Origin of the sequence: Streptomyces sp. NBC_01224 (genome assembly GCF_036002945.1) — a bacterium.
GTDB lineage: Bacteria > Actinomycetota > Actinomycetes > Streptomycetales > Streptomycetaceae > Streptomyces.
The window spans coordinates 3,220,990-3,277,919 of the sequence record NZ_CP108529.1 but is presented as its reverse complement, the minus strand read 5'-3'; the positions used below and the strand labels follow the sequence as shown (position 1 = coordinate 3,277,919).

Annotated in this window: 53 protein-coding genes and 1 pseudogene (1 of these 54 running past the window's edge); 34 read left to right on the top strand and 20 right to left on the bottom strand. The window is 69.3% G+C overall.

Going from position 1 to position 56,930, the window contains the following annotated elements:
- Together OG609_RS14070 and OG609_RS14065 are read left to right on the top strand one after the other, a co-directional pair.
- Nucleotides 1-268 carry the 3' end of an ABC transporter ATP-binding protein gene (locus OG609_RS14070; RefSeq protein WP_327273119.1) on the top strand. The gene continues 791 nt to the left of window position 1, outside the view, so only the last 268 of its 1,059 coding nucleotides appear in the window; its start codon lies off the left edge, out of view; it ends in the stop codon at nt 266-268.
- Nucleotides 261-1,412 (top strand): ABC transporter ATP-binding protein, encoded by a 1,152-nt coding sequence (locus OG609_RS14065; RefSeq protein ID WP_327273118.1) that lies wholly within the window; start codon nt 261-263, stop codon nt 1,410-1,412. The genes OG609_RS14070 and OG609_RS14065 overlap by 8 nt, the downstream gene beginning before the upstream one ends.
- Before the next feature lie 320 nt (nt 1,413-1,732).
- Here the strand turns inward: OG609_RS14065 and OG609_RS14060 are convergent, their stop codons facing one another.
- From OG609_RS14060 to OG609_RS14040, 5 genes are all read right to left on the bottom strand, one after another.
- Entirely contained in the window at nt 1,733-2,818 is a 1,086-nt protein-coding gene (locus tag OG609_RS14060) for an ABC transporter ATP-binding protein (protein ID WP_327273117.1), read from the bottom strand.
- A 26-nt stretch (nt 2,819-2,844) separates the two neighbouring features.
- Nucleotides 2,845-3,810: an ABC transporter ATP-binding protein gene (locus OG609_RS14055; RefSeq protein ID WP_327278043.1), complete on the bottom strand. Its 966-nt coding sequence runs from the start codon at nt 3,808-3,810 to the stop codon at nt 2,845-2,847.
- A gap of 71 nt (nt 3,811-3,881) precedes the next feature.
- Nucleotides 3,882-4,862, bottom strand: coding sequence for an ABC transporter permease (locus tag OG609_RS14050; protein ID WP_327273116.1), 981 nt, complete (start codon nt 4,860-4,862; stop codon nt 3,882-3,884).
- Between the two features lie 92 nt (nt 4,863-4,954).
- Entirely contained in the window at nt 4,955-6,742 is a 1,788-nt protein-coding gene (locus OG609_RS14045) for an ABC transporter substrate-binding protein (RefSeq protein WP_327273115.1), read from the bottom strand.
- Nucleotides 6,743-6,817: 75 nt separating this feature from the next.
- A complete protein-coding gene (locus OG609_RS14040; RefSeq protein WP_327273114.1) occupies nt 6,818-7,846 on the bottom strand; it encodes an ABC transporter permease in 1,029 nt (342 codons plus the stop codon).
- Nucleotides 7,847-8,628: 782 nt separating this feature from the next.
- On the opposite strand from OG609_RS14040, the gene OG609_RS14035 reads away from it, so the two are divergent.
- From OG609_RS14035 to OG609_RS14010, 6 genes are all read left to right on the top strand, one after another.
- On the top strand, nt 8,629-10,260 hold the full coding sequence (locus tag OG609_RS14035; protein WP_327273113.1) for a peptide ABC transporter substrate-binding protein: 1,632 nt from the start codon (nt 8,629-8,631) through the stop codon (nt 10,258-10,260).
- 117 nt (nt 10,261-10,377) lie between these two features.
- Nucleotides 10,378-11,301, top strand: a complete 924-nt coding sequence (locus OG609_RS14030; RefSeq protein ID WP_327273112.1) for an ABC transporter permease — start codon at nt 10,378-10,380, stop codon at nt 11,299-11,301.
- On the top strand, nt 11,294-12,268 hold the full coding sequence (locus tag OG609_RS14025; RefSeq protein ID WP_327273111.1) for an ABC transporter permease: 975 nt from the start codon (nt 11,294-11,296) through the stop codon (nt 12,266-12,268). The genes OG609_RS14030 and OG609_RS14025 overlap by 8 nt, the downstream gene beginning before the upstream one ends.
- Before the next feature lie 13 nt (nt 12,269-12,281).
- Entirely contained in the window at nt 12,282-13,259 is a 978-nt protein-coding gene (locus OG609_RS14020; protein ID WP_327273110.1) for an ABC transporter ATP-binding protein, read from the top strand.
- Nucleotides 13,249-14,451, top strand: coding sequence for an ABC transporter ATP-binding protein (locus OG609_RS14015; protein ID WP_327273109.1), 1,203 nt, complete (start codon nt 13,249-13,251; stop codon nt 14,449-14,451). The genes OG609_RS14020 and OG609_RS14015 overlap by 11 nt, the downstream gene beginning before the upstream one ends.
- Before the next feature lie 196 nt (nt 14,452-14,647).
- A complete protein-coding gene (locus OG609_RS14010) occupies nt 14,648-15,649 on the top strand; it encodes a hypothetical protein (protein WP_327273108.1) in 1,002 nt (333 codons plus the stop codon).
- Between the two features lie 41 nt (nt 15,650-15,690).
- On the opposite strand, the gene OG609_RS14005 is transcribed toward OG609_RS14010, so the two are convergent.
- Nucleotides 15,691-17,823 (bottom strand): S9 family peptidase, encoded by a 2,133-nt coding sequence (locus OG609_RS14005; RefSeq protein ID WP_327273107.1) that lies wholly within the window; start codon nt 17,821-17,823, stop codon nt 15,691-15,693.
- A gap of 166 nt (nt 17,824-17,989) precedes the next feature.
- On the opposite strand from OG609_RS14005, the gene OG609_RS14000 reads away from it, so the two are divergent.
- The 10 genes and pseudogenes from OG609_RS14000 to OG609_RS13955 all read left to right on the top strand — a co-directional run.
- The gene (locus tag OG609_RS14000; protein ID WP_093896879.1) at nt 17,990-18,184 is read left to right on the top strand and encodes a hypothetical protein; all 195 of its coding nucleotides are present in this window, start codon (nt 17,990-17,992) and stop codon (nt 18,182-18,184) included.
- 72 nt (nt 18,185-18,256) lie between these two features.
- Nucleotides 18,257-19,156, top strand: coding sequence for an N-acetyl-1-D-myo-inositol-2-amino-2-deoxy-alpha-D-glucopyranoside deacetylase (mshB, locus tag OG609_RS13995; protein WP_327273106.1), 900 nt, complete (start codon nt 18,257-18,259; stop codon nt 19,154-19,156).
- Nucleotides 19,153-19,596, top strand: coding sequence for a DUF6113 family protein (locus tag OG609_RS13990; RefSeq protein WP_327273105.1), 444 nt, complete (start codon nt 19,153-19,155; stop codon nt 19,594-19,596). Before mshB ends, OG609_RS13990 begins: the two co-directional genes overlap by 4 nt.
- A 175-nt stretch (nt 19,597-19,771) precedes the next feature.
- Nucleotides 19,772-21,859 (top strand): hypothetical protein, encoded by a 2,088-nt coding sequence (locus OG609_RS13985; RefSeq protein WP_442817964.1) that lies wholly within the window; start codon nt 19,772-19,774, stop codon nt 21,857-21,859.
- A gap of 218 nt (nt 21,860-22,077) precedes the next feature.
- The gene (locus tag OG609_RS13980) at nt 22,078-23,013 is read left to right on the top strand and encodes an ABC transporter ATP-binding protein (protein ID WP_327273103.1); all 936 of its coding nucleotides are present in this window, start codon (nt 22,078-22,080) and stop codon (nt 23,011-23,013) included.
- On the top strand, nt 23,010-23,750 hold the full coding sequence (locus tag OG609_RS13975) for an ABC transporter permease (protein ID WP_327273102.1): 741 nt from the start codon (nt 23,010-23,012) through the stop codon (nt 23,748-23,750). The genes OG609_RS13980 and OG609_RS13975 overlap by 4 nt, the downstream gene beginning before the upstream one ends.
- Complete coding sequence (locus OG609_RS13970) at nt 23,747-24,925, top strand: sensor histidine kinase (RefSeq protein WP_327273101.1); 1,179 nt, start codon at nt 23,747-23,749, stop codon at nt 24,923-24,925. Before OG609_RS13975 ends, OG609_RS13970 begins: the two co-directional genes overlap by 4 nt.
- Complete coding sequence (locus tag OG609_RS13965; protein ID WP_327273100.1) at nt 24,922-25,533, top strand: response regulator transcription factor; 612 nt, start codon at nt 24,922-24,924, stop codon at nt 25,531-25,533. The genes OG609_RS13970 and OG609_RS13965 overlap by 4 nt, the downstream gene beginning before the upstream one ends.
- Before the next feature lie 547 nt (nt 25,534-26,080).
- Complete coding sequence (locus tag OG609_RS13960) at nt 26,081-26,524, top strand: hypothetical protein (protein WP_327273099.1); 444 nt, start codon at nt 26,081-26,083, stop codon at nt 26,522-26,524.
- 96 nt (nt 26,525-26,620) lie between these two features.
- Nucleotides 26,621-26,734, top strand: a pseudogene (locus tag OG609_RS13955) (LuxR C-terminal-related transcriptional regulator); the annotation flags it as partial.
- Between the two features lie 497 nt (nt 26,735-27,231).
- Here the strand turns inward: OG609_RS13955 and OG609_RS13950 are convergent.
- Together OG609_RS13950 and OG609_RS13945 are read right to left on the bottom strand one after the other, a co-directional pair.
- The gene (locus OG609_RS13950) at nt 27,232-27,954 is read right to left on the bottom strand and encodes a class F sortase (RefSeq protein WP_327273098.1); all 723 of its coding nucleotides are present in this window, start codon (nt 27,952-27,954) and stop codon (nt 27,232-27,234) included.
- A gap of 150 nt (nt 27,955-28,104) precedes the next feature.
- Nucleotides 28,105-29,127 carry a hypothetical protein gene (locus tag OG609_RS13945; protein WP_327273097.1) on the bottom strand — a complete coding sequence of 341 codons (1,023 nt, stop codon included), beginning with the start codon at nt 29,125-29,127 and terminating at the stop codon, nt 28,105-28,107.
- A 664-nt stretch (nt 29,128-29,791) separates the two neighbouring features.
- Between OG609_RS13945 and OG609_RS13940 the strand changes: the two genes are divergently transcribed.
- The 3 genes from OG609_RS13940 (at nt 29,792) to OG609_RS13930 (ending at nt 33,772) form a co-directional block, all read left to right on the top strand.
- Nucleotides 29,792-31,807 (top strand): translation factor GTPase family protein, encoded by a 2,016-nt coding sequence (locus OG609_RS13940; RefSeq protein ID WP_327273096.1) that lies wholly within the window; start codon nt 29,792-29,794, stop codon nt 31,805-31,807.
- A gap of 416 nt (nt 31,808-32,223) precedes the next feature.
- Nucleotides 32,224-33,342, top strand: a complete 1,119-nt coding sequence (locus OG609_RS13935; RefSeq protein ID WP_327273095.1) for an ice-binding family protein — start codon at nt 32,224-32,226, stop codon at nt 33,340-33,342.
- A gap of 208 nt (nt 33,343-33,550) precedes the next feature.
- Nucleotides 33,551-33,772 carry a hypothetical protein gene (locus OG609_RS13930; RefSeq protein WP_327273094.1) on the top strand — a complete coding sequence of 74 codons (222 nt, stop codon included), beginning with the start codon at nt 33,551-33,553 and terminating at the stop codon, nt 33,770-33,772.
- Nucleotides 33,773-33,870: 98 nt separating this feature from the next.
- On the opposite strand, the gene OG609_RS13925 is transcribed toward OG609_RS13930, so the two are convergent.
- On the bottom strand, nt 33,871-34,728 hold the full coding sequence (locus OG609_RS13925; RefSeq protein ID WP_327273093.1) for a transglutaminase-like domain-containing protein: 858 nt from the start codon (nt 34,726-34,728) through the stop codon (nt 33,871-33,873).
- A gap of 18 nt (nt 34,729-34,746) precedes the next feature.
- Complete coding sequence (locus tag OG609_RS13920; RefSeq protein WP_327273092.1) at nt 34,747-35,748, bottom strand: GNAT family N-acetyltransferase; 1,002 nt, start codon at nt 35,746-35,748, stop codon at nt 34,747-34,749.
- A 117-nt stretch (nt 35,749-35,865) separates the two neighbouring features.
- Here OG609_RS13920 and fdxA point away from each other — a divergent pair, with 117 nt between their 5' ends.
- Nucleotides 35,866-36,186 (top strand): ferredoxin, encoded by a 321-nt coding sequence (gene fdxA / locus OG609_RS13915; protein WP_018956287.1) that lies wholly within the window; start codon nt 35,866-35,868, stop codon nt 36,184-36,186.
- A gap of 122 nt (nt 36,187-36,308) precedes the next feature.
- Entirely contained in the window at nt 36,309-37,406 is a 1,098-nt protein-coding gene (gene dapC, locus OG609_RS13910; RefSeq protein ID WP_327273091.1) for a succinyldiaminopimelate transaminase, read from the top strand.
- A 75-nt stretch (nt 37,407-37,481) separates the two neighbouring features.
- On the opposite strand, the gene OG609_RS13905 is transcribed toward dapC, so the two are convergent.
- The gene (locus OG609_RS13905) at nt 37,482-37,895 is read right to left on the bottom strand and encodes an ATP-binding protein (RefSeq protein ID WP_327273090.1); all 414 of its coding nucleotides are present in this window, start codon (nt 37,893-37,895) and stop codon (nt 37,482-37,484) included.
- 287 nt (nt 37,896-38,182) lie between these two features.
- The gene (locus tag OG609_RS13900) at nt 38,183-39,130 is read right to left on the bottom strand and encodes a hypothetical protein (protein ID WP_327278042.1); all 948 of its coding nucleotides are present in this window, start codon (nt 39,128-39,130) and stop codon (nt 38,183-38,185) included.
- A 61-nt stretch (nt 39,131-39,191) separates the two neighbouring features.
- Here OG609_RS13900 and dapE point away from each other — a divergent pair, with 61 nt between their 5' ends.
- Nucleotides 39,192-40,271 carry a succinyl-diaminopimelate desuccinylase gene (gene dapE / locus OG609_RS13895; protein WP_327273089.1) on the top strand — a complete coding sequence of 360 codons (1,080 nt, stop codon included), beginning with the start codon at nt 39,192-39,194 and terminating at the stop codon, nt 40,269-40,271.
- Between the two features lie 87 nt (nt 40,272-40,358).
- Nucleotides 40,359-41,108, top strand: coding sequence for a TIGR00730 family Rossman fold protein (locus OG609_RS13890; RefSeq protein ID WP_114246479.1), 750 nt, complete (start codon nt 40,359-40,361; stop codon nt 41,106-41,108).
- A gap of 357 nt (nt 41,109-41,465) precedes the next feature.
- Here OG609_RS13890 and folP read toward each other — a convergent pair whose 3' ends face one another.
- Nucleotides 41,466-42,338 (bottom strand): dihydropteroate synthase, encoded by an 873-nt coding sequence (gene folP, locus OG609_RS13885; protein WP_327273088.1) that lies wholly within the window; start codon nt 42,336-42,338, stop codon nt 41,466-41,468.
- Nucleotides 42,339-42,448: 110 nt separating this feature from the next.
- Here folP and OG609_RS13880 point away from each other — a divergent pair, with 110 nt between their 5' ends.
- Together OG609_RS13880 and OG609_RS13875 are read left to right on the top strand one after the other, a co-directional pair.
- Entirely contained in the window at nt 42,449-42,910 is a 462-nt protein-coding gene (locus OG609_RS13880; RefSeq protein WP_327273087.1) for a hypothetical protein, read from the top strand.
- The gene (locus tag OG609_RS13875; protein WP_327273086.1) at nt 42,907-43,494 is read left to right on the top strand and encodes a DNA-3-methyladenine glycosylase I; all 588 of its coding nucleotides are present in this window, start codon (nt 42,907-42,909) and stop codon (nt 43,492-43,494) included. Before OG609_RS13880 ends, OG609_RS13875 begins: the two co-directional genes overlap by 4 nt.
- Nucleotides 43,495-43,508: 14 nt before the next feature.
- On the opposite strand, the gene OG609_RS13870 is transcribed toward OG609_RS13875, so the two are convergent.
- Entirely contained in the window at nt 43,509-44,321 is an 813-nt protein-coding gene (locus OG609_RS13870; RefSeq protein WP_327273085.1) for an enoyl-CoA hydratase/isomerase family protein, read from the bottom strand.
- A gap of 313 nt (nt 44,322-44,634) precedes the next feature.
- Here OG609_RS13870 and OG609_RS13865 point away from each other — a divergent pair, with 313 nt between their 5' ends.
- Nucleotides 44,635-44,802 carry a DUF3117 domain-containing protein gene (locus OG609_RS13865; RefSeq protein ID WP_003966491.1) on the top strand — a complete coding sequence of 56 codons (168 nt, stop codon included), beginning with the start codon at nt 44,635-44,637 and terminating at the stop codon, nt 44,800-44,802.
- A gap of 159 nt (nt 44,803-44,961) precedes the next feature.
- On the opposite strand, the gene OG609_RS13860 is transcribed toward OG609_RS13865, so the two are convergent.
- Nucleotides 44,962-45,627, bottom strand: coding sequence for an O-methyltransferase (locus OG609_RS13860; RefSeq protein ID WP_327273084.1), 666 nt, complete (start codon nt 45,625-45,627; stop codon nt 44,962-44,964).
- Nucleotides 45,628-45,808: 181 nt separating this feature from the next.
- Between OG609_RS13860 and sigE the strand changes: the two genes are divergently transcribed.
- The 5 genes from sigE (at nt 45,809) to OG609_RS13835 (ending at nt 50,712) form a co-directional block, all read left to right on the top strand.
- Nucleotides 45,809-46,564 (top strand): RNA polymerase sigma factor SigE, encoded by a 756-nt coding sequence (gene sigE, locus OG609_RS13855; RefSeq protein WP_327273083.1) that lies wholly within the window; start codon nt 45,809-45,811, stop codon nt 46,562-46,564.
- Nucleotides 46,561-47,571, top strand: coding sequence for a zf-HC2 domain-containing protein (locus tag OG609_RS13850; RefSeq protein ID WP_327273082.1), 1,011 nt, complete (start codon nt 46,561-46,563; stop codon nt 47,569-47,571). Before sigE ends, OG609_RS13850 begins: the two co-directional genes overlap by 4 nt.
- 122 nt (nt 47,572-47,693) lie before the next feature.
- Nucleotides 47,694-49,349 carry a S1C family serine protease gene (locus OG609_RS13845; RefSeq protein ID WP_327273081.1) on the top strand — a complete coding sequence of 552 codons (1,656 nt, stop codon included), beginning with the start codon at nt 47,694-47,696 and terminating at the stop codon, nt 49,347-49,349.
- 99 nt (nt 49,350-49,448) lie between these two features.
- Nucleotides 49,449-49,934: a sec-independent translocase gene (locus OG609_RS13840; RefSeq protein ID WP_327273080.1), complete on the top strand. Its 486-nt coding sequence runs from the start codon at nt 49,449-49,451 to the stop codon at nt 49,932-49,934.
- Between the two features lie 118 nt (nt 49,935-50,052).
- Nucleotides 50,053-50,712, top strand: coding sequence for a hypothetical protein (locus OG609_RS13835; RefSeq protein ID WP_327273079.1), 660 nt, complete (start codon nt 50,053-50,055; stop codon nt 50,710-50,712).
- A 123-nt stretch (nt 50,713-50,835) separates the two neighbouring features.
- On the opposite strand, the gene OG609_RS13830 is transcribed toward OG609_RS13835, so the two are convergent.
- The 3 genes from OG609_RS13830 to OG609_RS13820 are packed head-to-tail and all read right to left on the bottom strand — an operon-like array spanning nt 50,836 to nt 53,835.
- Entirely contained in the window at nt 50,836-51,969 is a 1,134-nt protein-coding gene (locus tag OG609_RS13830; protein WP_327273078.1) for an Mrp/NBP35 family ATP-binding protein, read from the bottom strand.
- Nucleotides 51,970-52,013: 44 nt separating this feature from the next.
- On the bottom strand, nt 52,014-52,571 hold the full coding sequence (locus tag OG609_RS13825; RefSeq protein ID WP_327273077.1) for a DUF1003 domain-containing protein: 558 nt from the start codon (nt 52,569-52,571) through the stop codon (nt 52,014-52,016).
- Nucleotides 52,561-53,835, bottom strand: coding sequence for a magnesium transporter MgtE N-terminal domain-containing protein (locus OG609_RS13820; protein ID WP_327273076.1), 1,275 nt, complete (start codon nt 53,833-53,835; stop codon nt 52,561-52,563). Before OG609_RS13820 ends, OG609_RS13825 begins: the two co-directional genes overlap by 11 nt.
- A gap of 203 nt (nt 53,836-54,038) precedes the next feature.
- Between OG609_RS13820 and OG609_RS13815 the strand changes: the two genes are divergently transcribed.
- Nucleotides 54,039-54,806, top strand: coding sequence for a hypothetical protein (locus OG609_RS13815; RefSeq protein ID WP_327273075.1), 768 nt, complete (start codon nt 54,039-54,041; stop codon nt 54,804-54,806).
- A gap of 96 nt (nt 54,807-54,902) precedes the next feature.
- On the opposite strand, the gene OG609_RS13810 is transcribed toward OG609_RS13815, so the two are convergent.
- Together OG609_RS13810 and OG609_RS13805 are read right to left on the bottom strand one after the other, a co-directional pair.
- Nucleotides 54,903-55,424, bottom strand: a complete 522-nt coding sequence (locus OG609_RS13810; RefSeq protein ID WP_327273074.1) for a hypothetical protein — start codon at nt 55,422-55,424, stop codon at nt 54,903-54,905.
- Between the two features lie 12 nt (nt 55,425-55,436).
- Nucleotides 55,437-56,552, bottom strand: coding sequence for a magnesium and cobalt transport protein CorA (locus OG609_RS13805; protein WP_327273073.1), 1,116 nt, complete (start codon nt 56,550-56,552; stop codon nt 55,437-55,439).
- Nucleotides 56,553-56,930 lie beyond the last annotated feature (378 nt).

Sequence of the window (56,930 nt, the reverse complement as noted above, 5' to 3'; positions counted from 1 at the left end):
GCGGCCCGCGCACCCGTACACCCGCGGTCTGCTCGACTCGATCCCCCGGCTCGACCAGAAGGGCCAGGAGCTCTACGCGATCAAGGGCCTGCCGCCCAACCTGCTCAAGATTCCGTCCGGCTGCGCCTTCAACCCGAGGTGCCCCAAGGCGGACGACATCTGCCGCACGGAGATCCCGGCTCTGGTGCCGGTCTCCGAGCAGGACGGCAGCGAGCTGCCCGGCCGCGGCAGCGCCTGCCACTTCTGGAAGGAGACGATCCATGGCTGAGCTCGACAAGACGGACGGATCGTTGGACAGCACCCCGAACGTCACCGAGGTCGTGACCGTCGACGCCGCCGACGAGACGGCGGCGGTCGCGGCGATCGAGGCCCCGGCGGAACGCGGTGAGCCGATCCTCCAGGTGCGCAATCTGGTCAAGCACTTCCCGCTGAGCCAGGGCATCCTCTTCAAGCGCCAGGTCGGCGCCGTCAAGGCCGTGGACGGGGTCTCCTTCGACCTCTACCAGGGCGAGACGCTCGGCATCGTCGGCGAGTCGGGCTGTGGCAAGTCCACGGTCGCGCGGCTGCTGATGACGCTGGAGACGGCCACGTCCGGCGAGGTCTTCTACAAGGGCCAGGACATCACCCGGCTGTCGGGGCGCGCGCTGAAGGCGGTCCGCCGCAACATCCAGATGGTGTTCCAGGACCCGTACACCTCGCTGAACCCGCGTATGACGGTCGGCGACATCATCGGCGAGCCCTTCGACATCCACCCGGAGGTGGCGCCGAAGGGTGACCGGCGCCGCAAGGTCCAGGAGCTGCTGGACGTCGTCGGTCTCAACCCGGAGTACATCAACCGCTATCCGCACCAGTTCTCCGGCGGCCAGCGCCAGCGCATCGGCATCGCCCGCGGCCTCGCGCTCAACCCGGAGATCATCATCTGCGACGAGCCGGTCTCCGCGCTCGACGTGTCGGTGCAGGCGCAGGTCATCAACCTGATGGAGAAGCTCCAGGACGAGTTCAACCTCTCCTATCTCTTCATCGCGCACGACCTGTCCATCGTCCGGCACATCTCCGACCGGGTCGGCGTGATGTACCTCGGCAAGATGGCCGAGATCGGTACGGACACGGAGATCTACGACCACCCGACGCACCCCTACACCCAGGCGCTGCTGTCGGCGGTCCCGGTCCCGGACCCGGAGGCCCGCGAGCGCGGCGAACGGATCATCCTCACCGGTGACGTCCCGTCGCCGGCGAACCCGCCGTCGGGCTGCCGCTTCCGTACGCGGTGCTGGAAGGCCCAGGACAAGTGCGCCACGGAGACGCCGCTGCTGGCGATCCCCGAGCGCTTCAAGTCCGTGGACTCCCCGGCCGCGCACGAATCGGCGTGCCACTTCGCCGAGGAGAAGGACATCGTCGGCGCGGCCTCGTAGTACGGCGCGTGTGACACGGAAGGCCCGGAACCGTATCGGTTCCGGGCCTTCCTTCGTGGCCGGCGTGCCGTCACCCTCCGCGTCCATGACGGCGCGTCAATACCCTTGGACGACACGCATCCTGATCGACGCGCGAGCACGCGAACGCGCCCGGAGCCGATCGGTTCCGGGCGCGTCTCCCGTTTTCCCGGAACCGGGCTCGCAGGCGGCTCGGGTCAATGGGCGCACACGCTCGGTTCGTTGGGCCGGGGGAGCCCCGTGGTTCGCGGACCGATCGGGTCCGTGTCCGTGAGGGCGCCCCCGGGGCCGGGCCAGGGGTGTCAGGCCCCGGCCTTGGGGCCTTCGGTGGTCTTGTCGAGATTCGGCCCGTCCGAGGACGTACGGGCCTTCGGGACGGATGACACGGACTGGGAGTCCTCGGGGTAGTGGCAGGCAGTCAGATGTCCGTCCCGGCTGCCCTCCACCCGTACCAGCGGCGGCGCCTCGCTCGCGCACTTGTCCGTCGCCTTCCAGCAGCGGGTACGGAAGCGGCAGCCCGACGGCGGGTTGACCGGGGACGGCACATCGCCGGCGAGGCGGATGCGCTCACGGGCCGGTGTGTCGTCGGCGGTCGCCTCGGGCACGGCGGAGAGCAGCGCCTTGGTGTACGGGTGACGCGGGTTGCCGTACAGGTCCTCGCGATCGGCGATCTCCACGATCTTGCCGAGGTACATGACCGCCACGCGCTGCGAGAAGTGGCGTACGACGGCCAGGTCGTGGGCGATGAACAGGAACGCGATACCGAGTTCCTTCTGCAGCTTCTGCAGCAGGTTCACCACCTGGGCCTGGATCGACACGTCCAGCGCCGAGACAGGCTCGTCGGCCACGATCAGCTTCGGTTCCAGGGCGAGCGCGCGGGCCACGCCGATGCGCTGGCGCTGGCCGCCGGAGAACTCGTGCGGGAAGCGGTTGTAGTGCTCCGGGCTGAGTCCGACGATCTCCAGCAGCTCCCTTACGCGCGCCTCGCGGCCGCCCGCCGGGTTGATGTCGTTGATCTCCATCGGCGCCGTGATGATCTTGCCGACGGTCTGGCGCGGATTCAGCGAGGCGTACGGGTCCTGGAAGATCATCTGGATCTCGGAGCGGACCGGGGCCAGCTGCTTGCGCGAGGCGTGGGTGATGTCCTGCCCGCGGTAGGAGATCGTGCCGGCCGTCGGCTCCAGGAGCCGGGTGATCAGCCGGCCCGTCGTCGACTTGCCGCAGCCGGACTCGCCGACCAGGCCCAGGCTCTCGCCCTCGGCGATGGTGAAGTCCAGCCCGTCGACGGCCTGGACCGCGCCGACCGTCCGCCGGATCGGAAAGCCGGCCTTGATCGGGAAGTGCTTGGTGAGTCCGGAGACGTCCAGGAGGGGATCTGTGCTGCTCATCGTAGGGAAGTCCCGTCTCTTGTACGTCAGTTGGGCCGGGTGCCGGCGAAGTCGGCGAAGAACTCGGTGCGCTGCTCCGCGGTGAGGTGACAGGCGGCCCCGCGCCCGGCCACCAGTTCCAGCGGCGGCTGGTCGGTCGCACAGCGGTTGCCGCCGACCTGCTCGGTGAACGTGCACCGCGGGTGGAAGCGGCAGCCGGTCGGCGGGTTGAGCAGGCTCGGCGGGGAACCGGGGATCGGCGACAGCGGCACGTCGACCGGCCCTTCGAGGCTCGGCATGGACCCCAGCAGACCCCAGGTGTACGGGTGCTGGGGCGCCCGCAGCACCTCCTTCTTGGTGCCGCGCTCCACGCACCGGCCGCCGTACATCACCAGCACGTCGTCCGCGATGTCGGCGATGACACCGAGGTCGTGGGTGATGAAGATGATCGAGGTGCCGGTCTCCTGCTGGAGGTCCTTGAGCAGGTCCATGATCTGGGCCTGCACGGTGACGTCCAGTGCGGTCGTCGGCTCGTCCGCGATCAGCAACGCCGGGTTGCAGACCAGCGCCATGGCGATCATCGCGCGCTGGCGCATACCGCCGGAGAACTGGTGCGGGTAGTCGTCCACCCGTAGATCGGGCTGGGGAATGCCCACCTTGGTGAGCATCTCGACAGCCCGGGCCCGGGCGTCCCGTTTGGAGGCACCGGTGTGCTTGCGGAACGTCTCGCCGATCTGCTTTCCGATGGTGTGGTACGGCGAGAGCGAGGCCAGGGCGTCCTGGAAGATCATGGCCATCTTGTTGCCGCGCAGCCGCTCCAGCTCCCGCTCCGAGGCGGCCAGCAGATCCTGGCCGTCGAGCAGGATCTCGCCCTCGATCTCGGTGTGGTCGGGGTGGTGCAGGCCGAGGATCGTCAGGTTGGTGACGGACTTGCCGGAGCCGGACTCACCGACGATGCCGAGGGTCTTGCCCTTCTCCACATCGAAGGACAGCCCGTCGACGGCCTTGACCATGCCGTCTTCGGTGGAGAAGTGCACGCGCAGATCGCGTACGGAGAGGAAGGGGGTGCTCACTGGATCTCTCCCTAGGCGAGGCGGACGCGTGGGTCGATGAGGGCGTAGACGGCGTCGATGACGATGTTGAGGATCACGATCGCGGCGGCGGCCACCATCATCACGCCGAGCAGGGTCGGCAGGTCGTTGGTGTTGACGGCCTTGACCGAGAGCGCCCCGATGCCCTGGAGGCTGAAGGTCTTCTCGGTGATGATCGCGCCGCCGAGGAGGACGCCCAGGTCGAGGCCGAAGATGGTGACGATCGGACCCATGGCCCCACGCCAGGCGAACCGGAAGAAGACGGTCCGCCGGGACAGGCCCTTGGCCCGCGCCGTCCGTACGTAGTCCTCGCTGAGCGACTCCACCAGCTGCGACCGGGCCATGCGTGTGTAGTTGGCCGTGAAGATGACCGAGAGGACCAGCCAGGGCAGCAGGAGCCCGGAGAACCAGGCGCCGGGATTCTCGGTGAACGGTGTGTAGCTCGGCCGGTCCAGCAGATGCAGCTGGTCGGTGAGGAAGTACATGGCGACCACGCCGACGATGTAGATCTGCAGCGAGGAGGCAACAAGTGACGCGGAGGACGCGACCTTGTCGAGCAGCTTGCCCTGCTTGACCGCGGCCAGCATGCCGGTGCCGACGCCGAAGATGACGAAGACGAACGCGCTGCCCACGGAGAGCGAGAGGGTGGTCGGGAAGCGGTCGACGATGGTGCCGAAGACCGGCTCGCGGTTGATGAACGAGTACCCCAGACAGGGCGCGGGGCAGTGTCCGTACGACTGGTATTCGCGGCCGACGAAGACTCCCTGCAGCCAATGCCAGTACTGCACCGGTATCGAGTCGGCGATCCCCAGGTTGTGACGTACCAGCGCGAGTGTCTCGGGGGTGCAGACCTTGCCGCAGGCCACCCGGGCGGGGTCGCGCGGGGCGGTGTAGAAGAGAACGAAGACTAGGGCGCTGATGATCAGCAGGATGACCGCGGCGCCGACGACGCGGCGGAGAAGAAAGCGCAGCATGGCAGTGGGTTTTCCTGACGGATGCCGAGAGGGAGGAGGGGAATGGGCGGCTCCCCGGTGGAGAGCCGCCCGCGCCCCGCGGGGGCCGTTCGTCAGGCCTTGACGTACGTCTTGTAGAGCAGCGTCGCGGAGAACTGCGGGTCCATCATGGCGCCGCCGACCTTGGAGCCGTACAGGTAGAAGCGTCGCTGGAAGGTCTCCGGGATGATCGGGACGACCTCGTCCATGATCCGCTTGTCCAGCGCCGCCCAGGCCGCACCGGCCTTCTTCTGGTCGCTGATGACGACGTTCTCCTTGATGGCTGCGTCGATCCAGTCGACCTTCGCCTGGGAGACGTTGTTCTGGCCGTTGCCGACGGAGGCGCTGTCGAAGAGCGGCTGGATCATCGTGTAGGCGGTCGGCCAGTCCGGGGACCAGCCGAACCACATGACGTCGAAGCTGTTGTCGACCTGCTGGATCTGGTCGTAGTAGGAGCCCGAGTCCACGGCCTTGATGACCGGCTTGAAGCCGGCGCTCTTGAGCGCGTTCTCGATGACGACGGCGGTCTTGTCGTAGGTCGGGCTCTGCGGGTAGGCGTAGACGACCTTCTGACCGAGCTTGCCGGCCTTCTTGAGGATCGCCTTGGCCGCCTCGGCGTCGCCCTGGGGCGCCTTCAGCTTGCCGTAGAGGTCGAACTCCTCGCGGCCCAGGATGTCGGGGCTGAGGATGGTGGTCGCGTAGTCGCCCGCGGAGGGGCCACCGTAGATCTTGCGGATCTGCTCCAGCGGCCAGGCGGTGTTGAGCGCCTTGCGCACCTCGACGTCGGTGGTGCGCTTGCAGTTGATGGCGTAGTAGTACGTGCCGGTGAGCAGACCGTTGAACGTGCGCTTCTTCAGCTCCGGGTCGGTGAGCACCTTCTGCATGCGCTCGGCCGGCACGGACTTGTAGATGGAGACCATCTGCTGGTCCTTGCCCTGGTCCGCGATGAAGCGGTCAGTGGACTCCAGCGAGGTGGGGCCGAACTCGAACTCGAAGCTGTCCGGGTAGGCGTTGCGGATCGGGTCGGTCGCCGGGTCCCAGTGCTTGTTGCGTGTCAGCGTCATCGACTTGTCGATGGAACGGTGCTTGACGATGTACGGACCGCAGGAGACGGGCTGCTTGTCGTACTTCTCCTTGGTGTCCAGCTTCACCGGGGTGGCCGCGTAGGAGCTCATGGCCAGCGTGAAGTTGAAGTCCGGGCGGGCTTCGGCCAGCTTGAAGGTGATCGTCTTCTTCGCCTTGTCGGTGACGATCGAGTCCAGGTGCTTGCCGCCGTACGGACCCTCGTAGCCCTTGCGCCAGTCACCCTTGCCGGTGAGCGCCTGCTGGACATAGGCGGCGCCCTCGGTGATGAACGGCGCCCAGGCGCGCTCGATGCCGTGGCGGACGTCGTCGACGGTCAGCTCGCTGCCGTCCTCCCACTTGATCCCGTCCTTCAGCGTGAAGGTCCAGGTCTTGTTGTCGGCGGAGGCGGTGCCGACATCGGTGGCGAGGTCGCCGACGAGGGTCAGGGAACCCTTCATGTCGATCTTGTAGCCGGTGAGACCACGCGCGAACATCATCGCACCGGAGGAGTTGAACGCGAAGTAGATGCGCTGCGGGTCGAGGTGCGAGAAGTCGTCCTCGGAGACGCCGTAGATCGTCCCGCCCTTCTTGGCGCCGGGAACCTCCGGAGCGGGGCCGACCGAGTCTTCCTTGGTGCCGATCTTGACGGTGGCACCCGTGTACTCGGTGGCGCCCGCGTGCGGCGTGTCCTTGCTGCCGCCTCCGCCCGCGTCACCACTGCTGCACGCGGAGAGAACGAGGGAGCCGCCCGCCGCGACGGATGTGGCGATGACGAAGTTTCTGCGGGAGAGAGACATTGGCAACCTGCCCTGGTCGATGAAGAGGTACGAACGATCCGGCGGAGCCCCGTCGCTCCGGTCCGGGAAGAGCTGTCAGCGCTTGGTCTTCGGGTCGAGAGCGTCGCGAACCGAGTCACCGAGGAGATTGAAGGCGAGGACGAAGACCACCATCGACACCCCCGGGAAGAGCATGAAGGTGATGTCGTCCTGGTAGACGTCGGCGCCGCGTTGAAGGATCACGCCCCAGTCGGGCGTCTTCGCCGTCAGCCCGACGCCGAGGAACGCGAGTCCTGCCTCGGCGGTCACGAACATGGGAAGAGCGAGGGTCGCCTGGATGAGGATCGGCGTCCACAGATTGGGCAGCAGTTCCTTGAAGATGATCCGCGCCGGCGAAGCGCCGGTCACTCTCGCGGCCTCGACGAACTCCCGCTCGCGCAGGGCGAGCACTTCTCCGCGCAGGAGTCGGGCGATGGACGCCCAGCCGAACGCGGTCATCACCAGGATGAGGCTGGTGACGGTGAGCCAGATAGGGGTGGCTTCCTCCGGCGAGACCAGGATGTTGATGAGGACCGGCCAGAACGCGATGAAGAACAGCGTCGAGGGGAACGCCAGCAGGATGTCGATGACCCGGCCGATGAAGTAGTCGGTCTTTCCGCCCAGATATCCCGCGGTGACGCCGATCACGATGCCGAGGACAGTCACCAGGAGAGTCGTGATGCCGGCGATGAACAGCGAGTTGCGGATGCCGTAGACGAGGAAGGTGAAGAGGTCACGGCCGAGCTGTGGTTCGACGCCGAACCAGAAGTCGCCGCTGATGCCGCCGTTGGGCTTGACCGGAAAGCCGAAGTCGTTGAGCAGGCCCTCCTGGTCCTGGCCGTAGGTCGTGTACGGATCCTTGCCGTACACCTTGGCTATCAGTGGCGCGCAGACGGCCACCAGGAAGAAGAAGATGACCACATAGGCCGAAATCATGCCGGTGCGGTCGCGCCTGAAGCGCCGCCAGGCGAGCTTTCCCGGCGAACGGCCGTCGCCGCCCTTGAGGGCCGAAGGGGCCGGCGCCTGCTGCGTGTTCGCGTCCGCGTCCTCAAGGGGCGTGGCTGCGTTCGGGGTTGGAATCGTCATGGTGCTCCTGGCCCGGAGGGTCGAAGGACTCCGCAGGCACACCTACGGGCTACCCGGACTTTTTCAACGCAATTCATGCAGGGTCAATGAATGTCCGTCCCCCTTGAGGCGCTCTTTGGGAAATTGGCCAACTCATGACCTTTGGATGGGCGTATCTTTGCCTCCGTTTGTTTCTTTCGGGGGCGCGTTTGCGGCCATTCGGGAGAAATCCGGCAATGAGTTCGTTATTCGGGCGCCGGTGTCTCGGAATTCGTACATCCAGTCAAGTGGGTGCGTGGTCGATGCGCGTTCGATGCGCGGTCGTTATCGCCCCAGTCCTTGTGTGGGTCGGCGAGCCCACGTTGCCGGGCCGCAGCAGGGGAGCCTCCGGCGCCGTTTTTTCTTCCGGGCCGCAGCGGGATCCTGCTTGTCGGAGTGGGCGGCGTCAGCACCCCGCCCAGGTGAACGATCAGGAGTCCCGCAGCGTCCGGAGGCGATGCTCCGGCCAACTTCCAGACGTATGCCCGCGCTTCGATCCGCGTGGAGCAGATCGCGGTCGGAGCGTTCGGTCCGGCCGCTGCGAGGCTGTCGGTGAGCCCGGAGACCGTCAGGTCGGAGGCTGCGAGGTCGGAGGCCACGAGGTCGAACGCGGCGGGTTCGTCGCTGGTCTGTGCGAACCCGACCCTCCAGCGCCACTCGAGGCGGCTCTTCTGCGCCCGAATGGGTGGAGTAAATGTGCGCAACATTCGTTATGCGGTGATATTTGACCCTACGTGAGACGGAGCACAACGAGGAGGCACTCCATGCGCGGAGCCACACAGGCCAAGTGGGCCGCATGTGCGGTGGCCGTCGCCCTGGCGGCGACGGCATGTGGCGGAGGGGGCAGCAGCAGTGGTGGCGGTGGTGCCGACGGAATCGTGAGCTCCTCCTGGGGGGACCCGCAGAACCCGCTGGAGCCCGCGAACACCAATGAGGTGCAGGGCGGCAAGGTCCTCGACATGATCTTCCGGGGACTCAAGAGGTACGACCCGAAGACCGGCGCGGCCACCAACATGCTCGCCGAGAAGATCGAAACCAAGGACAACCAGAACTTCACGATCACCGTGAAGGACGGCTGGACCTTCAGCAACGGCGAGAAGATCACCGCGAAGTCGTTCGTGGACGCCTGGAACTACGGGGCCCTGCTGAAGAACAATCAGAAGAACGCCTATTTCTTCGGTTATATCGACGGATACAGCAAGGTCCACCCCGAGTCGGGCAGCGCCAGGGCGAATACGCTCTCCGGCCTCAAGCTCGTCAACGACAAGACCTTCACGGTCAAGCTGATGCAGAAGTTCTCCCTCTGGCCCGACACCCTCGGCTACCCGGCCTTCGCCCCGCTGCCCAGGGCCTTCTTCACCGACCACGCCGCCTGGGTGTCCAAGCCGATCGGCAACGGCCCGTACACCATCGACAAGTACACCAAGGGCTCGTCGATGAACCTGCGCAAGTGGGACAAGTACCCCGGGGACGACAAGGCACAGAACGGCGGCATCGACCTCAAGGTCTACACGGACAACAACACCGCCTACACCGACCTGACGGCCGGCAACCTCGACCTCGTCGACGATGTGCCCGCCGCGCAGCTGAAGAACGTCAAGGCGGACCTCGGCGACCGGTACATCAACACCCCGGCCGGCATCATCCAGACGCTCGCCTTCCCCTTCTACGTCAAGAAGTGGGACACCCCCGGCGGCATCAAGGTCCGCCAGGGCCTGTCGATGGCGATCAACCGCGATCAGATCACCGGTCAGATCTTCCAGAAGACCCGCACCCCCGCCTCCGACTGGACCTCCCCGGTCCTCGGCGTGGACGGCGGATTCAAGAAGGGGCTGTGCGGCGCACCCTGCGAATACAACGCGGCGAACGCCAAGAAGCTGATCCAGGAGGGCGGCGGCATCCCCGGCGGCCGGCTCAAGATCTCGTACAACGCGGACACCGGCTCCCACAAGGAGTGGGTCGACGCCGTCTGCAACAGCATCAACAAGGTGATGGGCAACAACAAGGCCTGTGTCGGCGCCCCGGTCGGCACCTTCGCCGACTTCCGCAGTCAGGTCTCCCAGCAGAAGCTGACCGGCGCCTGGCGGGCCGGCTGGCAGATGGACTACCCGCTCATCCAGAACTTCCTGCAGCCGGTGTACTACACCGACGCCTCGTCCAACGACGGCAAGTGGAGCAACAAGCAGTTCGACGGCCTCGTTGACAAGGCCAACGCCGAGTCCGACAAGGCCAAGGCCGTCTCGACCTTCCAGGACGCGGAGAGGGTCCTGGTCGCGCAGATGCCCGTGATCCCGCTCTGGTACCAGAACGGCAGCGCCGGTCACTCGGACCGGATCACCAATGTGTCGCTGAACCAGTTCAGCGTCCCGGTGTACGAGCAGATCAAGGTCAAGTGACCCGTTGAGGCCGGGTGGCCGGTGCGTTCCTGGCACCGGCCGCCCGGCTTCCGCATCCCGTCGACGCGTCACTCCCCAGCCCTGCGCCTCTGACCCCCGCGACCCCCGGAGCCCTTCATGGGACGTTATGTGATCCGGCGGCTGCTGCAGATGATCCCGGTCTTCTTCGGCACCACGCTGTTGATCTTCCTCATGGTGAACGTGATGGGCGACCCCATCGCGGGCCTCTGCGGCGAACGCCAGTGCGATCCGGCGACCGCAGCCCAACTCCGCTCGGAATTCGGCCTCGACAAGCCCGTCTGGCAGCAATACCTGACCTACATGGGCAACGTCTTCACCGGCGACTTCGGTACCGCGTTCAACGGGCAGAAGGTCACCGATCTGATGGCGACCGCCTTCCCCATCACCATCCGGCTCACCATCGTTGCGCTCTTGTTCGAGATCGTCATCGGCATCAGCCTCGGCGTCGTCACCGGTCTGCGCCGCGGCCGCCCCATCGACACCACCGTGCTGATCCTGACCCTGGTCGTCATCTCCATCCCGACCTTCGTCACCGGTCTGCTGCTCCAGCTCCTCCTCGGCGTGAAGTGGGGGATCATCCATCCGTCCGTCTCCTCACAGGCGCCGCTCAACGAACTCATCATCCCGGGACTCGTCGTCGCCTCCGTCTCCCTGGCGTACGTCACCCGGCTCACCAGGACCTCGATCGCCGAGAACGCCCGCGCCGACTATGTCCGTACCGCCGTCGCCAAGGGCCTGCCCAGGCGCCGGGTGATCATCCGGCATCTGCTGCGCAACTCCCTGATCCCCGTCGTCACCTTCATCGGTACGGACGTGGGCGCCCTGATGGGCGGGGCGATCGTCACGGAGCGGATCTTCAACATCCACGGCGTCGGCTATCAGCTCTACCAGGGCATCCTGCGTCAGAACTCCCAGACCGTCGTCGGGTTCGTCACCATTCTGGTCCTCGTCTTCCTGGCGGCGAACCTGATCGTCGACCTGCTGTACGCCGTACTCGACCCGAGGATCCGCTATGCCTGAGCAGACACCGGACGAGGCGATCTCGTCGGCCGGAGCGGGAGGCGTGATGGACCTCGCCCTGGAGGAGGGTGCGACCCTCGAAAAGACACCGGGCGGCCCCGAAGGCACCGGCCCCGCCGAGAAGCCGCGCAGTCTGTGGTCCGACGCCTGGCGGGACCTGCGCCGCAACCCGGTCTTCATCATCTCCGCCCTGATCATCCTCTTCCTGGTGATCATCTCGATCTGGCCGTCACTGATCGCGGACCAGGACCCACTCAACTGCAACCTGGGCAAGGCCCAGGAGGGCTCACAGCCCGGCCACCCCTTCGGCTTCGACGGGCAGGGCTGCGACGTCTACACCCGGACCGTCTACGGGGCCAGGAACTCGGTGACCGTGGGCGTCTGCTCCACCCTGGGCGTCACCCTGCTCGGCAGCCTCCTCGGCGGCCTTGCCGGCTTCTACGGCGGCCTGTCGGATTCGTTCCTCTCCCGTATCACCGACATCTTCTTCGGCATCCCGGTGGTCCTCGGCGGACTGGTCTTCCTCTCCGTGGTGCCGAGCTCCACCGTCTGGCCGGTGATCGGCTTCATCGTGCTGCTGGGCTGGCCGCAGATCGCCCGTATCGCACGTGGCTCGGTCATCACCGCCAAGCAGAACGACTACGTCCAGGCGGCCCGCGCGCTCGGCGCCTCCAACTCCCGGATGATGCTGCGCCACATCGCGCCCAACGCGGTCGCCCCCGTGATCGTCGTCGCGACCATCGCCCTGGGTACGTACATCGCTCTGGAGGCGACTCTCTCGTTCCTCGGCGTCGGCCTGAAACCGCCTGCCGTCTCCTGGGGCATCGACATCTCCGCCGCGGCCAACTACATCCGCAACGCCCCGCACATGCTGCTCTGGCCCGCCGGAGCGCTGGCGATCACCGTGCTCGCGTTCATCATGCTCGGCGACGCGGTGCGCGACGCCCTCGACCCCAAGCTGCGCTGAGGAGCCCGTTGCCATGTTGCTCGAAGTGCGCGATCTGCACGTGGAGTTCCACACCCGCGACGGGGTGGCCAAAGCCGTCAACGGCGTCAACTACTCGGTGGCCGAGGGTGAGACGCTCGCCGTCCTCGGCGAGTCCGGCTCCGGCAAGTCGGTCACCGCACAGGCGATCATGGGCATTCTCGACATGCCCCCGGGAAAGATCAGCGGCGGCGAGATCCTCTTCAAGGACCGCGATCTGCTGAAGATGAAGAAGGAGGAGCGCCGGAAGATCCGCGGCCAGGAGATGGCCATGATCTTCCAGGACGCGCTCTCCTCCCTCAACCCCGTGCTCAGCGTGGGGGAGCAGCTCGGCGAGATGTTCGTCGTCCACCGCGGGATGTCCCACAGGGACGCCAAGCTCAAGGCCGTCGAGCTGATGGACCGGGTCCGCATCCCGGCCGCCAAGGAACGCGTCGGGAACTACCCGCACCAGTTCTCCGGCGGCATGCGCCAGCGCATCATGATCGCCATGGCGATGGCGCTGGAACCTTCGCTGATCATCGCGGACGAACCCACCACCGCCCTCGATGTGACCGTACAGGCCCAGGTGATGGACCTGCTCGCCGAGCTCCAGCGCGAGCTCGACATGGGACTCATCCTGATCACCCACGACCTGGGCGTGGTCGCGGACGTCGCCGACTACATCGCCGTGATGTACGCGGGCCGGATCGTCGAGTCGGCCCCCGTCCACGAGATCTACAAGGCCCCCGCCCACCCGTACACCAAGGGCCTCCTCCAGTCGATCCCGCGCCTGGACCAGAAGGGCCGGGAGCTGTACGCGATCAAGGGCCTGCCGCCCAACCTGCTGCACATCCCGCCCGGCTGCGCCTTCAACCCGCGCTGCCCGATGGCTCAGGAGATCTGCCGAGGTGAGGTACCGCCTCTCTTCGAGGTGGACCAGCACCGTGAGAGCGCCTGCTACTTCTGGAAGGAGACGCTCGATGCACGCTGAACCGGGGAGCACCCGTGTGGGCGGCGAACCCATTCTGGAGGTCCGCGATCTGGTCAAGCACTACCCGATGACCCAGGGCATCCTGATCAAGAAGCAGATCGGCGCCGTCAAGGCGGTCGACGGGGTCTCCTTCGACCTGGCGGCGGGCGAGACGCTCGGCATCGTGGGGGAGTCGGGCTGCGGCAAGTCGACCGTGGCCAGGATGCTGGTGCATCTGGAACAGCCGACGGCCGGTGCGATCAGGTACAAGGGCGAGGACATCACCAAACTGTCGGGGCGCGCCCTGAAGGCCGTGCGCCGCAACATCCAGATGGTGTTCCAGGACCCGTACACCTCGCTCAACCCCCGGATGACCGTCGGCGACATCATCGGGGAGCCGTACGAGATCCACTCCGAGGTGGCCCCGAAGAGCGGCCGGCGCAGAAAGGTCCAGGATCTGCTGGACGTCGTCGGACTCAACCCGGAGTACATCAACCGCTATCCGCACCAGTTCTCCGGCGGCCAGCGCCAGCGCATCGGCATCGCCCGCGGGCTGGCCCTGAACCCCGAGATCATCGTCGCCGACGAACCCGTCTCCGCCCTCGACGTCTCCGTACAGGCGCAGGTCGTCAACCTGCTGGACCGGCTCCAGGCGGAGTTCGGGCTGAGTTACGTCTTCATCGCGCACGACCTGTCGATCGTCCGGCACATCTCCGACCGGGTGGGCGTGATGTATCTGGGCCGGATCGTCGAGATCGGCACCGACGAGCAGATCTACGACCACCCCACGCATCCGTACACCCAGGCGCTGCTGTCCGCCGTCCCGGTGCCGGACCCGAAGGCCCGCGAGCACCGGGAACGGATCATCCTGCACGGCGATGTCCCCTCGCCCGCCAACCCGCCCTCCGGCTGCCCGTTCCGCACCCGCTGCTGGAAGGCGCAGGAGCGGTGCGAACGGGAAGTGCCGCTGCTGGCGGTTCCGGCGGTCTTCCGGCCGGCGGACACACCGGCAGCGCACGATTCGGCCTGCCACTTCGCGGAGGAGAAGCAGGTGGTGCCGCCGGAGGGGCTGCTGGAGACGCCGGGGGAGACGGTGGCGGGGGTTCCGCAGAAGAAGGCGGACGAGTCCGGTCAGGAGGACACCCTGAGCCCGTCTGACGCCGCGGGCCAGGAGGACGGACCGCCGCCTTCCGGGAGCAGCCGGGCCGGCTGACCGCAAACACGTTAACGCGCGGGCAACTTGGCTGTCTCACGTCCGATATACGAACGCGCCACCATGGTCGGCGTACGGCCGTGCGGGTGCCGTGAACCGGCCGGGGGCCGTCAAGTCTCCCCGGCCGGTTGCCCGTTCGCGCATCGCCTGGACAACTCCCTTGTCCGACGGGCGGCGACGGTGGAGTATCGCTCGCGTGATACTCACACGGGGGGCAAGGATCACCGGCGCCGTTCTCTGCGCCCTGCTCGCGGTGATCGTCGCCGGCTGGCTCGTACGGGACTTCAGAGCGGTCGAGGAGCCCGCGGATCTGGTGCGGTACTGGGCCGGTTACTACGACGTGCGGCTCTCCGCGGTGCCCACCACCTCGGCCAATGATGTGGCGCTGCTCGTGGTGTATGTCGTCGCCGCCTTCGCAGCCCTGCGGTCCTCGGTGGCCGCCACCGCCCTGGTCGCCACCGGAGTGGTGACGCTCGCCATGCGGTTGCCCGGACTCTGGAACATCGGCGAGTCCGCGATGAGCGCCCGCTTCGCCGACGACCTCCGCACCCGCGCCCTGATCTGTGCCTTCGCGGCCCTCGCGGGCGGCCTCGCGCTCGTCATCACCGCGGGGGCCGGACGCAGACCGCCGCGCGACTTCTCCGAACGCACACCGACCCGGCCGGGCCCGGGCGCGAGTGCGACCGCCTTTCTGCTGCTGGGCGCCTCGGGGGCGGTAGTGATCGCCTGGGAGATCCGTCAGGTGGTGCGATTCCCCGACATCTTCCCGCAGTGGTACGTGGGCGGGGACCGGCTCTTCCAAGGGCTGATCGACCCGCCGCCCGGCTGGGGCGACGCGGTCATCGCGCTGCTGTGTCTGTTCGCGGCAGTGAGCGCGCTCTTCCGTGCCGTGCACGCACGGCCGTTCGGCCTGATCGCCGTCGGGCTGCTGCTGACCGGCGGGGTGACGGGAGTGTCCCGCGCCGTGCACTACAAGATGCTCGACCACTTCGGCGATCTGCCGACCGAGGACCAGCTCACGGTGGTGACCTGGTTCTTCGAGATGGTCGTCGCCGTGGTGGTGCTCATCGTGCTGGCCCGGCGGGGCTCCGCCGACGCCCCCGACCGGCCCCACCAGGGCTATGGGCAGGGGTACGGCTATCCACCGCCCGGCGTCTTCGGCCCGCCGCCCCCGTCCCAGCCACCGCCCGGCTGGTGACGGGCGCGGCCGGAAGCAATCACCGGGCGCCGCCGGTCAGGTCACCCACGCAGCCCCAACGACCGCTTCAGGAAGTCCACCTGGAGCAGCAGCAGATTCTCCGCCACCTGCTCCTGCGGCGTCATGTGCGTCACCCCGCTGAGCGGCAGCACCTCGTGCGGGCGCCCCGCCGAGAGCAGCGCCGACGACAACCTGAGTGAGTGCGCGACCACCACATTGTCGTCCGCCAGACCATGGATGATCATCATCGGCCGGACCTGGTCCGCGGCCTCGGAGAGCCCCTCGTCCGTCAGTACCGAGTTGTGCGCGTACACCTCCGGCTGCTTCGCCGGGTCGCCGAGATAGCGCTCGGTGTAGTGGGTGTCGTACAGCCGCTGGTCGGTCACCGGCGCGCCCACCACCGCCGCGTGGAAGACATCCGGCCGCCGCAGCACGGCCAGCGCCGCCAGATATCCGCCGAACGACCAGCCGCGGATCGCCACCCTGCCGAGATCCAGCGGGAACCGCCCGGCCAGTGCGTGCAGCGCCTCGATCTGGTCGTCCACGGTGAGGGCGGTGTTGTCCTTGACGGCCTTCTCCCAGCCCGGTGAACGCCCCGGCGTGCCACGGCCGTCCGCGACGACCACCGCGAAGCCCTGATCGGCGAACCACTGGGACGTCAGATGCGGATTGTGGGCGGCGAGCACCCGTCGGCCGTGCGGGCCGCCGTACGGATCCATGAGTACCGGAAGCGGGCCGTCCGACTCTTTGTACCCCTCGGGGAGCAGCACGGCGCACGGAATCCGTCGTGCGCCCCCCTCGGTGAGGTGCACCCGCGCCGACAGAACCGGCTCTTCCGCATGGCTTGCGACAGTGGCGATCCGCTTGCCGTCCCGGAGCACGTCGGCACGGGCCCCCGGCCGCTCCAGCGAGTGGGAGACCAGTACCGTCACGCCGCCCGCGCGGACGGCCGAATGCACCCCCGCCCCTTCGGAGACCCGCTCGACACCCAGCTCATTGACCCGGTACACATGGCTCTCGCCGATCTCCGGCTCCGCGGCCTCCTCGCCCGCCGACGCCGAGACCAGGACATCCGACTCACCGATGTCCAGGACCGCCTGGAGCTGCAACTGCGCCCCGGTCAGCAGCCGGTCGCCGACCGCGAGCACTCGCGCCCCGCCCTCGTCCGCGATCCGCACGAGCCGCCCGTCCGGCGCCCAGGCGGGCACACCGGGGAAGATTTCCAGCCAAACCGGGTCCTCGTCGACATGTACCGTCCGCGTCGTACCCGTCTCCGTGTCCACCGCGAGGAAGAGCTGGCTCTGCTGGTCCCGGGCCTGCACGAGCAGCAGCGGAGCCCCGGCCGACGACCAGTGCACCTGTGCCAGATACGGGTGGCGAACCCGGTCCCAGACCACTTCGGTACGGGTGCCGTCCAGGCCCACCACGAAGAGCCGCACCTCGGCGTTGGGCGTCCCCGCGGCCGGGTAGGCGACCTCGGCCGGCCTGCGGTCCGGGTGTGCGGGATCCGCGATCCACCACCGCTGTACGGGGCTGTCGTCGACCCTGGCGACCAGCAGCCGGTCCGACTCCGGTGACCACCAGAAGCCCCGCGAGCGCTGCATCTCCTCGGCCGCGATGAACTCCGCGAGGCCGTAGGAGATGTTCGCGCCCTCCGGCTCCGCGAGCGCCCGGTCCCCGTCGCCCTCGGCGCCCACGACGCGCAGCGCGCCCTTCGACACATACGCGATGCGGCGCCCGTCCGGTGACGGCCTCGGGTCGATCACCGGGCCCGGCACCGGCAGCGCACGCGCCGTACCCGCCCGCAACTCCGCGACGTACACCTTCCCGGAGAGCGCGAAAGCGGCCAACTCGGCTGCCGCGTCGACCGCGTAGCCGACGATCCCCGACGAACCTTCACGGCTGCGCTCGCGCCGGGCCCGCTCCTGGGCCGACAGCCGCTCCGCCGAACCGCCGAGCAGCGTCTCGGGGTCGGCGACGACGCGCTCCTTCGGCGTACCGCCCTCCGGCAGATCCAGCACCCACAGCCGGCCCGTCCGGTCCGTGCCGGAGCCCGACCGCAGGAAGATCACCCGCTCCCCGTCGGGTGAAACGGTGAACGCACGGGGAGCGCCGAGGGTGAATCGCATCGTCCTGGCGTGCTGACGCGGAAATGAGATCTTCTGCGAAGTCATGGGCCTGAACCTAGTCCCCGACCGCCCGGTCGTGCGCCCCTCGTGCTGCTGTGCCCCGATCAATGCGGTGCCACGGATAGTTATGATCCGTAGCGCTTGGTGGGTATGAACCTGCTGGCTCCATGTGTGCTGCCCGTCCCGACCGTACTGATGGAGGTGAACCGCCGTGGCACTCTCGATTTCGGCGGTGGTGCTGCTGGCGATCGTCGTCTTCCTGCTGATCCGGAAATCCGGACTGAAGGGCGGACATGCGGTGGTCTGCGCGCTGCTCGGTTTCTATCTCGCCAGCTCGTCCATTGCGCCCAGCATCTCGAACCTGACCACGAATGTGGCCGGGATGATCGGAAGCCTCAAGTTCTGAGACCCGGCTCGTCGGCGGCTCGTGCGCGGGCGCGGTCGGTCCAGGGCCTGCCCGGCTCGTAGGCTGGTCCCCATGACGGACCATCCCGCCCGGCGTCTGCTCCTGGTGCACGCGCACCCCGACGACGAGTCGATCAACAACGGCGCCACCATGGCCAGGTATGCGGCCGAGGGTGCCCAGGTCACCCTGGTGACCTGCACGCTCGGCGAGGAGGGCGAGATCATCCCGCCCCCGCTCGCCCATCTCGCGGCAGACCGGGACGACACCCTGGGCCCCTACCGCCAGGGCGAACTCGCCACGGCGATGAAGGAGCTCGGGGTCACCGACCACCGGCTCCTCGGCGGCCCAGGACGCTTCCGCGACTCCGGAATGATGGGAGCCGAGCAGAATCACCGCCCCGGCGCCTTCTGGGACGCGGACGTGGACGACGCAGCCCAGTACCTCGTGGAGGTGATCCGCTCGGTGCGCCCGCAGGTCCTCGTCACCTACGACCCCGACGGCGGCTACGGGCACCCCGACCACATCCAGGCGCACCGCGTCGCGATGCGCGCGGCGGAGCTCGCCGCCGATCCTGCGTACCGCACCGGAGCGGGCGCGGCGCACGCCGTCGCCAAGATCTACTGGAACCGGGTGCCGCGTTCGGTCGCCGAAGAGGGCTTCGCGCGCCTGCGGGACACGGTGCCGGACCCCTTCCCGGGGATCGCCGCCATCGACGACGTACCGGGTGTGGTCGACGACAGGAGGATCACCGCGCAGATCGACGGCTCCGCCCATGCGGCGGCCAAACGCGCGGCGATGCGGGCCCATGTCACGCAGATCGCCGTGGACGGCCCCTTCTTCGCCCTCTCCAACGACCTCGGCCAGCCCGTCTTCACCACCGAGTACTACGAGTTGGTACATGGCGCCTCCGGGGCTCCTCAAGGGGCGCGCGAAGACGACCTGTTCGCCGGTGTACCGGGGGCGGGACAATGAGCGGCAAGCAGCGCACACCGCGCACCGGCGCACCTTCCGGGGACGTGCGGGCCACCGGTCTCGCCGCGCCCCTCAACCCCGGGCGGATCGCCGCCTATGCGGGCCTCGCCGTTCTCGGCGCGCTCGTCGGGATTGCCGGGGCGCTCGTCCAAGCCGCCTGGTTCCCCGGCGGGTTGCTGCTCGCGCTGGTCGCCTGCGCCGGGCTGTTCTACGGCGGGAGCTGCGTCTTCGGCACCCAGCTCGGCGCCCTGGCACCCGCGGCGGGCTGGCTGATTTCGGTCCTTCTTCTGCTCGGCGGACGACCGGAAGGCGACTATGTCTTCGGCGATGAACTGGGCCTCACCCTTTTCATGCTGGGCGGGATGGCGATCTCTGTGATCTGTGCCACGATGTCGCGGTCGCCTCGACCGGGCGCCGACAGCGGCCGACCTGGCAAGTAATGTGCCACGTCCGATCCCGTAATGCCCCTTGTCCGTCCGGTGGTCACGCAGTCGTTTCCCCCGGTCGCGGGGTGTCTGTCGGCGGCGGCCAGTATGGTGGTTCGCGCGCCGAGCCGTCCCCTGGCCTGCGGCATGGGGGAAGTACGGGCGGCGGAGCCAATCGGGAGAACCTGCTTTGAGTCGTGAAACTGACAGTTCGTCCTCCGGGCCCCAGGGGCGCGGGGGAGCCGCGTACCCCTCGGGGACGCCGCCGTACGGATCCCGCCAGTATCCGTCGCTGCACCCTTCGCAGGACGCCCCGGAGGGGGCCCCTGAGCCTGCGGACCCGCCTCAGTCCGAGGAGCCGAGGACCGAGACGACGCTGACGACGCGCATCCGGATCAACATTCCGGGCTCGCGTCCCATCCCGCCGGTTGTCATGCGTACGCCCATGAGCGACGCCGACACGGCCGAAGCCGAGCGCACGGGCAGCATTCCGCGCCCCGGCTCGCCCGCGCCGGGCGGCGCGTCGGGTGCGTCCGACGCCGACCCGGGCGCCGAGGCGAGAGCCGGTTCCGCGCCCGCGGAACCGGCTGCCGACAAGCCGGCCAGGGAGAAGAGCGGCAGCGACTGGTTCGCCCCGCGCAAGGCCCCCACGAACACCTCGGTCGTCGGCGGCAGCGGCAGCGCGGCCGGTGGCGCCGACGGCCCCACGGGCGAGGCGCCCACCCCGCCCCGCGCCGACCTGCCGTACTTCTCGGACGGCCCGCAGCGCACGGGCGACCAGGACGCGCCCCGCCCCGGTCGCAGCGCCCTCGACGAGTTCAGCCACGGCGGCCCCGTAGCCGGCCCGCGCCCCACGCCGAACCTCGGGGTGCGTACGCCGGGCCCCTCCGGGCCCACCACGGGCCCGGTCACCGGTGCCTCGTCCCTCACCCCGAACCTCGACGGAGCGGGCGGTCCGGGCCCCGGCGGTTCGCGAGGCTCCGGTGGTCCCGCGGGCCCGCAGGGTCCCGGCGCATCCGGTGGCGTGCCCCCGCGGATGTCCGACGACACAGCGGTGCTGACGCCCCAGTTCGCGGCTCCGGCCTCCGCCGGGCCCGGCGGCAACGTCTCCGGTGACACGCTCACCAGCGGCATCCCCGTCGTTCCGCCGGAGCGCCGCTCGCCGTCCCCGTTCCCGAGCGCGGGCGGCCCCGGTGGCGGGCGTCCCGATCTGACGCCGCGTATCCCGGACGACGCGATGGGCACCGGACCGGCAGGACCCGGCGGTCCCGCCGCCCCGGCGCCCGCCCCCGCCGCACGCCCCGCCCCGGCGCCCGCGCCCGCGAAGAAGAAGGGCCGCTCCAAGCTGGTCCTCCTCTGCGCCGGCGTCGTCGGTCTGCTCGGTGTCGCGTACGGCGCCGGACTGCTGATGAACCACTCCGACGTCCCCAAGGGCACCACCGTCCTCGGCGTCGACATCGGCGGCGGCACGAAGGAGGAGGGCGTCGCGAAGCTGGACGCCGCCCTCGGCAAGCGCGCCGAGACCCCCCTCCAGCTCTCCGTGGACGGCAAGAAGGCCGAGCTCGCACCGGACAAGGCCGGGCTCGGCCTGGACAGCCAGGAGACCGTGCGCTCCGCCGCGGGCAGCGACTACAACCCGGTCTCCGTCATCGGCTCCCTCTTCGGCGGCAAGCGCGCCGTCGACCCGGTGATCCCGGTCGACGAGGAGAAGCTCGGTGTCGCGCTGACGGACCTGGCCGGTGTCTCCGGCTCGGCCAACGACGGCACGATCAGGTTCGAGCCGGGCAAGGCCGTCGCCGTACCCGGCAAGTCGGGCAAGGCGCTGGACGTCAACCAGTCGATGATCTCGGTGCGCGACGCGTACCGGGCCCAGGTGCAGACGGGCAAGCCGGCCACTGTCGAACTGCCGGTCACCACCCGGGAGCCCACCATCAGCCAGGCCGAACTGGACCGGGCGATGAAGGACTTTGCGAAGCCCGCGATGTCCGGCCTGGTCACCATCAAGGCCGGGCCCAAGCAGATCCAGTTCGGCCCGGCGAAGTCGCTGCCGCAGATCCTCACGATGGTGCCGGTCAAGGGCCGACTGGTCGAGCACTACGACAAGAAGGCCATCGACACCCTCTGTGACGGCGTCTTCGACGGCATCATGATCACCAAGGGTGACGGCAAGAAGCACCAGCTCAGTGCGGACGATGTGGCGCAGGCCATGCAGACCGCGCTGCTCGGCAGGACCCCCGCCGAGCGGATCGCCACGATCAGCCTGAACGGAAACGGATAACCGCCCCACCGCGGCGAACCGCACCGCACAACCGCCCCCGTCCGGACCCCCGGCCGGGGGCGGCGTCGTGTTCGGCGGCGTACGGAACTGCAGTGGCGTCGTGTTCCGCGGACGTCCGGCACGACAGCGGCGTCATGCGCGCGGCATGACATCTGTCATCCCGTTTCCACGACCCGCGACCCTGCCGGACGTACCCCCTTCTCCGCCACGCTGGCCGCATGACAACAACAGCCACCGAGGCCACCGGGGCGAAGACCGCCGTGGTCCGCTTCGACCAGGTCAGCAAGGCGTACGGAGCGGTACGAGCAGTCGACGGACTCACCCTCGACCTGCACCCCGGCGAGACCGTCGCGCTCCTCGGCCCCAACGGCGCCGGAAAGTCCTCCACCCTGGACCTGCTGCTCGGCCTGCGCACCGCCGACTCCGGTTCCGTCCAGGTCTTCGGCAGGACCCCGCAGGGCGCCATCGCCGCGGGCCGCGTCGGCGCGATGCTGCAGAGCGGCGGTCTGATGGAGGACGTCACGGTCGAGGAACTGGTCCGCCTCGCCTGCGATCTGCATCCCAGGCCCTACCCGGTGGGCGAGGTGCTGTCCCGGGCCGGCATCGCGCAGATCGCCGACCGCCTGGTCAACAAGCTCTCCGGCGGTCAGGAGCAGCGCGTACGGTTCGCGCTCGCCACCGCCGGGGCCAACGACCTGATCGTCCTCGACGAGCCGACCACCGGCATGGACGTCACCGCCCGCCAGGCCTTCTGGGCCACGATGCGGGAGCAGGCCGAGCAGGGCCGTACCGTCCTGTTCGCCACCCACTACCTCGAAGAGGCCGACGCGATCGCCGACCGCGTCCTCGTCCTCCACAAGGGCCGGCTGCTCGCAGACGGCAGCGCCGCCGAGATCAAGGCGAAGGCCGGCGCCCGCCGGATCTCCTTCGAGCTGGAGGGCCCGGTCGACGATGCGGCCCTGCGCGCCCTGCCGTTCCTCTCCGCGCTCGACATCTCCGGCAACCGGGTCCGTATCCAGTCGCACAACGCCGACGCGACCGTCCACGCCGTCTACGCACTCGGCCTCTACCCGCGCGAGCTCGAAGTCGCGGGACTCGGCCTGGAGCAGGCCTTCGTCGCCATCACCGAGGCCGAGGAGGCCAGGACCGCATGAATACTCTGATCAGGCTCGAAGTGACCCGCACCCTGCGGAACAAGAAGTTCATGTTCTTCTCGGTCATCTACCCGTCGGTGATCTATCTGCTGATCTCCGGCACCCGGAACACCACCGACACGGTCCCGCACAGCGATCTCACCCTCCAGGCCTTCTTCATGGTCTCGATGGCCTCCTTCGGCGCGCTGACCGCCGTCCTCATGGGCAACAGCGAACGCATCGCCAAGGAGCGCGAGAAGGGCTGGGTCCGCCAGCTCCGGCTCACCGCACTGCCCAGCCGCGGCTACGTCCTGGCGAAGATCGCCAGCGCGGCGATGGTCACCCTGCCCTGCATCGTGGTCGTGTTCCTGGTCGCCGCCGGCGTCAAGCACGTACGGCTGGACACCTGGCAGTGGTTCGCGCTGGCCGGGGTCATCTGGGCCGGTTCGCTGGTCTTCGCCGCGCTCGGAGTCGCCATCGGCTACATCGCCAGCGGTGACGCGGTCCGCCCGATCACGATGATCATCTACTTCGGCCTCTCCATCCTCGGCGGTCTGTGGATGCCCAGCGCGACCTTCCCGCAGTGGCTGCAGAACATTTCCGAGTGGCTCCCCACCCACGCGTACGCTTCTCTCGGTCAGGCGATCGAGATGGGCGGCTCGCCGCATGCCAAGGACGTCGCCATTCTCTGCGCCTACTTCCTGGTCTTCGCGGGCGGCGCGGCCTGGCTCTACCGGAAGGACACCCTGAAGGCGTGAACGACGAGGAGACGTCCGTAGGCATCGGGTTCGCGGCGACGGGCCGTCGACAGGTGTGGATCAAGCTGTTCTGGATCGGCATCTGGCTCGCCTTCATGAGCGCCCCGGTCAAGGATCTGGCCGACGGCGACCACACCCCGTGGGCGACCGCGCTGGGCGCACTCGGTCTGCTGGTCTTCGTCGGGGCCTATCTGGTCCTGGTCTTCCGCCATACGTCGAAGGCCCTGGACCGGCGCGCCGTCCACACGACGATCGCCTTCCTCGGCGCCCTCGCCGTCGTCCTCTCCCTGACGCTCGGCGCCGCGTGGCTGGTCCTCTTCGTGTACGTGGCGGTTTCCGTCGGCGCCACCATGCCGCTGAGGACCGCCCGTTGGCTGATCCCCGTGGTCGTCGCCGCACTGGTCGGCGTCGGGCTGACCGGCGACCACCCCCGCGAGATCATCACCGCGCTGGTCTTCCCGGCGCTGCTCGGCGGGTTCGCGATGACCGGGGTACGGCAGCTGATCCGTACGACGATCCAGCTGCGCGAGGCCCGCGCGACCGTCGCCCAGCTCGCCGCCAACGAGGAGCGGCTCAGGCTCGCCCGCGATCTGCACGACCTGCTCGGCCACTCGCTCTCGCTCATCACGCTCAAGAGCGAACTGGCCGGGAGGATGCTCCCCGACCACCCGGAGCAGGCGGCCGCCCAGGTCGCGGACATCGAACAGGTCAGCCGCCAGGCCCTGGTCGACGTACGCAGCGCCGTCACCGGCTACCGCAGGCCGACCCTCCCCGGCGAACTGGCCGGAGCCCGTACCGCACTCGCCGCCGCGGGCATCACCGCCGACGTCCCGGCCGAGGCCCCCGACGGCCTCCCCGAGAAGCCGGAAGAGGTGCTCGCCTGGGCGCTGCGCGAAGCCGTCACCAATGTCGTACGCCACAGCGGCGCCCGGCACTGCACCGTCACCCTCACCCCGCGCCAGACCCTCGACGGCAGGGTCCTCGAACTCACCGTCGCGGACGACGGCGTCGGAGCCACGGGTACGAAACCGGGCAACGGCCTCACCGGCATCACCGAACGCCTCGCCACGGTCGACGGCACGCTGACCACCCGGGCCGGTAACTCCGGTTCCGGTAAAGGCTTCACCCTGACCCTGAGTGTTCCGCTCGGTTCCGGCCTAGGATCCACGGAATGAGCATGATCAGACTCCTCCTCGCCGAGGACCAGTCCATGGTGCGCGAGGCCCTCGCGGCACTCCTCGGCCTGGAACCCGACATCGAGGTGGTGGCCCAGGTCGCCCGTGGCGACGAGGTGCTGGCCGCGGCCCACGAGCACCGCATCGATGTGGCGCTCCTGGACATCGAGATGCCGGGCATGACCGGTATCGACGCGGCGGCGGCCCTGCGGCGCGAACTCCCGGCCGTGAAGGTCGTCGTCGTCACCACCTTCGGCCGCCCCGGCTATCTGCGCCGGGCCATGGAGTCGGGCGCCGACGCCTTCCTGGTGAAGGACGCCCCCGCCTCCCAACTGGCCTCGGCGGTACGGAAGGTGCTGGCGGGGGAGCGGGTCATCGATCCCACGCTCGCGGCGGCCGCACTCGCCGACGGAGCGAGCCCGCTCACCGACCGCGAACGCGATGTGCTGCGCACGGCGGCGGACGGCTCCACCAACGCGGAGATCGCGGCCACGCTCCACCTCTCGCAGGGGACGGTCCGCAACTACCTCTCCATGGCGATCCAGAAGATGGCGGCCCGCAACCGGGCCGAGGCGGTCCGCATCGCCCGCGAGAAAGGCTGGCTGTAGAGCCGTAGCAGCAGGCCGGGGCCCGGCCGCTGTTGTCGCCGCGACCGGACCCCGCTCCGTTCCCCCGGCTACGGGAAGGACACCACCTGCGACGGAACGGTGCTCGTCCCGGACGTAGGAGCACTCTTGCGACGGGCTGCCAGGTCAAGGCGCCCACGAGAGGGCTGTGCACCAGGACCAGGGCTGGTCGTCCTTGCACGACACCTCGCTTACGTTCGAGTCACGTATTCCGAAATGGTGTGCCGGTGGCCACTCGCCGATCCGTTTGCAGACCATGCGGTGGGTTCGGCCGGGATGGCGGGTTCGCCGGTTCCTTCGTCGATCGGGTGGCAACGGGTTTTGGTCAGCGGTTCGACGACGATGCGGCGGCGGGCTTTTGTCCATCAGCCGTCCTGCCCGGCCGGCACCGCGCCGACCAGACGGGGAACTTCAGCCAGCTACCGGACTACGGCACGTTTCCGGCGTGTCCGGGTACCGGAGCCGACTGCATCCGATGCGCATACGCGGCCCAGAGTTAAGATCACTTACTCGTTCACTGGGGGGAAGCATGCGCAAGATCATCATTGGAACGGCTCTGGTCCTGGCCATGACTCTGCTGACGGGATGCGGCAGCGACGACAGCCCGGCGACCGTCGGCAAGTCCGCGAACGCGAACGCGAGCGGGAAGCCGCAGCCGGACGCCGGCAGTGGCGAGAGCAAGCACGAGGTCACCCTCGAAGTCCTTGGTACGGGCACGTCGCAGGTCTACTACAACCTCGACACCAACAAGATGGAGAAGGTGACGCTGCCCTGGAAGAAGACGTCGACCATCACCTTGACGACCGACGCCGAGAAGAGGGTCGGCCTTTCGGTGTCCGTCGTCCCCGGCTCCGTATCCGGCCCCGACGGCATGCTCCACGCGGCGGCCTGCGTCATCACCGTCGATGGGAAGAAGGTCGCGGACAACCAGGGCGGCAAATCCGACAAGATGTGTCAGTACAAGGTGAAGTGAAGCTCCCCGGACGGGCTTGACGCCACCGGCCGGCCGGTGCGGATCAGGTCGAACACGACGTGACGCCACGAGAAGCCCCGGGCATCGCTTCGCCGTACGCTCCGCCTCTCGCAGGAGACGGTCCGCAACCACCTCGCCATGGCGATCCGGAAGATGGCGGCCGGCAATCGGGCGGAGGCGGTCCGGATCGCCCGTGAGAAGGGACGGCTCCAGAGCCTGTCCGTTCAGCGGCGTGGGCGGGCGAGTCGGCCCGGCATCCCCGCGCGCACGGCCGCCGCACCACACACAGTGGCCGCAGTCGCCGATTCCCGCTGCGGTGCCGCATTTTGGCACGAACCGCAGAACTCCTCCGCTCCCACAGGAGTGAAGAGCTGCGGCTGTACGTGGGGTTCGGCGCACTCCCGCATCAGCCACAGGCGGGACGGCGGGGCGGGCGGTGTCGGCGGGGTGGGCGGTGTCATCGGCCTCGGTTCGCGGAGCACGTATCGCAGGAGGTTGCCGGGCCGGTGGATGGCCTGCCCCTGTCCGGGCAGACCTCGTCGGACCTCTCGGCGGACGTCATCGGCGGTGGGAGAGAACGGGCACGTTGCTTAACTCCGTTGCTCAGAAGGCAAGTCGGGGCGGCAGGAACTCAGGTTCCGTGCCGCCCGGTACGACCTCCCGGCCCGGCGGATGGTTGTATGTCGGCGTCGGCCGCCGATCGGCCGTCAGCCATTCTTGGAGGATTCGAGGTGGGCGAAGGCCACCACGTTGTCCTCGTAGTGCTTGGCCTTCCTGTTGTACGGGCCGCCGCAAGTGATCAGGCGCAGCTGCGCGGACGGGGTGTCCGAGTAGACGCGCTTGTCCGGGAACTTCGCCTTGCTGAACGTCTCGACGGAGTCGACCTTGAATGTGGCGACCGAGCCGTCGGCGCGGGTGATGTCGACCGTGGAACCCGGCTTGAGGAACTGGAGCTGCAGGAACACGGCCGGACCGGTCGTCGTGTCGACATGGCCCGCCACGATCGCGGCACCACGCTCGCCAGGGGTGACACCGCCGTTGAACCAGCCCACCAAGTTGCTGTCGTTCGGGGGCGGCGGGTTCAGCCGACCGTCGGCGCCGATGGACAGGGCGGTGAACGGTGCCTTGACGGCGAGGGACGGAATCTGCAGCCGCGTCGGGACGGAACGCGACATCGCCGGACCGACGGCGGGCGCCGACGGGGTGACGGGTCGGGGTGCGGCATGGGAGCCGAGAACCTCGGGTGCGGCTGCGGGCGCGACGGCGGCGGGTGGGGCCGGCGGCTTGTCGTCGATCGAGGTGTCGATGGAGTTGTAGATCATGAGCATGCCGACCCCGGCTGCCACGGCGGGCCACATCAAGGCGCGGCCCAGTGTGGTTCCGGGGGCAGTCCGGGTGGGGATGGAGCCGGGAGACTGCGGGGCGGCCATGGGAACGTGCCTTTCGGTTGTGCGGTGTTGGAGAGGGGAGAGGGAGGGGTGCGGGGGTGGGGTGGGGTGTGCAATCGAAGCCGTCGCGGCCGCCGCCCCGAGGGACGGCGGCCGCGACAAACGAAACGACCGGTCAGCCGTTGGGCCCGGTCAGGCGATCGCACCGCCCGACGACTGGCGACGGCGCAGCTTGTACGCGCCGAAGCCGATGCCACCGATCAGCAGCGCCGAGCCGGCGGCCAGGCTGCTGCTGGTCGTAGCCATCCCGCCGCCACCGGCGTTGACGCCACCGCTGGGCTTGCCCTTGTTGCCGCCGCGACCGCCTTCCTCGCCGCCGCGGCCACCCTTGTCGCCGCCGCGACCGCCTTCGTCGCCGCCGCGGCCACCTTCGTCGCCGCCGCGGCCGCCTTCGTCGCCGCCGCGGCCGCCTTCGTCGCCGCCACGGCCACCCTCGTCGTCGCCGCCGCGACCGCCTTCGTCGTCGGTGATGACCCGGGCCATGAAGCCGCCGCCGGCCTGAACGCCACCGCTGGGCTTGCCCTTGTCGCCGCCGCGGCCACCCTTGTCGCCGCCGCGACCGCCTTCGTCGCCGCCGCGACCGCCTTCGTCGCCGCCGCGGCCACCCTTGTCGCCGCCGCGACCGCCTTCGTCGCCGCCGCGACCGCCTTCGTCGCCGCCGCGGCCACCCTCGTCGTCGCCGCCGCGACCGCCTTCGTCGCCGCCGCGGCCGCCTTCGTCGTCGGTGATGACCCGGGCCATGAAGCCGCCGCCGGCCTGAACGCCACCGCTGGGCTTGCCCTTGTCGCCGCCGCGGCCGCCTTCGTCGCCGCCGCGGCCGCCTTCGTCGCCGCCGCGGCCGCCCTCGTCGTCGCCGCCACGGCCACCTTCGTCGCCGCCGCGGCCGCCCTCGTCGCCGCCGCGGCCGCCCTCGTCGCCGCCGCGGCCACCTTCGTCGCCGCCGCGGCCACCTTCGTCGCCGCCGCGGCCACCTTCGTCGCCGCCACGGCCACCTTCGTCGGAGCCGGACTTTCCGTTCTCGTCGCTGCGCGAGGACGAGGATCCCTTGTGGTGTCCCGAATCCGCGGCCGTGGCCATGGCGTAGGCGGAGGGACCGGTAATGGCAAGGACCGCTGTGACAGCGGCCGAAGCGAACAGTGTGCGGGCAGAGCGCATCTGAACACATTCCTTCCGCCGCAACTGCGAAGAGTGACAGGGCGTCGACTCAGACTGGCGCAGTGGCGACATGATCTACCGTCAGTCCGAATGTCACTTTGCGCCAACGCAAAATGCCGCATTGAGGCCATGTCGTGGGCCCTTCGGGTGGCGAAAAGCCAATAATCACCCGTTGGACTGCACGCAGCGCCACGTGAGGTTTGGGCGGCGATCGTCCACTCGTTTGCCGACGCTTCGGTACGGTGGCCCAATCGCCACCCGGCTCCGCAATGATCCCTCGATGGGCTCGAACAGCCCGTTGGTGAACTGGAGTTGGGAAGACTCGCTCTCGCTGTCCGGCGAGACGTGCGCGCGCGGTGCCTGGCGGGAATTCGCCCGGAGCCATACTTTGAATTTGCGTAACGGCGTACGCGACCCGCCGATGCGCAGACGCCGATCTACTTGTCCTCGGCTGCCGGGTATGAAAGCGCAGGAGGCGGGCATGCGGGTTCCGTCAGGAATCCCCGGCTCCGTGAATGCCCGGCTGGTAAATCGGTTGCCGCGCGGGGCGGCCGCCTGCTGTACTCCCTCTCGAGTACTCGATCGACCGAGGAGAAGATCATGCGCGGAACTCTCATGTTCATTCAGACGGAAATTTCCACCGATCTTGAAGACATGGAGTTTCGTGCACACGCTGAATCTGGGAATTCTGGCGCATGTCGACGCCGGTAAGACAAGCCTGACCGAGCGGCTGCTCCACACCGCCGGTGTCATCGACGAGATCGGCAGCGTCGACGACGGGAGCACCCGGACCGATTCCCTGGCACTGGAACGACAACGCGGCATCACGATCAAGTCCGCAGTCGTCTCGTTCACCATCGACGACGTCACGGTCAATCTCATCGACACACCCGGTCACCCGGATTTCATCGCCGAGGTGGAACGGGTGCTGAACGTGCTCGACGGTGCTGTACTGGTCATCTCCGCCGTGGAGGGCGTACAGGCGCAGACCCGTGTTCTGATGCGGACACTGCAACGCCTGCGCATTCCGACGCTCATTTTCGTGAACAAGGTCGATCGCAGCGGTGCGCAGGACGAGTCCCTTCTGCGGAGCATTTCCGAGAAACTGACCCCGGCTGTGCTCGCCATGGGATCGGTCGACGGGCCGGGCGGCCGGGACGCCCGCTGCACGCCGTACACCGGTGCCGATGCGGACTTCACGGGCCGGCTGACCGAGCTTCTCGCCGACCACGACGACGCGCTGCTGGCCGCGTACGTCGAGAACGTGGCGCCGCTCCCGTACAGCAGGCTGCGCGAAGCGCTGTCCACGCAGACCGGGCAGGCGCAGGTGCATCCGGTGTTCTTCGGCTCGGCGATCACCGGGGCGGGTGTGGACGCCCTGATCAGCGGGGTCAGGGAGTTGTTGCCCGCGGGCGAGGGGGATGCCGACGGGCCGGTCTCGGGCACCGTCTTCAAGGTGGAGCGGGGGCCGGGCGGCGAGAAGATCGCCTACGTCCGGATCTTCTCGGGCACGGTACGGACACGTGACCGGCTGCCGTTCGGCCGGGGCGACGGACGCGACGAGGGGAAAGTGACCGCGATCAGTGTCTTCGACCGAGGCTCGGACGTGCGCGAAGCAGCGGTCGGCGCAGGCCGGATCGCGAAGCTCCGGGGCCTCGGCGGCATTCGGGTCGGCGATACGGTCGGTGTATCGGACAGGACCGCGCCGGGCCGTTGGTTCGCCCCGCCGACACTGGAATCGGTCGTGGTGCCCTGCGCTCCGGCGAGCAGGGGCGAGCTGCATTTCGCGCTCGCGCAACTGGCCGAGCAGGACCCATTGATCAATCTGCGGCAGGACGACATCCGGAAAGAAGTGTCCGTCTCGCTCTACGGCGAGGTACAGAAAGAAGTCATCCAGGCGACGCTCGCCGATGAATTCGGAATCGATGTCACCTTCCGCAAGACCACGACCATTTGCCTGGAACGGCCGAACGGCAGCGGTGCGGCGTACGAGGTCGGCGACCAGGATCCGAATCCCTTTCTGGCAACCATCGGCCTTCGGATCGATCCCGCCCCGATCGGCAGCGGTATCGAGTACCGGCTGGAGGTGGAGCTCGGATCGATGCCGTTCTCCCTGATGAGGGCGGTGGAGGAGACAGTCGGGGAGACCCTGCGGCAGGGAATCCACGGCTGGCAGGTCACCGATTGCGTCGTCACCATGACGCACTCCGGCTACTGGCCCCGGCAGAGCCATTCCCATGCCGTTTTCGACAAGAGCATGTCGAGCACCGCCGGGGACTTCCGCAATCTGACCCCCCTGGTCCTGATGAGTGCACTGAGGGAGGCCGGCACCACGGTGTACGAGCCGATGCACCGCTTCCGTCTGGAACTCCCCGCGGACCTGCTGGGTCCGCTCCTGCCGGTACTCGCACATCTGCGTGCCGTCCCCGGGACACCGGCCGTGCAAGGTGCGGCATGCGTGCTGGAGGGAGAGATTCCAGCTGCGCGGGTCCATGAACTGCAGCAACAGCTCCCGGCCCTGACGCGCGGCGAAGGGGTCCTGGAATCCGACTTCGACCGCTACCGGGCGGTCGTCGGTACGCCCCCGGACCGGGCACGCACCGACCGCAATCCGCTCAACCGCAAGGAGTACCTGCTGCACACGGTGCGCAGGGTCGCCGGGCAGGGGGACCGCCGGTAGTCGGCTCGTCGAAGGGGCTGAGGCGGTCGGCCGGGGCGCTGGTCCGGAGGTGTTCGCGCGACCGCTGGTGGCGTGACGGTGCGGCAGGTGATGGGCACTCGCCCTCGCGCCTCCTGGCTTTATCGCCGTCTTATGTTCATATGGGTCCGCACTTGGTGAACCCTGCGTGATGATTCGTCACTGTGCGTTCGCTGCGTGTTCTGCGGTCTCCCGCTCCAGCGGACTCGGTGCTCAGGTGGGCGTTCGTCACCTGATGGGCAGCGGCTACGGGTCGGCAGACGCAATCCACCCCGAAACAGGAAGGACCACCTTCAATGGCTGTGGCTGCTACCCCGTCTGCCTTCTCGGAAGACGGGCGCAAGCGAGTCCGAGGCAGGCGTATCTGGCGCAGGGCGCCCTTCGCCGTGCTGTCCGGTGTGACTCTGCTGAGCACGACCACGTACTTCACCACCGCCGCGTATGCAGCGGAGGCTCCGGTGGGACTGGGGACCGGCATCAGTTACGCCGTGCTGGCCGGCTCAACGGTCACCAACACGGTCACCCCCACCGTTCTCAACGGAGACCTCGGGCTCAGCCCGGGGAGTTCTGTGACGAACTTCCCGCCCGGTCTCATCTTCGGCGCTCGGAACGTAGCCAACGGTCCTGCTCTCACGGCGAAGAACGACCTGGGCATCGCCTACAACGACGCGGCGGGTCGGACCCCGACAGGGGACGTGACGGGCGTCGACCTCGGAGGACAGACGTTTACGACTGGCGTCTACAACTCCACAAGCTCAATGGCCCTCACTGGGACCGTCACCCTCGACGGAGGGGGGAACTCCGGCGCCGTCTTCATCTTCCAGGCGGCATCGACCTTGATCACAAGCTCGGCGAGCAGCGTCAGACTTGTCAATGGGGCTCAGGCCTGCAACGTGTTCTGGCAGGTGGGCAGCTCCGCCACGATCGGGACGTTCTCCAATTTCAAGGGCAGCATCCTGGCCTCGGAGTCCATCACGGTACAGAACGGCACGGAGATCCAGGGCCGGGCCCTGGCGCGTACTAGCGCGGTCACCCTGGACAACAACGCCATCACCGTGCCGTCCTGCGTCGGGGCGCCCGGGCCGACCGGGCCCACTGGTCCGACGGGCGGTGTCGGACCTACTGGTCCGACGGGTGGCACTGGTCCGACGGGCGGTGTCGGACCTACTGGTCCGACGGGTGGCACTGGTCCGACGGGCGGTGTCGGACCTACTGGTCCGACGGGTGGCACTGGTCCGACGGGCGGTGTCGGACCTACTGGTCCGACGGGCGCTACCGGACCTACTGGTCCGGCAGGACCTCCCGGTGGTGGTGGCAAGGGTGACCACGGTGGTGGCAAGGGCAAGGGCGACCACGGCAAGGACCACGGCAAGGACAAGGGCAAGGACAAGGGCAAGGGCAAGGGCGACCACGGCAAGGGCAAGGGCAAGGGCAAGGATAAGGGCAAGGGCAAGGGCAAGGGCAAGGGCGACCACGGCAAGGGCAAGGGCAAGGGCAAGGGCGACCACGGTAGATAGGCTCGCGATCATCTGGCCGACACGGGGTCAAGGGCTGAACTGGCTGCCATGGCAGGTTCGGCGCTTCCTCTCACTCCGGGTGGCTCGGCCATCGTCGTCATGAAGAGGCGCCGCTCGTGTTCCACCATCTGTAGGCAGGTACTTCCGCTGTTCAGCGATCGAATCGGTCAGCAGCCGCCTCTCGGTGCGTTGGTGGCCGATTCGGTCGTTGCGGGCTGCCGGGCAGTGCGCCCTGTCCACCACGGACCGGGACGGGCGCATCATCGTCGACGAGGCGCAGGAGCCCGCCCGCACCCTCGCTGACCTGGCCGCGAAGGAGGCGGCGGCGCTGGACGAGGGCAGGCTCGCCGTGATCGTCCCCGACGCGCGGCCTGAACGATCTTTACGTGGCACTGACGCGGGCGACGCAACGGCTGGGCATCGTGCATGAGGGACCGGCGCCCGAGGTACTGGCGGCGGCGGTGACGGAACGGCGCTGAGACGGGGACACGGATCGGCGGCCGGTCCGCCTCCCGAGCCCCCGCCCCGCTAGTTCAGCAACGCCCGCGCCGCCCGCGCCCGTCGCCGGATCGCCTCCGCCGCCTCGGGTTCGACCCCGTCGACCACATCCGCGTACTCCTCCATCTCCGCCGCCCCGCGCAGAAACTGCCCGCTCTGTACGAGCAGCTGCGCCCTCTCGTAGCGCAGCCTGGCCGGATGTGAGGGCAGCAGCAGCGACAGGTCCACCGCCCACAGCGCCACATCCGTCCGCTCCGGACGGGCCGCCGCCCACGCCCTGATGTTGTTCAGGATCCGCAGCACGATCTCCAGCGGCCGTGCGGGCACCAGCATCGACTCCTCGAGCGGTTCCCCGGTCGCCCCCGCCACCAGCAGCTCCGCGTCCTGCCCGGTCATCGGCCGGCCGCCGTCGAACGGGTCGGCCAGCACCCGCTCCGAGGGATCGCCGAACCCGACGACGAAGTGACCGGGCAGCGCCACCCCGTACACCGGAGCGCCCGCCCGCCGCGCGACCTCGATCCACACCACGGACAGCAGGATCGGCAGCCCGCGACGCCGGCGCAGCACCTCGTGCAGCAGCGACGACTCCAGCCGCTGGTAGTCCGCCGACGAGCCCGCGAAGCCGCACCGTTCGCCGAGAAATTCGGCAAGGGCCGAGGCCCAGGCCCGGCCGCCCCGCACCCCGTACGGAAGCCGGCCCGCCAGCTCGTCCAGTTCGATCTGCGCCGCGTCGATCCCGTTCGCGTCCAGCGCCGGGTCGGCCACCGCGCCCAGCAGCAGGCAGAGCAGCGCGAGGTCCGGCCGCTCGGCGCGCGCCTCCTCGGCGAACTGCCGGCGCAGCTCGTCCGGGCCGGGACGCTCGGGCTGCTCGGGGTGGTGAGAATTCATCGGGCTCGTCCGCCTCCGTCACGCCGACCGGAAGTGGTGATACCGGTGATGGACCGCGAACCCCATGCGCTCGTACAGCGCCCGCGCCCCCTCGTTGTCCGTCTCCACCTGGAGCCACGCCGCCGACGCGCCCTCGTCCAGGGCCTTGCGGGCGAGCGCGGCCATCACGGCGGTGGCGATCCCCCGGCGCCGGTACTCGGGAGCGACCTCGACGGCCATGAAGCCGGCCCACCGCCCGTCCACCACGCACCGCCCGATCGCCGCGGGCGGTGCGCCCTCGGTGTCGCCGGGCACCGAGGCGAACCACACCGAGGGACCGCCGCGCAGTACCTTCTGGACGTGCGGCCCAGGGGTGTCGAAGCGCTGATAGCGGGAGAGCCACGTCTCGTCGAGGTCCCGGCTCAGCCGCACCTGCGACACATCCGCGTCCAGATCACCGATCGGCGCCAGCGCGGCGATCCGTACCTCCGCCGTCACCTCGCGTCGCCATCCACGCTGCTCCAGCGCCGCGCAGAGCTGTTCCTGGGTGCCCTCGGCGCCGGTCGCGGTCTGGATGTACGCGGGCAGGTTCCGCTCCCCGTACCACTGCCGGACGCGCCCGAGCGCCTCGTCGAGCGGTACGCCCGGATCGCCGAGCGGCAGCACGGAGTTGGCGCGCCGGGTGAACCCCTGCGCGGCGCGCAGCTGCCAGTCGCCCAACGGCTCGCTCTCCAGCGGCTGCCAGGCGCGGGCACAGACGGTCGCGAGCTCGTCGAAGGAGGCCGCGGGGCCGCGCCGCCGGGCCGGGGCGGCGGGCACGACCTTGCCCGCCACCAGCGTCGATTCCGCGATACGGACACAGTCGCCGCTCTTCGTTGTGATCGACAGCACACCACTGTCCCAGGATGTGAGAACACCGACCGTGTCGGTGAACTTCGGCCCCTGCGAGCCGTGCTCGGCCCTGCGCCGGACTGATACCCGTTTGCCCACGTCAGCCGGTGTAATTCGGACTTCGAGTTGTCCGCCGATGGTGAATTCCATAGCTCTGTCCGCCCCTCCTGTTCGGTTCGCGCCCGGGAACGGAGATACTAGATGTGGGCATCGACGACGCCGCGCTCCCGCGCGAGAGCCAACGCCCTACCGAGGAGGAACGACAGCGTGACCTACGTCATCGCGCAGCCTTGTGTCGACGTAAAGGACAAGGCCTGCATCGAAGAGTGCCCCGTCGACTGCATCTACGAGGGCCAGCGGTCCTTGTACATCCACCCGGACGAATGCGTCGACTGTGGAGCCTGTGAACCGGTGTGCCCGGTCGAGGCAATCTTCTACGAGGACGACACCCCGGAGGAGTGGAAGGACTACTACAAGGCGAACGTCGAGTTCTTCGACGATCTCGGGTCGCCCGGTGGTGCCTCCAAGCTGGGCCTGATCGAACGCGACCACGCGTTCATCGCTGCGCTGCCGCCGCAGAATCAGTAGTCAGCGGCCGGCACGTGCGTCGCCCCGGTCCCGTACGGCTCGTCTCCGTGCGGGACCGAGGCGTTTCCACGCCCGAGCGCCCGAGCAACCCTCGGAACCCCCGTACGAGAAAGCAGAGATCCGTGTCCGCAGTCTCCTCCCGTCTCCCGGTCTTCCCCTGGGACAAGCTCGCGCCCTACAAGTCGACGGCCGCCGCCCACCCGGACGGCATCGTGGACCTGTCCGTCGGCACGCCCGTCGACCCGGTGCCCGGGCTGATCCAGCGGGCGCTCGTCGCCGCCGCGGACAGCCCCGGCTATCCGACGGTGTGGGGGACCGCCGAGCTGCGTGACGCGATCAGCGGCTGGGTGGAGCGGCGGCTCGGTGCGGTCGGGGTGGCGCACGAGAACGTCCTGCCGGTCGTCGGGTCCAAGGAGCTGGTGGCCTGGCTGCCGACGCAGCTCGGTCTCGGCGCGGGCGACAAGGTGGCGTACCCGCGCCTCGCCTACCCGACGTACGAGGTGGGTGCCCGGCTCTGCGGAGCCGAGCCCGTTGTCTACGACGACCCGACGGAGCTGGACCCGGCCGGCCTGAAGCTGCTCTGGCTCAACTCGCCGTCCAACCCGACCGGTCGCGTTCTGTCCAAGGACGAGCTGATCCGGATCGTCGCCTGGGCACGCGAGCACGACGTGCTGGTCTTCAGCGACGAGTGCTACCTGGAGCTGGGCTGGGAGGCCGAACCCGTCTCCGTACTGCATCCGGATGTCTGCGGCGGTACGTACGAGGGCATCGTCGCCGTCCACTCGCTCTCCAAGCGCTCCAACCTGGCCGGATACCGCGCGGCCTTCATCGCGGGCGACGCGGCCGTGCTCGGCGAGCTGCTGCTGATCCGCAAGCACAGCGGAATGATGACGCCGGCCCCCATCCAGGCGGCGGCCGTCGCGGCGCTCGGCGACGACGAGCACGTCGCCGAGCAGCGGACCCGGTACGCGGACCGGCGCGCGGCCCTGCGCACGGCGCTGGAGGGCCACGGCTTCCGGATCGAGCACAGCGAGGCGAGCCTCTACCTGTGGGCGACGCGCGACGAGCCGTGCTGGGAGACCGTGGCGTACCTGGCGGAGCTCGGCATTCTGGTGGCACCGGGCGACTTCTACGGAACGGCCGGTGACCACTTCGTACGCGTCGCGTTCACGGCGACGGACGAGCGGGTGGCCGCCGCGGTCAAGCGGCTGGTCCGATAGCGGGCGGTACACGCGAGGGGCCTCGGGGGTGCGCACTCCCGAGGCCCCTCGCGTGTGATGTGCCGACGGATCGGGTCAGCCGATCGGCAGACCCTGGGTGGGCAGGCCCTGCACGGGCAGGCCGCCCTGGGGCGCGGCACCGGCTGCGCCGCCGAGGACCTTGCCCGCGCTGCCCGCGGCACCGCCGGCGGCGTTCTGCACGGTGGGGGCGGCCTGGGCGCCGGCCTTGTCGACGGTCTTGCCCGCGGCCGGGAGGGTCGTCCCGACGATCTTGCCGCCGGTTTCGCCCGCCGCCTTGGTGCCCTGCTGGGACGCGCCGTCGACCGTCTTGCCGAGGCCGGCGCCGTCGACGGTGGTCAGACCGCCGAGCTCCGGCGCATGCGGGAGCTCCGCGGCACCTGCGGCACCGGCCGCACCGACCACGGGGGCTGCACCCGCGGCGATCAGCAGCGCGGCACGGGCGATCCGGCGGGTCAGGGGGAGGGACATGATGCTCCTTCGACGGGATGAGGAATCTGTCTGTCCGTTGACCGGACGCCATGACAACCGTCGTAAGGGCGGGGGAGGTTGCGGTGGGCCGAGGTAAAGAGTCGGCAATGCGTCACATAATCCACAACGGAGGAACCCGGGCAGACGCCGCATTCCCGGATGGCCCGATGAACCGTCACTTCCCTTTGCCTGTAAGGAAAATGAGGAATCGCGGAGCGGCGGCGGGAGGTGTTGCGCCAGGGGACGTTCCGTGCCGGCCGGATAACGCCTTCGGGTGACTGTCCGTACTAGTGCGCGAGCCGCATACGGACCTCGGTGGTGCCCGATTCCGTACGCTCCGTCCGCCAGCCCGACCCGGCCTCCCACACCCGGCCCGCGTACGCGACCTCGTCCAGGCGGAGTGCCTCGGACTGCGCGACCGCCCAGTGCGCAAGCTCCCAGCCGCGCCGCGCCGAGCCGTCGTCCCCGGAGGCGCGGGCCGCCCGCACCGGCACCGAGACCGTGCTCGTCGCCGACGCGCCGGCCGCGCCCGTTCCGTCCTGCGGCGACGGCTTCTCCGCGGGCAGCACATTCTTGCCGAAGGTGCGAACCAGCTCCGCCCGCACCTTCGCCGCATCGGCCTTCGCAGCCGTCGTCCGGGGCGGCGTGCAGGTCAGCGCGGCAGGCGTACGGCCGGTCAGCGCGGCCGCCAGCAACGCCGCGTCCGGCTCGTGCTTCGCGTACGCCTGCGGGAAACCACTGCGCTGGACCCGCTGCGCGGCGACCGTCAGCGGCAGCCGCGAATAGCCGGGGACCTCGGCCAGATGCCGGTAGAACTCCCCCGCGGAGTAGACCGGGTCAAGGATCTGCTTCTCGGTGCCCCAGCCCTGCGAAGGACGCTGCTGGAACAGCCCCAGCGAGTCCCGGTCCCCGTGCTCGATATTGCGCAGCCCGGACTCCTGCAACGCGGTCGCCAGCGCGATCGTCACCGCCCGCTCCGGCATCCCGCGCGAGGTGCCGACCGCGGAGATCGTCGCGGCGTTCGAAGCCTGCTCCGGGCTCATCCGATACGTACGGCCCTTGCCGGCCGAACCGTCGGCGGATTCCACGGTGCAGCCTTCGGTGACCTTGCTGCCGGATATGTACTGCACGGCCAGATAGCCGCCCAACGCGGCGAGCACGACAAAAGCAGCCGCGATACGGAAGAGGCGGCTGCGGCCGGTGTGTCGGCGGGCGGGGGAGACGGTCCGGGGCACGGAGCCACCGTACTGGAGTGCCCGGCCGGGGCCGAGCGCCCAGTCCTTTAGGGTCGGTTCCATGCCCGAAAGCACGCTCGACCTCACCCTGGACGGCCCGGCGCTCACCGCCCGGCTCGTCGACTTCCCGTCGGTCAGCGGTCAGGAGGAGGAGCTTGCCGACGCGATCGAGTCGGCGCTGCGCACCCTCCCGCATCTGACCGTCGACCGGCACGGCAACAACGTCGTGGCCCGGACGAACCTGGGCCGTGCCGAGCGGGTCGTGCTCGCCGGGCACATCGACACCGTGCCGATCGCCGACAATGTGCCGTCCCGGCTCGACGACGACGGTGTGCTGTGGGGCTGCGGCACCTCCGACATGAAGTCGGGCGTCGCCGTCCAGCTGAGGATCGCCGCGACCGTGCCCGAGCCCAACCGCGACCTCACCTTCGTGTTCTACGACAACGAAGAGGTCGCCGCGCACCTCAACGGTCTCGGCCACGTGGCCGACGCCCACCCCGAGTGGCTCGCCGGAGACTTCGCGGTCCTCCTGGAGGGCACCGACGGCCAGGTCGAGGGCGGCTGCCAGGGCACCCTGCGGGTCTTCCTCCGCACCGAGGGGGAGCGGGCCCACTCCGCCCGCAGCTGGATGGGGTCCAACGCCATCCACGCCGCCGCCCCGATCCTGGCCCGCCTCGCCGCGTACGAACCGCGCCGCCCGGTCATCGACGGTCTCGAATACCGAGAAGGCCTCAACGCCGTACGGATCGAGGGGGGCGTCGCCAACAACGTCATCCCGGACGCGTGCACCGTCGTCGTCAACTACCGGTACGCCCCCGACCGCACCGCAGAGGAGGCACTGGCCCACGTCCATGAGGTCTTCGCGGACTGCGGCGTCGTCGAATTCGCCGTCGACGACCACTCCGGCGCGGCCATGCCCGGTCTCTCCCACCCGGCCGCCAAGGCGTTCATGGCGGCGGTCGGCGGCACCGCCCACCCCAAGTTCGGCTGGACCGACGTCTCCCGCTTCAGCTCCCTCGGCGTCCCCGCGGTGAACTACGGACCCGGTGACCCGCTCCTCGCGCACAAGCGCAACGAGCATGTGGCGGTCGACCGGATCACCCACTGCGAGGAGCGGCTCCGCTCCTGGCTCACCAGCTGACCCACGGTATTCCCCTGTCCGTAACCTCCGCCGATCTACCCTGACCTGACACAGATGGTCATCGATCGTCGTCGGAGGGAGCAGGTCATGGGCAACCCCGAGGGAGCGCACGTCCCCGAGGAGCAGCGGCAGGGCCCGGTACTGCGCCGCAGGGACCAGGTGCAGCCCGGCACCACCGATCAGCGGCTGCTGGACACCGAGGGCGACTCCGAGTGGGTGCACACCGACCCATGGCGGGTGATGCGCATCCAGTCGGAGTTCGTCGAAGGATTCGGAGCCCTCGCCGAGCTGCCGAGCGCCATCAGCGTCTTCGGCTCGGCCCGCACCCCGGCCGGCGGGCCGGACTACGAGGCGGGTGTAAGGATCGGCAAGGCCCTGGTCGAGGCCGGCTTCGCGGTGATCACCGGAGGCGGCCCCGGAGCCATGGAAGCGGCGAACAAGGGGGCGCGGGAGGCGAAGGGCGTCTCGGTCGGCCTCGGCATCGAGCTGCCCTTCGAGTCCGGCCTCAACCCGCACGTCGATATCGGCGTGAACTTCCGCTACTTTTTTGTCCGAAAAACGATGTTCGTGAAGTATGCCCAGGGGTTCGTTGTTCTGCCCGGCGGCCTCGGCACCCTGGACGAACTCTTCGAGGCTCTTACCCTCGTCCAGACGGGCAAGGTCACCCGCTTCCCGATCGTGCTGTTCGGCACCGCGTACTGGAGCGGGCTCGTGGACTGGCTGCGGGACACGGTGGTGGCGCAGGGCAAGGCGTCCGAGCACGACCTGCTGCTCTTCCACGTCACGGATGACGTGGACGAGGCGGTCGACCTCGTGACGAAGGAGGTCGGCCGGTAGTTCAAGCCCCTCCGGCGATCGAGGAGCGGGGGCCGGGGCAGAGCCCCGGTTTCGGGAAGGGGCGGGCAGGGGGTAAGGCCCGCCGCAGGCGCCCTGCCCGCCCCGCTGCCTCAGAGCCTGTCGGGTGACCTCTGATCGGGCGGCCACGGCCTGGCACGCACTCCCCCGAGGCCTTGAGGGCCAGGGGGGACCCCCTCCGGCGTTACCGAAATGCCCTGGTAGCTCCTTCCCCAAGCTCTCGACTCCGGTCGAGCAGGGGAGACCCCGTCCGAGGTCATCCCGGCGCCTTGGAATCGCACGCACCATGCCGCGTCCGCTCTCCGGTCGAAGGTCACCCGACAGGCTCTGAGGCAGCGGCTACGCCAGCCCCCTCCGCGCCACTGCCGGCTCCCGGTGCCCCGCGATGGACGCCACCATGTCCAGCACCTGCCGCGTCTCCGCCACCTCGTGCACCCGGTACACCTGCGCCCCCAGCCACGCGGACACGGCCGTCGTCGCGAGCGTCCCGATCACCCGTTCCTTCACCGGCCGGTCGAGCGTCTCCCCGACGAAGTCCTTGTTGGACAGCGATACGAGGACCGGCCAGCCGGTCTCCGCCATCTCGCCGAGCCGACGCGTCGCCTCCAGCGAATGCCGGGTGTTCTTCCCGAAGTCATGACCGGGGTCGATCATGATCCCGTCCGGCCGCACCCCGAGTCCGACCGCCCGCTCGGCCAGCCCCAGCGTCACCCGCAGGATGTCCGCCATCACGTCGTCGTACGCGATCCGGTGCGGCCGGGTCCGCGGCTCGGCGCCGCCCGCGTGCGTACACACCAGACCGGCGCCGTACCGCGCGGCGACCTCTGCGAGCTTCGGGTCGACGCCGCCCCACGCGTCGTTCAGCACATCCGCACCGGCCTCGCAGACCGCCTCGCCGACATCGTGGCGCCAGGTGTCGACGCTGATCACCACATCCGGGTGGCGGCGCCGCACCTCCGCGACGAACCCCACCGTGCGACGGGCCTCTTCCCCGGCGGTCACCTCTTCACCGGGGCCCGCCTTCACACCCCCGATGTCGACGATCGCCGCGCCGTCCGCGATCGCCTGCTCGACCCGGGCCAGCGCCGGCTCGTCCTGGAACGTCGCGCCCTGGTCGTAGAAGGAGTCAGGGGTGCGGTTCACGATCGCCATGATCACCGGCTCGTGCGCACCGAATTCACGCCGCCCCAGCCTGAGCGCACCGCTTCGCATCCCGTGTTTCTCCTCTGGTAGATCGCCCGGTGGGTCGCCTGCGACCCTAACTGTCGGCACCGCATGGCACGATCGGACCCGGACAGGTTTCCGCTCCCGGGGAGATATGCGTGTTCTGGTTCTTGCTGCTGGCGATGGTGGTGGTCGTGGCCGCGGTCACCCTCGCGGTGGTCGGCGGAGGGAAGAGCGCCGTCCTGCAGGACGTGGCGCCGGAGCAGCTGACCGACCCGCTGCCCGCGACGCGCCCGGTCGGCCGCGCGGATGTCGAGGCGCTGCGGCTGCCGGTGGCCGCACGCGGCTACCGCATGACGGATGTCGACGAGGTGCTCGGCCGGCTCGGCGCCGAGCTCGCCGAGCGGGACGCGCGGATCGCGGAACTGCAGTCGGCGCTGGCCGGCGCGCAGGCGACCGCGGTCGGCGGCCCCGATCTCCTCAAGCGGCCGCAGGACGTACCGCAGCTGACGCGGGAGGGGCCGGAGGACCGTCCGAGAGCGCCGTGGGAGGCGCCCCGACAGGAACCCCAGCAGGACCCGCAGCGGACAGAGCACCCCGGAGAGGAGCCCCAGCGATGAGCGGCGGAGCGGAAACGGCCCCGGACGGCGGTCTGCGCTGCCCGTGGGGGCTCTCCACGGAGGACTACCTCGCGTACCACGACACCGAATGGGGCCGTCCCGTCCACGGCGACGACGCCCTCTTCGAACGGCTCTGCCTGGAGGCCTTCCAGTCGGGCCTTTCCTGGCTGACGATCCTGCGCCGCCGGGAGGGCTTCCGCTCCGCCTTCGCCGGGTTCAAGATCCCCGCGGTTGCGGAGTTCACCGACGCCGACAAGGAGCGCCTTCTCGCCGACGCCGGCATCATCCGCAACCGGGCGAAGATCGACGCGACCCTCGCCAACGCCAAGGTGCTGGCCGGCTGGAGCGCCGGCGAGCTGGACGAGCTGATCTGGTCCTACGCCCCCGACCCGGCCGGCCGCCCCGTCCCGCGCACCGTCGGCGACATTCCCGCGGTCACCCCGGAGTCCACGGCGCTGGCCAAGGACCTCAAGAAGCGCGGTCTGCGCTTCGTCGGACCCACGACGGCCTACGCCCTGATGCAGGCCTGCGGCCTGGTCGACGACCACCTGGCCGACTGCGTGGCGCGCGGCACCGGGACGTAGATCCGCGCCGACGGCTACCGGCCGAGGTACTTCGGCTTCTCCTTGTTCAGGAACGCCTGCACCGCGATCGTGTGGTCCTCGGACGCGCCCGCCTTCGTCTGGAGCTCGTTTTCCTTCTCCAGTGCCTCGCTCAGCGTGTGACCGGCGCCATAGGCCAGGGACTCCTTCAGCGCTGCGTACGCCGCCGTGGGACCGGACGCCAGGGTGCGGGCCACGGCGGCGGCCTCCGCGGCCAGGTCGGCGGCGGGCACCAGCTTGTTCACGATGCCCAGCTCATGGGCGTCCTGCGCGGAGATCGAGCGCGGAAAGAGCAGCAGGTCGGCGGCGCGGCTCCGCCCGATCAGGCGGGGCAGTGTCCAGGAGACGCCCGAGTCGGCGGTGAGGGCGACCCCGGCGAATGAGGTGTTGAACGAGGCGGTGTCGGCGACCACCCGGTAGTCGCAGGCGAGCGCGAACCCGAAACCGGCGCCGGCGGCGACACCGTTGACCCCGGCGACGACCGGCTTGGGCATCTCGGTGATGGCCCGCACGATCGGGTTGTAGTGCTCCTGCACGGTGCTCAGCGCGTTGCCGCCGCCGGACTCACGGGCCTCGTCGAGCTTGCCGACGTGCTCCTTCAGATCCTGGCCGACGCAGAAGGCGCGCCCGGTCGCGGTGAGCAGAACGGCCCGTACGGCGGTGTCGGCCGCCGCGGACGTCAGCGCGTCACGGAGCGCCACCTTGGCCGCGGTGTTCATGGCGTTCATCGCGTCGGGACGGTTGATCGTGATGGTCGCGAGTCCGTCGCTCACTTCGTAGAGCACGCTGTCCGCCATCTGGTCGGCCATTTCGCTGTCCCCTCTGCACCTCGGGCAATGCCTGTCCAGGCAAGCATGGCCGACTCGGGCGGGAGCGAACATGTGACCTGCGTCTAACAATTGCGCCGCGATGGAGGGGTGAAGGGGGCGGAGTATCGCAGCTGGATCGCCGAATTGGGTGGTTTTGAGAGAGCGCGTTGCGCAAGCGATGCAGACCGATGTTGGTCATTGGGGTCTGTGATGCGGGATAATGGCCTGGAAGCAATGTGTTCGATGCCGGTGACACAGCGCCTGTCATGGGGCCGCCGGTTGCGATGAGCTGGTTTCAGGAAGGGGAACGAGCATGGCGGCCATGAAGCCGCGGACGGGCGACGGCCCGCTCGAGGTGACAAAGGAGGGGCGGGGCATCGTCATGCGCGTTCCGCTCGAAGGCGGCGGTCGGCTTGTCGTGGAGCTGACTCCGGACGAGGCCGATGCACTCGGCGATGCCCTCAAGAAGGTCGTCGGCTGAGCAGAGGCGCCCACACTTCATCACTGCCCCGGCACGGTGTCCGTGCCGGGGCAGTGATGCGTTCACGCTCAGCAGAATCAAGCCCGTCCGGCGATTGAGGACACCCGGCTGCCCCAGGCACGGGGGACACGGGGCGAGAGCCCTGCCCCCGCCGCCCCCTCAGCCCCGCCGCACCGCGCACAGCAACCCGTCGCCCACCGGCAGCAAAGTCGCCATCAGCTCCTGGCTCTCCCGCACCGCACGCAGCAGCTCCCGCAGTCGCAGCACCTCCGCGGGCTGCGCCGCCGAGTCGACCGTACGGCCGTCCGCGAAGACACCCTCGAAGCAGACCAGGCCACCAGGTCGCAGCAGGCGCAACGATTCAGCGAGGCAGTCCAGGCTCTCCAGCCGGTCGCCGTCGCAGAACACCAGGTCGTATCCGCCGTCCGCGAGCCGCGGCAGTACGTCCAGGGCACGGCCGGGAATGAAGCGGGCCCGATTGGCGGCGAACCCTGCGGCCCGGAACGCCTCACGGGCGAACTGCTGGCGTTCGGGCTCCGGGTCGACCGTGGTCAGCACCCCGTCGGGCCGCATGCCGTGCAGCAGATAGAGTCCGGACACGCCGGTCCCGGTGCCGATCTCGGCCACCGCTTTGGCGTCCGTCGTGGCAGCGAGCAAGCGCAGCGCGGCGCCGGTACCTGGCGACACCGAGCGGAGCCCTGCCTCCCGAGCCCGGTCCCGGGCCCAGCGCAATGCTTCGTCCTCGGGGACAAAGGCGTCGGCGAACGCCCAGCTCGTCTGCCGGTTGGCGGTAATGACCCTCTCCTGTCCCCGTAGTTGGCGCAACGGTGACTGTATCCGCTGTGCCCGGGAACCCGCAGATGGGACCGGGCGTTATGCAGGAGCAGGGGAAAGCCCGTGGAACCGGCCCGCAGATCGGGTCCGGGAGACACGGGCCGGCGGTTCCCGGGTGATCCCCGGCCCCAGCAGGAAAAAGGCTTATCCGGAGCTAACGGGCGAGGTGGCTATGGTAGGGGCTCCACTGGACACCACCAGAGCCGATAGGGGAGGTGCGGCTGCGCCTGTGGATCGGGGAGGAGTGCTGCGGCGCTTTCTCAGGTCGGCGGGTGAGCCGAAATCCGTGACCAACATCGCTGACCGTTCTTCCAACGCACCGACCGCGACCTTCGCCTCAGACGCGGACTCCCAGGCGTGGACGCCGCCCTCATGGGAAGAGATCGTCAGCACGCACAGCGGCCGTGTCTATCGCCTTGCCTACCGGCTGACGGGCAACCAGCACGATGCGGAGGACCTCACACAGGAGGTCTTCGTACGCGTGTTCCGGTCGCTGTCGACCTATACGCCGGGCACCTTCGAGGGCTGGCTGCACCGCATCACGACCAACCTGTTCCTGGACATGGTCCGTCGTAAGCAGCGGATCCGCTTCGACTCCCTCGGCGACGACGCCGCCGAGCGGCTGCCGAGCCGTGAACCGTCCCCGCAGCAGGTCTTCAACGACACCCACTTCGACGCGGATGTGCAGCAGGCGCTGGACACCCTCGCGCCCGAATTCCGTGCCGCTGTCGTGCTCTGTGACATCGAGGGCCTCTCGTACGAGGAGATCGCCGCGACGCTGGGCGTGAAGCTCGGTACCGTGCGCAGCCGTATCCACCGCGGTCGCTCGCATCTGCGCAAGGCGCTGCAGCACCGTTCGCCCGAGGCCCGTGCCGAGCAGCGCTCGCTGGCGGGCGCGATCCTGGCAGGGGAGGGCGGAACGGCGTGAGTGGCACAGTTCCGACCCCTGCGGAACAGCACCTGGGGGACCGGCTCGCCGCGCTTGTCGACGGTGAGCTGAAACACGATGCCCGAGAGCGGGTGCTTGCCCACCTCGCGACCTGCGCCAAGTGCAAGGCCGAGGCTGCCGCCCAGCGGCGGCTGAAGAGTGTCTTCGCACAGTCCGCCCCGCCTTCGCCGTCCGAGGGATTCCTCGCCCGGCTACAGGGGCTTCCCGGGGGACCGGGGGGTGACGACGACAACCGGGGGAAACCATTCGGCGGCTCCGGGCCCTTCGCCGACGGGCTCTTCCCCATGATCCAGCCGTCCGGGAGCCGCACGGATTCGCCGGGGAATTCGTCACTGGGGAGTTTTGGCTTCCTTCCGGCCCCGCACGGCTCGACCGCCGTACTGCCGGGTGGCTCCTCCCGTTCGGGCTTCCGGATCCATGAGGTCGGCCGTGAGGGAGACCGCTCGCCGTGGCGCGGCCGGAGGTTCGCCTTCGCAGCGGCCAGCGCCGTATCGCTGGCGGCCATCGCCCTGGGCGGTGCCCTGCCGACGGGGGCAGGCCCCAGCTCCCCGGCCCGGGCCGCGGGCGCCGGAAACACCGCGAACCCGCTCGACACCGAATCCCGCAGCGAGAGCGGCAGCTCGGTGAGCCGCCGTGGCGGTGGCAGCCAGGGCACCCTTTCCGCTACGGGGGCGGGCGACGGCTCGACGGCGGACGCTGCCCCACCACCCGTGCCGGAGGCCACACCGGCGGTGCCTTCCACCGCTCCCGCGCTGCTCTCCACGGGAAGTCTCGCGGAGAACACCTTTGCCGTTCAGGTTCTGACCAATGTGTCCGCGCCACCTCTGATACGCCCGACCGGCACCACCCCGCTCTTCGCCCACGTGCTCGGACGACTGGCCCCACAGCCCCCGGAGCCCTCCGCACCGCCGTCCTGGACGTCGCCGTCGGCCTCGGCCCTCCCCACCCCCGCCGATCGCGGTCTGCCGCTTTCCTCCCGGCGCTGACCGGGGTCTGCGCCGGGGTCTGCGCAGACATTCGCAAACCTGGTTGAATTCCGGGAGGAATTCCGGGACGGACGCCCCTGCCGGGGCGTGCACAGGCCAGACGCGGCAGTTGCGGGGAGAGCATGGAAGACGGGAAGTCCACCGGGCCGAAGGCGAAGTGGTGGAGCCGGCCCACGGCGGGAGGTACCACCCGCACCGCGCCGGACGAGCCGATCCCCGTCGAGGACACGGCGCCCACGGCCGACGTGACGGGCGCGACGGGCGCGACGGAAGGACACACAGCCGACGTGCCCCCTCAGCCGTCGGCACCCGAGCCGGTGTCATACCCGCTCGCACCCGAGCCCATGGCGTCCGTAGCGGCCACGCAGCCCGTAGCGCCACTGCACGAGCCCGATCAGTACAGCACCCCGCCGTACGGTGGCCCCGGCCCCTGGGCGCCCGCACCACCCGTACAGCGACCGGTCCCGACCCCGGCACACGGCACCGTCGTACCCCCGCAGTACGCGGGTACGAACGGCGCCGGCATCCCCACCTCACCCGCCCCCGGCTTCACGCCCCCGCCCCCGCCCCCGCCTCCGCCTCAGCAGCCGACGCAGTGGCTCCAGTACGACCCCTGGGGTGCGCCCCGGCAGCCGCTGACCAATCCGGGTCCGCCGCTCGGGGCCGACGGCGGCCGCAAGAAGAACCGCCGCGGCTCCCTCCTCGTCGGTGCGGTGCTGCTCGCACTGGTGGCGGGCGGCATCGGCGCCTACATCGAGCGCAACGGCGGCCTGACCCAGGTCGAGCTTCCGCAGACCGGTCACAACAGCGGCGGCCGCGCACCCGACAGCGTCGCGGGCATCGCCGCCAGCGCCCTGCCCAGCGTGGTCACTCTCCATGTCAGCGGCACCACCGAATCCGGCACCGGTACGGGCTTCGTTCTCGACAACTCCGGCCACATCCTCACCAACAACCATGTTGTCGCCCCGGCCGGGTCCTCCGGCGAGATCACTGTGACGTTCAGCGGCGGCGAGACCGCGCGCGCCGAAGTCGTCGGCAAGGACAGCGGCTACGACCTGGCCGTGGTCAAGGTCACCGGCGTCTCCGGCCTCAAGCCGCTGCCGCTGGGCAACTCCGACAATGTGCAGGTCGGCGACCCCGTGGTGGCCATCGGCGCACCCTTCGACCTGTCCAACACCGTGACCTCCGGCATCATCAGCGCCAAGGACCGGCCGATCACGGCGGGCGGCGAGAAGGGCGACGGCAGCGACATCAGTTACGTCGACGCGCTGCAGACCGATGCCCCGATCAACCCGGGCAACTCCGGCGGTCCGCTCGTCGACACCGACGCCCATGTCATAGGCATCAACAGCGCCATCCGTGCCGCCGACAGCGGTTCGAGCACCGAGGGCGGGCAGGCAGGCTCCATCGGTCTCGGCTTCGCCATCCCGATCAACCAGGGCAAGCGGGTCGCCGAGGAACTGATCAACACGGGGAAGGCCACCCACCCGGTGATCGGCGTCACGTTGGACATGAAGTACACGGGGGACGGCGCCAAGGTCGGTACGAAGGGTGCGGCCGGTAAGCCCGCGGTGACGCCCGACGGGCCCGGTGCCAAGGCCGGGATCAAGCCGGGGGACGTCATCACCGAGGTCGACGGCAGGCGGGTGCACAGCGGCGAGGAACTGATCGTGAAGATCCGCGCCCACCGGCCCGGCGACCGTCTGGACCTCGGCCTGACCCGTGGTGGTAAAGACCTGTCCATCTCTTTGACTCTTGGTTCGGCAACCGGCACGTGACAGCCACGGGACGCTACCGCGCGGACAGTATCGACCGGTACCGTGGGCCGGGTCCGGACCACAACCGACCTGGTCTCGGAGAACACGAGGAGCAACAGGGTGTTCAATGACATAGGCCCACTGGAGCTGGTGACGCTCGCGATCCTGGGCGTGCTGATCTTCGGCCCGGACAAGCTGCCCAAGGTCATCCAGGACGCCTCGCGCTTCATCCGTAAGATCCGTGAGTTCTCGGAGAGTGCCAAGGAGGACATCCGTACGGAGCTCGGCCCGGAGTTCAAGGACTTCGAGTTCGAGGACCTCAACCCCAAGACGTTCGTCCGCAAGCAGCTCATGGACGGCAATGACGATCTGGGGCTGAAGGAGATCCGCGAGAGCTTCGACCTGCGCAAGGATCTGGCCGAGGTCACCGACGCGGTGAACGGCCGGGAGAACGCCGCCGTGGAGTCAGCCGACTCCCGGAGCGGCGTGTCGAGCGGCTCGGCGATCACCGCGGCCAACGGCTCCGCCGGTACTCCGGACCTGCTCAAGAAGCGTGAACAGCCCACGAAGGACGACCGCCCGCCGTTCGACGCAGACGCCACCTGACAGCAGTCAATCCCGACTCGTCCGGACGGTATGGCTATTCTCCATCTGTCCGGTTGTGAGGACGCCCGTGGGGGGCGGGCCGCTCCGGACGCAAGGGATCGAGGAGGCGGCCGGGCAGATGGAGACGACCAGTCGGGTGGGCGCGGAAGGTGCGCCGAGCACAGTCACCGCAGAGGGGGTATCGGCGGCCCGGCGTACTGTCGACGGTTTTCTGGCAGCTCCGTTTCCCTGGTACGGACTGGACGAGGCCTTCACCGGGCCGCGTTGGCCGATGCAGGTGGGCACCGCGGCGGACGGCACCGTGCAGCACGGTTCCATCGGGCATGGTGACGAGCCGTCGGTACGGGCCGACTCGGGTGTCGAGAAGCAACGATTCGCTGTCGTCGTGACGGTGGCCAGCAGCCCGGTGCGGCACAGCGGTGACGGTACGGGGGTTCTGGACGCGACCACGGTCTCCTCCGCGGCCTGGCTGGCCGGGTCCGGCCTGCTCGCCTGTACGTGGCCCCCGCAGATGGATCACACACTGCGTGACGACTGGCTGGACCAGCAGACGGAGACTGCGTTCGAACTCGCCGACGATCTGGACGGTCCCGCATGGTCGGCGCTGTCGCTGCCGGTGGACGGTGTCCCGGTGCCGTTCCACTACCGCGAGTCCGAGTTCGGCTGGGTGCTGGCGGGGTCGGCGCACGGCGGGGTGCACATCGGGGCGTACGGGCGGGGGATGAGCGCGTACGGACTGGGGTTCTCGGTGGTCGGCGACATCGCGACGTACGCGTAGGGCGGAGCGGTGGGCGGTGACCGGTCATGGCCGGTTGCCGCTTTGTTCTCAATCGCCGGCCGGGCTCGGTCTCGCCGGGCGGGCCTGGAAATCAGGCCCGCCCGGCGATGCCTTCGTCCCCGCTCAGAACTTGTTGCGCGGGGTGATTCCCAGCGACATGCCCGACAGGCCGCGCTGACGGCCTCCCAGCTTGTCCGCGATGGTGCGGAGTGCCTTGCCGGCCGGGGAGTCCGGGTCGGACAGGACGACCGGCTTGCCCTCGTCGCCACCCTCGCGCAGCCGTACGTCGATCGGGATGGAGCCGAGCACCGGCACCTCCGCGCCGACCGTCTTCGTCAGGCCCTCGGCGACCTTCCGGCCACCGCCGGTACCGAACACATCGACCATCTCGTCGCAGTGCGGGCACGGGAGCCCCGACATGTTCTCGACGACACCGACGATCTTCTGGTGAGTCTGCACGGCGATCGAACCGGCCCGCTCGGCCACCTCGGCCGCCGCCTGCTGCGGGGTCGTGACGACCAGGATCTCGGCGTTCGGCACGAGCTGTGCCACCGAGATCGCGATGTCACCGGTGCCCGGCGGCAGGTCGAGCAGCAGGACGTCCAGGTCGCCCCAGTACACGTCGGCGAGGAACTGCTGGAGTGCTCGGTGCAGCATCGGTCCGCGCCACACCACCGGGGCGTTGCCCGGGGTGAACATGCCGATGGAGATGACCTTCACGCCGTGCGCCGACGGCGGCATGATCATGTTCTCGACCTGGGTCGGCTTGCCGTCCGCGCCGAGCATCCGCGGCACGCTGTGCCCGTAGATGTCCGCGTCCACGACACCGACCTTGAGGCCGTCGGCCACCATCGCGGCCGCCAGGTTCACCGTGACCGACGACTTGCCGACGCCGCCCTTGCCGGATGCCACCGCGTAGACCCGGGTCAGCGAGCCGGGCTTGGCGAACGGCACCTCGCGCTCCGCCGTACCGCCGCGCAGCGAGGACGTCAGTTCCTTGCGCTGTTCGTCGCTCATCACATCGAGCGTGACGTCGACGCGCGTGACGCCTTCGACCTTCGCCACCGCGTCGGTCACGTTCTTGGTGATGGTCTCGCGCATCGGGCAGCCGGACACCGTGAGATACACCGTGACAGCGACCGCACCGTCAGCATCGATCTCGACCGACTTCACCATGCCGAGTTCGGTGATCGGACGGTGGATCTCCGGGTCGTTCACTGTCGCCAGTGCCTCAAGCACCGCGTCTTCCGTAGCCATACGGACGATGTTACGGCGCCTGCTGCTACGCGCGAGTAGCCCCGTCAGCGGTCTTCGTCACTCTCGGCCGGGAATAGGGCACGCCGGTCGTCCAGGTCCCTCATGAGGTCTTCCAGTTCGGAGCGGATCCAGTCGCGGGTGGCGACCTCGCCGAGCCCCATCCGCAGTGCCGCGATCTCGCGGGTGAGGTACTCGGTGTCCGCGATGGAGCGCTCGTTCTGCTTGCGGTCCTGCTCGTAGGTGACCCGGTCGCGGTCGGCCTGCCGGTTCTGCGCGAGCAGGATCAGCGGGGCCGCGTACGAGGCCTGGAGCGACAGGATCAGCGTCAGGAAGATGAACGGGTACCCGTCGAACCGCCACCCCACGGGCGCGAAGGCGTTCCACACCACCCAGGCGATGATGACCAGTGTCATCCAGGCGATGAATCGCCAGGTGCCCAGGAACCGGGCGATCCGTTCGGAGAGCCGGCCGAACGACTCGGGGTCGTATGCGGGCAGCAGCCGCCGCCGCGGGGCCTTCGGCTGGTCCAGCCGGTAACGGGGCGGGCGCGCGATGCCCGAGGCACCTGTCGGCGCCCCCTTCGTGCGGTCCTCACCGGCCACGGGCGACCTCCTCCGCACCGTGGAAGTCGGTCTCCCGCCAGTCCTCGGGCAGCAGGTGGTCGAGTACGTCGTCGACGGTCACGGCGCCGAGCAGGGATCCGCTCTCGTCCACGACCGGCACCGAGACCAGGTTGTACGCGGCCAGATAGCTCGTCACGGCCGACAAAGGGGTGTCCGGGGTGAGGGGGACGAGATCGCTGTCGACGATAGAACTGACCAGGGCGTACGGCGGATCCCGCAGCAGCCGCTGGAAGTGCACGGTGCCCAGGTACCTGCCGGTCGGAGTCTCGTCCGGCGAGCGGCACACGTACACCTGGGCGGCGAGTGCGGGGGACAGGTCCGCCTGCCGGACCCGTGCGAGCGCGTCGGCGACCGTCGCGTCCGGCCGCAGAATGATCGGCTCGGTGGTCATCAGGCCGCCGGCGGTCCGTTCCGCGTACGACATGAGGCGCCGCACATCCGCCGCGTCGTCCGGACGCATCAGGGCCAGCAGCCGCTCCTTGTCGTCCTCGGGCAGTTCGGACAGCAGGTCGGCCGCGTCGTCCGGGTCCATGGCCTCCAGGACATCGGCGGCGCGCTCCTCCTGGAGCTTGCCGATGATCTCCACCTGGTCGTCCTCGGGCAACTCCTCCAGGACGTCGGCGAGCCGGTCGTCGTCGAGCGCGGCCGCTACCTCGGCCCGTCGCTTCGGCGACAGATGGTGCAGCGCGTTGGCCACGTCGGTCGGCCGCAGCTGCTCGAACGTGGCGACCAGGGATTCGGCGCCCTGCCCGTCCTCCTCCAGCGAGAAACCACTGACCGCCGACCATTCGACGGTCAAGGTCTCGCCCTTGCGCCGCAGCGCCCCGCCCTTGCCCTTGCGTACGAAGTACTTGTCGATCTCCCAGTCGCGGCGGGCCGGGAGCTGCGACACCGAGACGTCGAGGACGGTGACCTCCTCGCCGGTCTCCACGAGGCGGACCCGCCGGTCGAGGAACTCGCCGAGCACCAGGCGTTCGGTGGGCCGCTGCTCGAAGCGCCGCATGTTGACGACACCGGTGGTGATGACCTGACCGGACTCGATCCCCGTCACCCGGGTCATCGGGAGGAAGATCCGGCGGCGGCTGAGCACCTCGACGACCAGGCCGAGCAACCGGGGCGGCCGGCCACCGACCCGCAGCATCGCGACCAGGTCGCGGAGGCGGCCCACCTGATCGCCGTTGGGATCGAAGACCGGGACGCCGGCGAGGTGCGAGACGAAGATCCGGGGGGCGCCTGCCGCCATGGTGCGCCTCCTTCTTCCGTGTACGACTTCTCTGTCCGGTCCATTTGGCAGCTAATTAACCGTTATGACGGGATCAGGCTAGCCCGTACCGCTCCGGGCTGCCCCGGTGGATCCGTCCGCACGGCTCTCTGCCGGAAGGTGTGAACGGCACAGGTACGCTGCCGTCTGCCACCCCCGCCATGCAGATGAGAGGCAGTGCGCCCGTGACCTCTTCCGTTCCGCCCGTCCGGGCCCGACGCCGCCGGACCGCCCTCGCTGTTGTGCTCTGCGCGGGGCTGACCGCCGCTCTCACGGCGTGCGGGGGCGAGGATCCGGACAAGGGGACCAATGGCGTCGGCAAGCTGGCCGCCACGGAGATCGAGAAGAAGGCGCAGACCGCAGCGGACTCCGCCGATGCGGTGCGCCTCGCCGGGACGCTGGTCAGCAAGGGGGGCACGTACAAGCTCGATATGCAGCTCAGGGAGAAGGGCGGCATCGGCTCCGTCGTCTCGAAGAACAGCACCTTCGAACTGCTGCGGATCGGTGACGAGCTCTATCTGAAGGCGGACTCGGGGTTCTGGAGCCACGACGAGGAGTCCGGCGCCGGCAGCGACGCGGGCGGGGCTGCCGCGGACAAGCTCCAGGACAAGTACGTGAAGGTGCCCGAGGACGACCCCACGTACAAGCAGCTGCGCGGCTTCACGGACAAGAAGACCCTGCTCGACGGGTTGCTCACGCTGCACGGCACCCTCAACAAGGGCGACCGGGAGAAGGTCGGACCGACCCGGACTGTACAGATCACGGGCGGCAAGGGCGAGGGCGGAACGCTCGACGTCTCGCTGGAGGGCACGCCGTATCCGCTGCGTTTCGCGCGCGGCGGTGGCGGGGGGATCGTGACGCTGTCGGACTGGGGCAAGGACTTCATGCTGGAGGCCCCGGCGAAGGGCGACACGGTCGACTACGGGCAGCAGCTGCCCAAGACGTCCTCCTGAGAGCGGGCCGCACGGCACGCGGTCCAGGAGGTGGCCCTGTCCGGCGGATCAGCGGCTCTGCCCGGCGGATCAGCGGCGGGACAGGCCCTGCCCCGGTCAGCCCTTGAGTGCCCGCTTCAGCAGTCGCGGCAGTCCGGCCGGCACCGGCCGCCGCGTGGTCGCGGACGTCGGCAGGGGCGCAGCGGCCAGCGAGCCGTCCGGCAGCTCCGTCCGGAATTCGCCGGGTGTCAGCCGCAGCACCCGGCATTCGCGCGCCCACCGCTCCGTCATCTGTTCGGCGTCCGGTGCGTTCAGCCGCTTGCCCTTGAGCTCGGCAACGGCGGCCTCCCACTCCTCGGAGTGCGGTGCGAGCTCCGTCACGGCAGCCGTCCAGGCGATCAGCCGGCCGCCCTTGTCCTTGCTGCGCACGGTCACCTCGGCCGCGGACCCGTCGCCGAGACCGGCCGGGAGCGGCTGCTCGCCGGGGCCGTCGCCGACCAGATGCACCGCACCCTCGTGCCACACGTGCCACAGCGCCCGCGCGGGCCCGGTGCCCCGCACCCAGATGAGGCCCGATTTCTTGGTGGCCTCCTCGACGAGAGCCCGGCCCAGCGGCACGTCAGCGGCAGCAGCAGTCATACCTGAACTCTATTAGAGCCAGCCGTTGCGCTTGAGTGTGCGGTGGATGGAGAAGCAGACCGCTCCGATGACGCCCAGCACCATCGGGTAGCCGTACCTCCAGCCCAGCTCGGGCATGTGCTTGAAGTTCATGCCGTAGACGCCGCAGATCATCGTCGGTACGGCGACGATGGCCGCCCAGGACGTGATCTTGCGCATGTCCTCGTTCTGCGCGACGGTCGCCTGCGCCAGGCTGGCCTGGAGGATCGAGTTCAGCAGTTCGTCGAAGCCGATGACCTCTTCATGCACCCGCGCCAGGTGGTCGGCGACATCACGGAAGTACTTCTGGATGTCGGGGTCGATCAGCCGCATCGGCCGCTCGCTCAGCAGCTGCATCGGCCGCAGCAGCGGCGACACCGCCCGCTTGAACTCCAGGACCTCACGCTTGAGCTGATAGATCCGGCCCGCGTCCGAGCCGCGCGGGCTGCCCTTGGCGGGGGTGGAGAAGACCTCGATCTCCACCTCGTCGATGTCGTCCTGGACGGCGCCCGCCACCGCGATGTAGCCGTCGACGACATGGTCGGCGATGGAGTGCAGGACCGCGGAGGGCCCCTTGGCGAGCAGCTCGGGGTCGTCCTGCAGCCGGTGCCGCAGTGCGCGCAGCGAGCCGTGGCCGCCGTGCCGGACGGTGATGACGAAGTCCCGGCCGGTGAAGCACATCACCTCGCCGGTCTCGACGACCTCGCTGGTCGCGGTGAGCTCGGTGTGCTCGACGTAGTGGATGGTCTTGAAGACGGTGAAGAGAGTGTCGTCGTACCGCTCCAGCTTCGGCCGCTGGTGGGCGTGGACGGCGTCCTCGACCGCGAGCGGGTGGAGGCCGAACTCGCGGGCGATACCGGCGAATTCCTCCTCGGTCGGCTCGTGCAGGCCGATCCAGGCGAAGCCGCCCTCCTCGCGTACCTGGAGCATCGCCTCGTGCGGCGTGCGGCAGGTGCCGGTCTCCACGCGCCGTCCGTCGCGGTAGACCGCGCAGTCGACGACCGCGCTGGAGGCGGACGGGTCACGGGTGGTGTCGTAACTGTTGTGCAGGGCGTTGCTCTTGCGCAGGGACGGGCGCACGGCGGCGCGCAGGTCGCGGATCATCGACATGGCTGGCTCCTTCACGGAGGGCCGTCGTCGGGCACGTGGAACAGCCCGGAATGGGGACGTGCGCTCACGTCCGCAAAGCGGGCGGCACCGCAGCGGCGCGATGACGGCGTTCGCTACAGACAGGCAAAAAAGGGGTGCTCTTCCGTCATGCGCAATGCCATGGGCCTTGACCGAGAAGGCTTCAGATCACCGAAGAGAGGTGAGGAGCGGAAGAGCGGTTGGTACTGCACGGTCGACTTCGATCCATTGCAGCCCCACCTCCTCCAGCCGGTCCCCCGTGGGGGATGACGTGTTGTCGGGACTGAGAGCGACGCTTCTGCGTGCTGCCCCGACCAGCGGCCAAGACTATCAGCCGACTGAGGGCCAATCCTTTACTTT

Coding starts and splice junctions, on each gene's coding strand:
- OG609_RS13925 (WP_327273093.1), bottom strand. CDS start 34,728: ATGAATTCTCACCACCCCGAGCAGCCCGAGCGTCCCGGCCCGGACGAG.
- OG609_RS13990 (WP_327273105.1), top strand. CDS start 19,153: ATGAGCGGCAAGCAGCGCACACCGCGCACCGGCGCACCTTCCGGGGAC.
- OG609_RS13960 (WP_327273099.1), top strand. CDS start 26,081: ATGCGCAAGATCATCATTGGAACGGCTCTGGTCCTGGCCATGACTCTG.
- OG609_RS14020 (WP_327273110.1), top strand. CDS start 12,282: ATGTTGCTCGAAGTGCGCGATCTGCACGTGGAGTTCCACACCCGCGAC.
- OG609_RS13870 (WP_327273085.1), bottom strand. CDS start 44,321: ATGGCCGACCAGATGGCGGACAGCGTGCTCTACGAAGTGAGCGACGGA.
- OG609_RS14035 (WP_327273113.1), top strand. CDS start 8,629: ATGCGCGGAGCCACACAGGCCAAGTGGGCCGCATGTGCGGTGGCCGTC.
- OG609_RS13975 (WP_327273102.1), top strand. CDS start 23,010: ATGAATACTCTGATCAGGCTCGAAGTGACCCGCACCCTGCGGAACAAG.
- OG609_RS13835 (WP_327273079.1), top strand. CDS start 50,053: ATGGAGACGACCAGTCGGGTGGGCGCGGAAGGTGCGCCGAGCACAGTC.
- OG609_RS13965 (WP_327273100.1), top strand. CDS start 24,922: ATGAGCATGATCAGACTCCTCCTCGCCGAGGACCAGTCCATGGTGCGC.
- OG609_RS14030 (WP_327273112.1), top strand. CDS start 10,378: ATGGGACGTTATGTGATCCGGCGGCTGCTGCAGATGATCCCGGTCTTC.
- OG609_RS13950 (WP_327273098.1), bottom strand. CDS start 27,954: ATGGCCGCCCCGCAGTCTCCCGGCTCCATCCCCACCCGGACTGCCCCC.
- OG609_RS14025 (WP_327273111.1), top strand. CDS start 11,294: ATGCCTGAGCAGACACCGGACGAGGCGATCTCGTCGGCCGGAGCGGGA.
- folP (WP_327273088.1), bottom strand. CDS start 42,338: ATGCGAAGCGGTGCGCTCAGGCTGGGGCGGCGTGAATTCGGTGCGCAC.
- OG609_RS14065 (WP_327273118.1), top strand. CDS start 261: ATGGCTGAGCTCGACAAGACGGACGGATCGTTGGACAGCACCCCGAAC.
- OG609_RS13875 (WP_327273086.1), top strand. CDS start 42,907: ATGAGCGGCGGAGCGGAAACGGCCCCGGACGGCGGTCTGCGCTGCCCG.
- OG609_RS14005 (WP_327273107.1), bottom strand. CDS start 17,823: ATGACTTCGCAGAAGATCTCATTTCCGCGTCAGCACGCCAGGACGATG.
- OG609_RS14040 (WP_327273114.1), bottom strand. CDS start 7,846: ATGACGATTCCAACCCCGAACGCAGCCACGCCCCTTGAGGACGCGGAC.
- OG609_RS14060 (WP_327273117.1), bottom strand. CDS start 2,818: ATGAGCAGCACAGATCCCCTCCTGGACGTCTCCGGACTCACCAAGCAC.
- OG609_RS14015 (WP_327273109.1), top strand. CDS start 13,249: ATGCACGCTGAACCGGGGAGCACCCGTGTGGGCGGCGAACCCATTCTG.
- OG609_RS14055 (WP_327278043.1), bottom strand. CDS start 3,810: ATGGTCAAGGCCGTCGACGGGCTGTCCTTCGATGTGGAGAAGGGCAAG.
- OG609_RS13945 (WP_327273097.1), bottom strand. CDS start 29,127: ATGCGCTCTGCCCGCACACTGTTCGCTTCGGCCGCTGTCACAGCGGTC.
- OG609_RS13845 (WP_327273081.1), top strand. CDS start 47,694: ATGGAAGACGGGAAGTCCACCGGGCCGAAGGCGAAGTGGTGGAGCCGG.
- dapE (WP_327273089.1), top strand. CDS start 39,192: ATGCCCGAAAGCACGCTCGACCTCACCCTGGACGGCCCGGCGCTCACC.
- OG609_RS13865 (WP_003966491.1), top strand. CDS start 44,635: ATGGCGGCCATGAAGCCGCGGACGGGCGACGGCCCGCTCGAGGTGACA.
- sigE (WP_327273083.1), top strand. CDS start 45,809: ATGGTAGGGGCTCCACTGGACACCACCAGAGCCGATAGGGGAGGTGCG.
- OG609_RS14045 (WP_327273115.1), bottom strand. CDS start 6,742: ATGTCTCTCTCCCGCAGAAACTTCGTCATCGCCACATCCGTCGCGGCG.
- OG609_RS13810 (WP_327273074.1), bottom strand. CDS start 55,424: ATGACTGCTGCTGCCGCTGACGTGCCGCTGGGCCGGGCTCTCGTCGAG.
- OG609_RS13820 (WP_327273076.1), bottom strand. CDS start 53,835: ATGGCGGCAGGCGCCCCCCGGATCTTCGTCTCGCACCTCGCCGGCGTC.
- OG609_RS13890 (WP_114246479.1), top strand. CDS start 40,359: ATGGGCAACCCCGAGGGAGCGCACGTCCCCGAGGAGCAGCGGCAGGGC.
- mshB (WP_327273106.1), top strand. CDS start 18,257: ATGACGGACCATCCCGCCCGGCGTCTGCTCCTGGTGCACGCGCACCCC.
- OG609_RS13905 (WP_327273090.1), bottom strand. CDS start 37,895: ATGTCCCTCCCCCTGACCCGCCGGATCGCCCGTGCCGCGCTGCTGATC.
- OG609_RS14050 (WP_327273116.1), bottom strand. CDS start 4,862: ATGCTGCGCTTTCTTCTCCGCCGCGTCGTCGGCGCCGCGGTCATCCTG.
- OG609_RS13980 (WP_327273103.1), top strand. CDS start 22,078: ATGACAACAACAGCCACCGAGGCCACCGGGGCGAAGACCGCCGTGGTC.
- OG609_RS13830 (WP_327273078.1), bottom strand. CDS start 51,969: ATGGCTACGGAAGACGCGGTGCTTGAGGCACTGGCGACAGTGAACGAC.
- OG609_RS13805 (WP_327273073.1), bottom strand. CDS start 56,552: ATGTCGATGATCCGCGACCTGCGCGCCGCCGTGCGCCCGTCCCTGCGC.
- OG609_RS13920 (WP_327273092.1), bottom strand. CDS start 35,748: ATGGAATTCACCATCGGCGGACAACTCGAAGTCCGAATTACACCGGCT.